This window comes from Pseudoflavonifractor capillosus, from assembly GCF_016899775.1.
In the GTDB taxonomy this organism is placed as follows: Bacteria; Bacillota; Clostridia; order Oscillospirales; family Oscillospiraceae; genus Lawsonibacter.
Window position 1 is genome coordinate 1 of sequence record NZ_JACJJE010000009.1, and the last position, 57,671, is coordinate 57,671.

The following is a 57,671-nucleotide window of genomic DNA, read 5'->3' on the forward strand; positions in this document are numbered from 1 at the left end:
AGATGTGTATAAGAGACAGCCTGGAGGGGGTGCGGGTGGCCCTCACCGGCACGCCGGCCATCCAGGCCCGCCTGCGCCGCCCCCTTATTGATCTGGGGGCCCGCCCCTTCTCCCTGATGACCACTCGGGTGGTGGAGCAGGAGAGAAACTTCGACTGGAACCTCCTCGCCCAGGGCCCAAACTGGGTGGTGCTCACCAGCCAGAACGGGGTAGAGCGCTTCTTCCGGGCCCTGGACCGGGCGGATGTGGACCTGCGCGCCCTGGCCTCCTGCCGCTTTGCCGTCATCGGCCCCGCCACCGGGGCCGCCCTGCGCCGCCACGGGATCTCCGCCGACCTGTGCCCGGAGGTCCACACCACCCAGGGACTGGCGGACGCCCTGCTGGAGCGGGTCTCCCCCGGAGAGCCGGTGCGGCTGTTCCGCTCCCAGCTGGGCTCCCGGGAGCTGTACCGCCGCCTGGCGGAGCGCTTCCCGGTGGAGGACGTCCCCCTCTATGCCCTCCGGCCCGACAACACGGACCCGGCCGCTCTCCAGGCCCGGCTGGAGGAGGCGGACTACCTCCTTCTCTCCAGCGCCAGCGGGGTGGATTTTTTGCTGGATACCGGCGTGACCCTCCCTCCGGGCCTCACCTGCGTGTGCATCGGACCGGTAACCGCCAAGGCCCTGGCCGCCCGGAGCGCCGCTCCCTTCCTCACCGCCCCCGATATCTCCGCGGAAAGCGTGGTTCAAACTCTGGCGGACCACGCCGCGCAGTCCGGGAGGATATAAGGGCGCTCTCAGTTCCGGCCCGGCGTCAAAAAATCCGCCCTCCAAAGTGAGGGCGGATTTTATTGATACGCAAACCCCGCAGTCCTTGGAATGCAAAGACTGCGGGCGGAGATGGGCGGCTTCGCCGCCCTGAGCATTAAAATAGAAATGCCGAAGGGTGGAGGCCGCCTCCGGCGGCCGGAACCCAAGCCGGAACCCAAAATGGAAGGGATCGTAAGAGCGGATGACGTCTTTTTTTCCTCGGGCATAAAAAGACGTCGGAGCAAAGCGAACTTTGCTCCGACGTGGCGCAGAAGGAGGGATTCGAACCCTCGCTCGGTTTAACCCGACTACTCCCTTAGCAGGGGAGCCCCTTATAGCCACTTGGGTACTTCTGCATGGCTGTAAGTCGTCAACACATATTTACCTTTGCCCGAGAAAAAGTGGCGGAGAGAGTGGGATTCGAACCCACGGCTCTTGACGAGTCACCGGTTTTCAAGACCGGCTCCTTAAACCACTCGGACATCTCTCCTCGTCTTTTCAATCAGAGGCGAGTAATATGTTATCATAGCAAACGGGTTCTGTCAAGTATAAAATCCTGGAATCCGGCACAAATCTGTCAAATGATTTCCAAACCGGATCAGCCCTATCTTATGCCGGTTCCGCCCACCCTATCCTCAGCCCGCTCCCGACAGGAGCGCCGGGGACTGCGCCGCCCCTTTGGGTCAGTGCGGAAAATCCCTCGAATTTATCTTGAAATTCCCTCCCTTCTATTGTAAAATGAATCGGATATGCTCAAAACAGCACCCGGCAGTCTGGAGAGGAGGCGCGTACAGTGAGCATGACAGTCATTCGGTCGGTGGACCCCAGAAGCCCGGCCCATCGTGCGGGCCTGCGCCCCGGTGAGACCCTGCTGGAGGTCAACGGCCACCCGGTGGCGGACGTGCTGGACTACAAGTTCTACACCTACGACCCCAAGCTCGCTCTGGTCCTCCAGGAGCCCAATGGGAACCGCCGCACGGTGCGGGTCCGCAAGGAAGAGGGGGAGGACCTGGGCCTGGAGTTTGAGACCTACCTCATGGACCGGGCCCGCTCCTGCGCCAACAACTGCATCTTCTGCTTTGTGGACCAGATGCCCCCCGGGATGCGGAAGAGCCTGTACTTCAAGGACGACGACGCCCGGCTCTCCTTCCTCATGGGCAACTACCTGACCTTAACAAATCTGTCCCAGCGGGAGGTGGAGCGGATCATCGCCCTGCGCATCTCCCCCATCAACGTATCCGTCCACACCACCGATCCGGAGCTGCGCTCTGAGATGCTGAAAAACAAGCGCGCCGGGGAGGGCATCGCCATCATGCGCCGCTTCGCCCAGGCCAGCATCACCATGAACTGCCAGATCGTCTCCTGTCCCGGGATCAACGACGGCCCCGCCCTGGACCGCACCCTGCTGGATCTGGCGGACATGGCCCCTGCTGTCAACAGCATCTCCGTGGTGCCGGTGGGGGTGACGAAATACCGGGAGGGCCTCTACCCCCTGCGCCCCTATACCCAGGAGGAGGCCGCCGCCCTCATTGACCAGGTGGAGGCCTTCGCCGCCGCCCATAAGGCGCAGCACGGCACCTCCCTGGTGTGGTGCTCTGATGAGTTCTACCTGCTGGCCGGGTGTCCCCTGCCCCAGGAGGACTACTACGAGGAGTTCACCCAGCTGGACAACGGGGTGGGCATGCTCCGGCTGCTGCGGCAGGAATTTTGCCGGGGACTAGACCTGATGGAGCCCGAGGAGATGGAGGGGACCACCCCCTTCTCCATCGCCACCGGCGTGTCCGCCGCCCCATTCTTAACGGAATTGATAGGCCTGGCCCGGGAAAAATGTGGTAAAATAGAGGGGACGGTGTACCCCATCCGCAACGAGTTCTTCGGGGAGACCATCACCGTGGCCGGCCTGGTCACCGGCGGCGACCTGATCGCCCAGCTGCGGGGAAAGCCCCTGGGGAAGCGGCTGCTCATCCCCCAGAACATGCTCCGCCACGGGGAGCGGGTCTTTTTGGACGACGTGTCCCTGGACGACGTGGAGCGGGAGCTGGGGGTGCCGGTCACGCCCGTGGCCCAGGACGGGTACGAGCTGCTGGACGCCATGTGCGGCCTGGAGGTCCCTCCCATGGAGCAGGTACAGCTGCGGGAGGAGACGGAATACTTTCAATATAATCCAGGAGCGAGATAATGCAGAATGCAGGAAGGCAGAATAGGGCGGAAAAACAAACCGTTATCTTCGGATTGAAGACCTTCTGGGAAAGAAGTCATAAAAAATAAATATGAATTCCGCCAAAGGCGGACACCATCATTCTGCATTCCTGCATTCTGCATTCTGCATTGTGTTCGGACTGCTGTGGAGTTTGGAGTGAGAAAATTATGAAGCCATTAGTAGCCATCGTGGGCCGCCCCAATGTGGGCAAGTCCATGCTGTTCAATAAATTGTGCGGCCAGCGGCTGTCCATCGTGGAGGACACCCCCGGCGTCACCCGGGACCGGATCTACGCCCCCTGCGAGTGGCGCAACCGGGTCTTCGATCTGGTGGATACCGGCGGCATTGAGCCGGGCACCGACGACCAGATTTTATCTTTCATGCGGGAGCAGGCGGAGATCGCCATTGCCAACGCCACCGTCATCGTCTTTGTGTGCGACGTAAAGACGGGCATGACCGCCTCCGACCAGGAGGTGGCCAACATGCTCCTGCGCTCGGGCAAGCCGGTGGTGCTGGCGGTAAACAAGGCCGACCAGGTGGGCCGGGAGAACCCGGACATCTATGAGTTTTATAACCTGGGGCTGGGAGACCCCATCCCCGTCTCTGCCGTCCACGGCCACGGCACCGGCGACCTGCTGGACGCCTGCTTTGAATATTTTCCGCCGGAGGACGAGGAGGAAGTGGAGGACGACGTGATCAAGGTGGCCATCATCGGCAAACCCAACGTGGGCAAGTCCTCCCTGGTCAACCGCATTCTGGGCGAGGAGCGGGTCATCGTCTCCGACATGGCGGGCACCACCCGGGATGCCATCGACAGCTACTTTGAAAATGAGAAGGGCAAGTTCTGCTTCATCGACACCGCCGGCATGCGCAAAAAGTCCAAGGTGGACGACCGGATCGAGAAGTTCTCCGTCCTGCGCTCCACCATGGCCATTGAGCGCAGCGACGTGTGCCTCATTCTCATCGACGCCCAGGAGGGGGTCACCGAGCAGGACACCAAGGTGGCCGGCCTGGCCCACGAGGCAGGCAAGGCCTGCATCATCGTGGTGAACAAGTGGGACGCCATCGAGAAGGACGGCAAGACCATGGACAAGATGCGCCAGGAGGTCATGCGGGATTTAAGCTACATGACCTATGCCCCCATCGTGTTCATCTCCGCCCTGACCGGCCAGCGGGTGGACCGGCTCTTTGAGCTGATCACCTATGTAAACAACCAGGCGGCCATGCGCATCACCACCGGCATGCTCAACTCGGTGCTGGCCGACGCCACCGCCCGGGTGCAGCCCCCCACGGACAAGGGCCGCCGGCTGAAGATCTACTATATGACCCAGGTGGGCATCAAGCCCCCCCACTTCGTCTGCTTCTGCAACGACGCAAGGCTGTTCCACTTCTCCTACCAGCGGTATCTGGAGAACCAGATCCGTGCCACCTTCGGCCTGGAGGGCACCCCCGTGCGGCTGACCATCCGGCAGAAGGGCGAAAAGGAGGGGTGAGAGGATGGAGAGTACGCTTACCTTTTTGGCCGACTATGGGGCGGACCTGTGGTTCCCGGCCCTGGTGACAGCGGCGATCGCCTACTTCTGCGGCTGCTTTAACGGGGCGGTGATCGTCTCCAAGTATATCCTGCGGGACGACGTGCGCAACCACGGCAGCGGGAACGCGGGCCTCACCAACTTCTACCGCACCTTCGGCGGCCCTCTCACCTTCGTGGTCATCCTGTGCGATGTGCTCAAAGCAGTGGTGGCCATTAAAATGGCCGTGTGGCTCACCGGGCAGCTCCTCCCCCTGGGGAGCATAGAGGTGCACAGCGCTGCAAATGCCCTGGCGGAGTACTGGGGCGGCCTGTGGTGCCTGCTGGGACACATGTTCCCCTGCATGTTCCACTTCAAGGGGGGCAAGGGCATCCTCTCCGGCGGCGCCATCGCCATTATGATCGACTGGCGCATCGCCCTGGTGGTGTGGGGCGGCTTCCTCCTTCTGGCGGTTCTGACCCGGTATGTGTCCCTGGGCTCCTGCTGGGCTGGGGCCAGCTTCCCCTTCGCCACCTGGTTTGTCTACCATGACGTCTTTTTGACCGTGTTCGGCGCCTGTTTGGGCTGTCTGATCCTGTACATGCACCGGGGCAACATCCAGCGGCTGCTCTCGGGAACAGAAAACAAGTTTTCGCTGCACCACAAGAAGGAATAGGGGCGGCCGCTGGCCGCCCGCAAGGGTATGGATTTTCAGGCGGCCAGAAGCCGCCTTTACAGAGAGGAAGGAAACGACGTGAAAATCACGGTAGTGGGCAGCGGCGGCTGGGGGACGGCCCTGGCCCTGGTGCTGGAGGAAAACGGGCACGATGTGACTCTGTGGTCTCACCGGCCCGAGAAGGCAGAGGAGTTGAAGCGGACCCGGGAGAACCCCATGCTCAAGGGGGTGCAGCTGCCGGAGTCCCTGCATCTCACCGCCGATCTGAATGCCGCCGGGGAGAGCGAAGTGGTGGTGATGGTCACCCCCTCCTACGCGGTGCGGGAGACCGCCGCCAAGCTGCGGTTGATCGTGAAGCCGGGGACGGTGATTGTCTCCGCCTCCAAGGGCATTGAGCGGGGAAGCTCCCTGCGCCTGTCCCAGGTCATTGACCAGGAGCTGGGCGGAAGCTGTCCGGTGGTGGTGCTGTCCGGCCCCTCCCACGCGGAGGAGGTGGGCCGCCATATCCCCACCGGCGTGGTGGCGGCGGCGGAGCGGCTGGAGCATGCGGAGCTGGTCCAGGATCTGTTTATGAACCCCCGCTTTCGAGTGTATACCAGCAATGATCCCATTGGGACGGAGATCTGCGCCGCCCTGAAAAATGTCATCGCTCTGTGCGCCGGCTGCACCGACGGCATGGGCTGCGGGGACAACACCAAGGCCCTGCTGATGACCCGGGGGCTGGCGGAGATGGCCCGGCTGGGGGTGGCCCTGGGCGGGAAGAAGGAGACCTTTACTGGCCTGGCCGGAGTGGGCGACCTGATCGTCACCTGCTGCTCCATGCACTCCCGGAACCGCCGGTGCGGCATTCTCATCGGCCAGGGCAAGCCGGTCCAGCAGGCGCTGGATGAGATCGGCGCGGTGGTGGAGGGCTACTACGCCGCCGCCAACGCCCGGACCCTGGCCCAGAAGGCCGGCGTGGAGATGCCCATTGCCCAGGCCGCCTATGAGGTGCTCTATGAGGGCCGGGACCCCAAGCTGGTGGTCATCGACCTGATGGGCCGGGCCAAGCGCTCGGAGCTGGAGGAGTCCTGGTCCTAGCGTCCCATCCCCACCGCCTCTGAGAAAGCAAAAAAACTGGACCCGAAATCGGGTCCAGTTTTTTACTTTGATTTCATGGGAGAAGCCGCAGCTCAGCACAGCTTCATAATCCAGCCGTGGGGATCGGGCAGGCGGCCCCACTGGATGCCGGTGAGCTCGTCGTACAGGCGCTGAGTGACGGGGCCGATCTGGTTGTTGCTGACGGTGACCTTCTTGTCGCCCTCGGCCAGCTCGCCGATGGGGGACACCACGGCGGCGGTGCCGGTGCCCCAGGCCTCCTCCAGCTCGCCCTTCTCGGCGGCCTCAAAGAGCTCCTCGGCAGAGATGCGGCGCTCCTCCACCTCATAGCCCCAGTCCTTCAGCAGCTGGATGCAGGAGCGGCGGGTGATGCCGTCCAGCACGGAGCCGTTCAGGTCGGGGGTGAGGATCTTGCCGGCCACCTTGAACATCACGTTCATGGAGCCGACCTCCTCGATATACTTGCGGTGGACGCCGTCCAGCCACAGCACCTGGCTGTAGCCCTGGGCCTCAGCCCGGTCGCCGGCCCGCAGGGAGGCGGCGTAGTTGCCGCCGGTCTTGGCGGTGCCAGTGCCGCCCTTGACGGCGCGGACGTCCTGGTCCTCCACATAGATCTTCACCGGGTCCAGCCCCTCGGGGTAGTAGGCGCCTACAGGGCAGACGATGACGATGTACTGGCAGTGGTGGGAGCTGTGCACGCCCAGGGCGGCGTCCAGGCCCACCATAAAGGGACGGATGTACAGGGAGGTGTCCTTCTCATGGGGCACCCAGTCCTGCTCCACCTTGACCAGCTCGGTGATGCCGGCCAGGGCCAGGTCCTCGGGGATCTGGGGCAGAGCCATACGCTCGGCGGATGCGTTCATCCGGCGCACGTTGTCCAGGGGGCGGAACAGCTGGATGGAGCCGTCCTCGGTGCGGTAGGCCTTCAGACCCTCGAAGATCTCCTGGGCATAGTGGAGCACCTTGGCCGCCGGGTCGATCTGCAGGGGGGCGTAGGGGACGATCCGGGGATCGTGCCAGCCCTGACCGGCGTCATAGTCCACGATGAACATGTGGTCGGTCATGCTCTTGCCGAACACCAGGGTGGAGGAGTCAGGCTTCTCTTTCAACGTCTGCGCGCGGGTAATTTTGATCTCTTGCATGTTGGAACAGCCTCCTAAGGTAATAAAATGTAACAGGCTTAGGGTCGTCCCCCCATCATGTCCCCGTCCCTTTTACAGGCGGGGCCTCTCCCGGGGGCCGGCTCTGCTCTGCAGCAGCGCTGCAAAAAACACGCTTGTGGCCTTTATTATATCAGTCTTTTTCTTTGGTTGCAACGGCTGGACCGGGGCTGTGAGCACTTTTTCTGTATTTTTTTGGTGCCCGATTTTCCTTTCTGATCCAACCGCCTCCATGGAATCGAAGTTTTCATTTCCGCCCCCCACTTCTCTTGTGGTTTTGGTTGTATTTCCTCCCGCAATCTGCTATAATAAAGTGCTGATTTTATCCCCATGGCTTTGGAAGGAGGGTCCCTTCTTGAATCGAAAGTTGCCCCAGCTGCTTCAGCCCAGCCTGCAGCTCTATTTTATCTGTCTGATTCTGTTCGCCCTGGCCTCCGCTATGTTCAGCCTTCCCCTGGCAATTCTGGAACTGGCGGTGGTGGTGCTTCTGGCCCTCTACCACCGCAGCAGTCTGAGCAAGCGCCGCCGGGAGATCACCAAGTATATCGAAAACATCACCGGCAATGTGGACATCGCCACCAAGGACACCATGGTGAACTCCCCCCTGCCCATGATCATCTTCCGGCCGGAGCGCGGGGACATCATCTGGACCAATGACCGCTTCCTCCAGCTCACCGGCGAAAAGGAGCACCTGTTTGACGCCAAGCTGGAGACAGTCCTCCCCGATTTCGACACCCGCTGGCTGCTGGAGGGAAAGAGCGAGTGCCCCGACGAGGTGAAGCTGGGGGAGCGCCGCTTTCTGGTATACGGCCATCTGGTGCGGGCCAGCGAGCGGGGAGGCGGCTTTCTGGCCACCACCTACTGGGTGGACGTGACCGAGCTGGCCAACACCCGGGACCGGTACCAGGCCAGCCGGCCCGCGGCTGCGGTTTTGCTGCTGGACAACTATGAGGACCTGATGAAAAACCTCACGGAGAACCAGCGCTCCACCATTTACTCCGAGATCAACGCCCGGCTGGACGCCTGGGCGGCGGGCACCGGCGGCATGCTCCGGCGCATGGAGCGGGACCGGTACCTGTTCCTGTTCGAGCAGCAGTACCTGTCCCGGTTCGTGGACCAGAAATTTGACATTCTGGACACCATCCACCAGGTGGTCAGCCCCAGCGGCCTGTCCGCCACCTTCTCCATCGGCATCGGCGTGGACGGCGACTCCTTCCAGGAGCTGCTCCAGTACGCCAACCTGTCCATTGAGATGGCCCTGTCCCGGGGCGGCGACCAGGCGGTCATCCGCAACAAGTTCACCTTTGAGTTCTTCGGCGGCCGTTCCAAGGAGACGGAGAAGCGCACCAAGGTCAAGAGCCGGGTCATGGCCAACGCCCTGTCCGCCCTGGTGTCCGACTCCTCCTGCCTGTTCATCATGGGTCACCGCTCCCCGGACAACGACTGCATCGGCGCCGCCGCCGGCGTGTTCGCCATTGCCCGGAAGAGAGGGGTCCCCGCCCACATCATTCAGGAGCCGGGCTCTCCCCCCTCCAAGGTGCTCACCGACCGCCTGATGCAGCTGCCGGAGTATAAGGACTGTTTCCTCTCCTCCCAGGAGGCGCTGCTCCTCATGGACAACCGCTCTCTGGTGGTGGTGGTGGACACCAACCGCCCCGAGCAGGTCCAGTCCCAGGAGGTGCTGGAGTCCTGCAACCGCATCGCGGTCATCGACCACCACCGCCGGGCCGCCACCTATATCGAAGGTGCCGCCCTCAACTACCACGAGCCCTACGCCTCCTCCGCCTCGGAGCTGGTCACCGAGCTGCTCCAGTATATCGCCGACCCCACCGACCTGACGCGGGCGGAGGCGGAGGCCCTGCTGGCGGGCATTGTCCTGGACACCAAGAACTTCTCCATGCGCACCGGCGGCCGCACCTTTGAGGCGGCGGCCTTCCTGCGCCGGGCCGGGGCGGACACCGCCGAGGTCAAGAAACTCTTTCAGAACGACCTGGCGGGCACCATCGCCAAGTACGCCATCATCCAGAACGCCAAGCTCTACCGGGACCAGATCGCCATCGCGGTGGTGGACCACACGGTGGGCCGGGTGACCGCCGCCCAGGCGGCGGACGAGCTGCTGAACATCATCGGCATCGACACCTCCTTCGTCCTCTACCCGGACGGGGACCGGATCATCGTCTCGGCCCGTTCCATTGGGGACACCAACGTACAGGTCATCCTGGAGAAGCTGGGGGGCGGTGGCAACGCCGCCGCCGCCGGAGGCCAGATCCAGGGCAAGACGCTGGACCAGGTGGCCCAGGAGCTGGCCCAGGCCATCGATCAGTACCTGGAGGAGTAATGCAGAAGGCAGAATGCAGAAATGCAGAATGAATTCAGCGCACAGGTTTCATCTTACAGTTTGAAAGGAGCCCTTGGAATGAATTCGCAAGGTTTCTGGCGCCGCAGAGAGACACGGATAGCCATATATGCGATTCTCTTTTTGTGCTGTTTGATTCTGATTTTCGCCTCGGAATTCCTGGGCAGAGCCATTGTTAGTTTTGGAAAAAGCAGCTGGCCTACAGAAGATGTGTACCGGACTGCTGCCATGGTGCGCCAGGCTGGGATCTTGACCGGAGGGATCTCCGGCTTGGGACTGGTCCTTGAGTCCTCCAAGCTTGGAGAAAAAAACCAGGATTCCACTGTTTAAATGCGGCTTTGTCCCTAGTAGACAATGATAGAATCCCATCGATGCGTAGGGGCGGCTCCTGGCCGCCCGCCGCAGTTTTAAACCGGGCGGCCGAAGGCCGCCCCTACACCCTACACAGCGTATCTTCTCATCTTTTTATTACCAATCGACATTAGGAGGAACTGAACATGAAAGTGATTTTGCAGCAGGACGTGCGCGGCCAGGGCAAGAAGGGCCAGATGGTGGAGGTCTCCGACGGATACGCCCGGAACTTCCTGCTCCCCCGGAAACTGGCTGTTCTGGCCACCGCTGAGAACGTGAACACCATGAAGCAGCAGGAGAAGGCCCGCAAGGCCCAGGAGGCCGCCGAGAAGGCGGAGGCCGAGGCCCTGTCCAAGAAGCTGGAGGGGCTCACCGTAAAGGTGGCCGCCAAGGCCGGCGAGGGCGGCCGCCTGTTCGGCGCCGTCACCGCCAAGGAGATCTCCGAGTGCCTCTCCCAGCAGCACGGCGTCAACATCGCCAAGGCCAAGCTGGTGCTGGACGAGCCCATCAAGTCCTGCGGCGGCTATCAGGTGAAGGCCAAGCTGGGGTATGAGGTCACCGGCATCGTCAACGTGGTCGTAACCGAGGAAAAATAAGCCTTTTGGCTTATTTTTCCTCTTAATGCAGAAGGCAGAATGCAGGAATGCAGAATGTGAGGGCATCCATGCGAGAAAATGTCATCTTGGAAAAAAGCTTTGCCTTTTCTGTCCGCGCAGTCCGAGCATATCAGCATCTAGCAAGCGAAAAAAAGAGTACGTACTCTCGAAACAATTCCTGCGCTCTGCCACCAGCATCGGTGCAAATGTACATGAGGCAAATAATGCCCAGAGTAAAAAGGACTTTATTTCCAAAATGTACATTTCCTATAAAGAGGCCACAGAAACGGAATATTGGATCAAGTTGTTGACTGAAACAGAGTATTTTACAGACGCAGAGGGCAGCAGCCTGCTGACAGACTGTGTGGAATTGAAGCAGATTTTAACCGCCATTTTAAAAAGCGCAAAGCGGTCGGTATAATTCATTCTGCATTCTGCATTCTGCATTCTGCATTATCTGGGGGTGGTTGAACATGCCAATGGAAGACGAGGAGCTGCTGCTCAAGCAGCTGCCCCACTCGGTGGAGGCGGAGCAGGCGGTGCTGGGCTCCATGCTCATCGACGCCCGGTGCGTGCCCGAGGTCATCGACCAGCTCCGTCCCGACGACTTCTATGTGAAGCAGAACCGGGAGATCTATGAGACCATCTACTCCATGTTCAACTACTCCCTCACCATTGACCCGGTGACGGTGCTGGAGAACATGAAGCAGAACGGGGTGTACGACGAGAACACCTCCCGGGGCTATCTGCTCCAGCTCATGGACACCACTCCCACCGCCGCCAACGTCAAGGAGTACATCGGGATCTTAAAGGACAAGACCCTGCTGCGCCGGGTGGCGGAGACGGCTGGAGAGCTCACCGTTCTCATCCAGCAGGGCACTGAGACCGGCCAGGACGTGCTGGAGGCGGCGGAGCAGCGGATCTACGCCATCCGTCAGGGCCGGGCCGCCCAGGGGCTCACCCCCATCTCCCAGGTGCTGCTGGATGTGTACGCCCGGCTGGAGGAGCTGGCCGCCAGCGATTCGGCCATTCCCGGCCTCTCCACCGGCCTGACCGATCTGGACCGGGCCATCTCGGGCCTTAACAAGTCCGACCTGATTCTGCTGGCCGCCCGCCCCGGTATGGGCAAGACCTCCATGGCCCTGAACATTCTGCTTGAGGCGGGCAAGAAATCCGGAAAAAATGTCGTCTTCTTCTCGTTGGAAATGAGCCGGGAGCAGCTGGCCCTCCGTCTCATCTCCAGCGAGTGCTTTGTGGACAACAAGAAGCTGGTCACCGGCAACCTGGCCCCGGAGGACTGGGAGAAGATCATGGTGGCCACCGAGTCCCTGAACCGCTCCCACATCCTCATCGACGACGACTCCACCGTGTCGGTGGCCGACATCCTGGCCAAGTGCCGCCGGGTGGACAACCTGGGGCTGGTCATCATCGACTACCTTCAGCTGATGCAGTCCGCCGGCGGGCGGCAGTACTCCGGCGAAAACCGCCAGCAGGTGGTGTCCGACATCTCCCGGGCCCTGAAGATCATGGCCAAAGAGCTGGACGTGCCGGTTCTGTGCCTCAGCCAGCTCTCCCGCGCCAACGAGAGCCGCAGCGACAAGCGGCCCATGCTCTCCGACCTGCGTGAATCGGGCGCCATCGAGCAGGACGCGGACATTGTCATGTTCCTGTATCGGGAGGGCTACTACGACAAGGAGACCCCCAACCCCAATCTGGCCGAGTGCATCATCGCCAAAAACCGCCACGGAGAAACCCGGACGGTGGAGCTCCAGTGGCTGCCCGAGTTTACCACCTTCGGCAACATGGAGTGGCAGCACGAGGAGTACTGACCGTATTTTCAGGAGGAATTATGACCGATCCCATGGTCCAGCTGATTCGGGAATACCGTCTGATCCCTCCGGGAAGCGCCGTGCTGTGCGCCGTCTCCGGCGGCGCGGATTCCATTTATCTGCTCCACCGGCTCTGGCGGCTGCGCCGGGAGCTGAATTTCACCCTGGCGGCCGCCCACTTCGACCACCGGCTCCGGGGTGCGGAGTCCGCCCAGGACATGGAGTTTGTCCGGGAGTTTGTCTCCCTGTGCTGCGGCCGGGAGCGGACGCTCCGCCCGGACGGAACCGTGGAGACGCTGCCTCCGGTGGAGCTGTTCACCGGCTCCGGCGATGTGGCGGCCCGGGCCAAGGAGACCGGCCGTGGCCTGGAGGAGACCGCCCGGGAACTGCGGTACGCCTTTCTCCGGAAAACCGCCCGGACCGCCGGTGCCCAGTACATCGCCGTGGCCCACACCGCCGGCGACAACGCCGAGACGCTGCTGTTCCATCTGGCCCGGGGGACCGGCCTGCGGGGGCTGTGCGGCATGGCCCCCAAAAACGGGGACCTGATCCGCCCCCTGCTCACCACCACCCGGGGGGAGATCGAGGACTACCTGCGCTTCTGGGGACTCCCTTGGCGGGAGGACCCCTCCAACCGGGAGGACGTCTACGCCCGGAACCGGCTCCGCCACCGGGTGCTCCCTGAGCTGGAGGCCCTCTACCCCGGGTTCCTGGTGCGGCTGACTGACACCGCCCAGCGGCTGCGGGAGGACGAGGACTGCCTCACCGCCCAGGCGGAGGAGGCCCTGGAACGGCTCCAGGAGGAGGTGGACGGGACCCTCTCCCTCCCGGCGGAGGATGTGGCCCGGCTGCCCCAGCCCCTTGCCGTCCGGGCCGTCCGGGCCCTGCTGGCCCGGGCCAGCGGCGGAGATGACCGGTGCTCCGCCGCCCATCTGGAGGCCCTGACGGACCTGTGCCGCACCCAGGACCCCTCCGCGCAGATCGACCTGCCCGGGGGGCTGACCGCCCGGCGGGAGTACGGCCGCCTGGTCCTCACCCGGCTGGCCTCTCCCCCTCCCCTCTCCGCCGTGGAGCTGGCGCTGCCCGGCCTGACCCGGGCCGGGGACTGGGAGATCACCTGCACTCTGGAGCGGTACCGCGGACAGCCCCAGCGGCCCCTGGACTTTTTTTTGGACCGGAGCGCGGCCCCGGCCCTCACCGCCCGCTCCCGGCAGGTTGGCGACCGGCTGACGCTCCCCGGACGCCCCGGACGTCCTCTGAAGAAGTGGTATGTGGACGAAAAAATTCCCCGGACGCTGCGGGACCAGCTCCCCGTCCTGGAAAGCGGCGGACGGGTGGCCGGAGCGGCCGGCCTGGGACCGGACGCGGCGTTTTTGCCCTCAGAGAGGGGCGAAGCCTGGCACATCCGCCTGGTCCATCCGAAATTCGGAGAAAAAAACTGAAAAAACGCCTGGTTTTGAAGGCTGGGCTGTGGTATTGTATTGCGAGGAGGAACCAAACATGCTAGAGAAAGATATTCAGGAGGTCCTATTCACCGAGGAACAGCTGGCCCGCCGGGTGGGTGAACTGGCCCACCAGATCACCCAGGACTACCAGGGCCGGGAAATTGTGCTCATCAGCGTCCTGCGGGGCTCCTTCGTCTTTATGGCGGACCTGTGCCGCCGGATCGACCTGCCCTGCACCGTGGACTTTATGTCGGTGTCCTCCTACGGCACCGGCACCTCCTCCAGCGGCCAGGTCCAGATCACCAAGGACCTGTCCGGCAACATCGAGGGCAAGGACATCCTCGTGGTGGAGGACATTCTGGACTCGGGCAACACCCTGAGCTATCTGCTGCGGGTGCTGGAACAGCGGGGTCCCGCCTCTGTCCGCCTGTGCACCCTGCTTGATAAGCCGGACCGCCGGGTCAAGCCAGTGGAGGTCCACTACTCCGGCTTCACCATCCCCGACGCCTTTGTGGTGGGTTACGGTCTGGACTACGCCGAGCACTACCGCAACCTACCCTACATTGGAATTTTAAAGCCGGAGGTCTACGGGGGCTGAACTCCCCCTTCTCCGGCACGGCGGCTGGCGGACTGCCCATCAAAACCGCCGGAAAGGAAGTGCATCCCCTTTGAAGCGATTCAGTTCCCGGGACGTGATCCTCTATCTGATGCTGATTCTGCTGATGGTCTTTGCCGTCACCACGCTCCAGCGGATGGATCAGTCCAGAGATCCCACCTACGGCCAGGTGCGGACCCTGTTTGAACAGGAGCGGGTCCAATCCTTCTCCCTGGAGGGCAACAACCTCACCCTGGAGGTTCGGGGGGAGGGCGACACTACCAGCACCCTCCACTACGAGGTGGCCAACCTCTATATCTTCTACAATGACCTGCACGAGCTCATCGACCAGCAGCGGGCCAGCGGCGTGCTGGTGGACTGCGACTACAAACCGGGCATCGAGTCCAGCTGGTGGTTCGGCCTGCTGCCCTACCTGATTATCATTCTGGTGGTGGGCGCCTTCTGGTATATGATGTACCTGCGCCAGGCCAACGCCAACTCCGGCGGCGGCCCCGGCCCCAGCCGGTTCGGCCACGCCCGCACCCGCACCCTGGCCGACCAGGGAAAGAAGGTCACCTTCAACGATGTGGCCGGGGCGGACGAGGAGAAGGAGGAGCTCCAGGAGATCGTGGAGTTTCTCCGGGACCCTCAGAAGTTCATCGCCCTGGGGGCCCGCATCCCCAAGGGCGTGCTGCTGGTGGGCCCTCCGGGCACCGGCAAGACGCTGATCGCCAAGGCGGTGGCCGGGGAGGCCGGTGTTCACTTCCTGTCCATCTCCGGCTCCGACTTTGTGGAGCTGTACGTGGGCGTGGGCGCCAGCCGGGTCCGGGATCTGTTTGACCAGGCCAAGAAGGAGGCCCCCGCCATCGTCTTCATCGACGAGATCGACGCGGTGGGCCGCCAGCGCGGCGCCGGCCTGGGCGGCGGACACGACGAGCGGGAGCAGACCCTGAACCAGCTGCTGGTGGAGATGGACGGCTTTGCCTCCAACGAGGGGGTCATCGTCATGGCCGCCACCAACCGCCAGGACATTCTGGACCCCGCCCTGCTGCGCCCCGGCCGCTTTGACCGGCAGATCTATGTGGGACTCCCCGATATCCGGGGCCGGGAGGAGATTTTGAAGGTCCACGCCCGGAAGAAACCCCTGTCCGAGGACGCCTCCCTGTCGGATATCGCCAAGGCCACCGCCGGCTTCACCGGCGCCGACCTGGAGAACCTGCTCAACGAGGCCGCCCTTCTGGCCGCCCGGGCCAACCAGCGGTTCATCACCATGTCCGACCTCCACGAGGCCATGATGAAGGTCATCGCGGGCCCGGAGAAGAAGAGCCGGGTGGTCACTCCCCTGGCCAAGCGGCTCACCGCCTACCACGAGGCGGGCCACGCCGTTGTCATCCACGAGCTGCCCACCCAGGACCCGGTGCACCAGATCACCATTATTCCCCGGGGCCCCGCCGGCGGCATGACCATCTCCCTCCCCCAGGAGGACCGGGCCTACCAGTCCAAGGCGGAGCTGGAGGAGCACATCGCCGTGTGCCTGGGCGGCCGGGTGGCCGAGCAGCTGGTGCTGGGGGATATCTCCACCGGCGCCTCCAATGACATTCAGAAGGCCTCCTCCATCGCCCGTGCCATGGTCACCAAGTACGGCATGAGCGAGAAGCTGGGCACTATCGCCTACGGCAACGAGAGCGACGAGGTCTTTATCGGCCGGACCATGGCCCAGGCCCGCAGCTACTCCGAGGATGTGGCCGGCCTCATCGACGAGGAGGTCAAGTCCATTGTGGACCGGGCCTACGCCCGCTGCGAGGAGATCCTCACCCGGTGCCGGCCCCAGCTGGAGCTCACCGCCCAGTATCTGCTGGCCCATGAGACCATGAGCGGCGCTGAGTTCGCCAAGGTGTTTACCGACCCCGAGGCCGAGGAGTTCCTGGCCCTGCCCAGCGCCACCTGAGACATCCACCTGTGTACAACTCTGCCCCGCGTCTATTTCTGGACGCAGGGCAGTTTTTTCGTCTCCGGACGGCCGCCCCCATCCCTCCACGGCTCCATAGCCCACTGATGCCGGTGGACGGCGGTCCTCCCCGAAATCATTCTCCAGTGTTCTCTGTCCTGATTCACAGACACCGGTCTGTCCCCGCCTCCTCACGGTGGCTTCCATTCCCCTGCCGACCGCCCATCCCGCACCGGGATTCTCCTCTCAATGCAGAAAACCGCGCCCTCCATCGAAGGAGAGCGCGGTTTTGGGCAGATTGGAAGCTGTGCCGGAACCTGCGGCGATCAGGACGCTCCGAACCAACCCATGGGGACCTCCACCAGGAAGGGGAAAATCGCCAGGGCGAAGCAGAGAATCGTCTGAGAAATGAAATAGGGCATTGTCGGACCAATGATCTTATCCATCTTCACATTGCCTGCGGCGCAGGCGACATTCAGAACCGGTCCCACAGGGGGGGAGGTCAGGCCCAGCACGTTCATCAGCACGAAGCACACGCCGAAGTAAACCTTGTTGATGCCGGCTGCCTCCACCAGAGGGATCATGATGGGGGTCAGGATCAGAATGCTGGGGGTCACGTCCATGGCCAGGCCCACCACAATGACGATGAGCATGAGGACGATCATCAGCAGAGTCCGATTCTCCACCAGGCCCTCCAGGCCGCCGGTGAGGATCTGGGGAATGCGGGAGACAGTCATGTAGTAGGCCGCCACGTTGGCCGCCGCCGCCAGGAACATAACCACAGCGGAGGTCTTGGCCGCGTTGACAAAGACCTTGCCCAGATTCTTGATCTTCAGCTCCCGGTACACCAGCAGGCCGATGAGCAGCGCATAGACACAGGCAATGACGCCGGCCTCAGTGGCGGTGAACTTGCCGGAGTGCAGGCCCACCAGGATGATGACCGGCAGAAGCAGGGCCCAGATGCCGCCGCCGAAGATCCGCAGAGCCTCCTTGGGCGTGGGGGGCACGAAGTGCTCAGTGGTGGGCACCACACCTTTCCGGTGGCTGCGGAAGAACCACACTACACAGGCCACGATGGTCAGATACACGGCAGGGGCGATACCGGCCATGAACATGGAGTTGATGGACACACCTGCGGACACGCCGTACACGATCATGGGCACGGAGGGGGGCATGATGGGGGCCACCAGGTTGGCGCTGGCCACCAGGGCGGAGGACTCCTCACGGTTGTAGCCGGAGCTGACCATCATGGGGATCAGCATGGCACCCAGAGCCGCGCAGGCGGCCACAGCAGAGCCCACCAGAGCGGCAAAGATCAGGCAGGCAAAGATGGTCACGTAGCCCAGGCCGCCGCGGATGCGCCCCAGGAAGATGTTGCAGAAATTGATGATGCGCTTGGTCAGGCCGCCCTGATTCATGATCTCACCGGCGAGGATGAAGAAGGGCAGAGCCATCATGGTCACCGAGTCGGAGCCCTGCATCAGGGTCCGGGCGATGATGGTGGGGTTGGCAACGCCGCCGCCCATGGCCATAGCGGTGCAGATGGCGCACAGCAGCAGGGCCATGGCAATGGGAAGGCCGATGGCAATGCCGGCCAACATGGAAACAATAAAGACGCCGATAATCACTGCAGGCCGCCTCCTTCCGCCGCCGTAGGATCATCCGAATTCCCGTGTCCGGTCAGAAGCTCCATGACCGGCTCCTTTTTCACGATCATACGGTACAGGTTAACAATGGAAATGATAATCACCGATACGCCCAGCAGGACGCCGGCAAAGTGAACCATAAACACCGGGATGTGAGTGGCAACCCAGAAGTCGTTGCGGTTATTCCAGGCGTTGGTGAACGCGCCATTGGTCAAGGTGGCCATCAGCCAGATGATCAGGCCCTGAATAATCACATACAAAATCTTCTGTCCCACCTCAGGCAGTTTGCTGATTAAGGTATCAATCATCAGGTGCTGATTTTCTCTTGCGGCGATGATCGATCCTAAATAAATCAGGTAAATAAAGCAGATCCGGGAGATCTCCTCCGTCTGAGCAAAGCCGATGCCAAACTGACGCAGCACCACGTTCAGGAACGTAAAGAAGATCATGACGCCCAGGAAGATGGCGATCAAAATTTCGATGGCACGAAACAGCTTGTCAACCGCCCCACCCAGGCCGCTGGGTTTACGATTGCTGTCGGACATAAACGAACCTCCTTCTGCATATTCGCGGGCCGCGTCCCGCTGTCGGGGCGCGGCCCGCGGCAGAATCAAAATGATTACTGAACGGCGTTAATCTTCTCGATCAGAGCGGGAGCCCAGTCGGCGTTCTCTTCCAGCAGGGTGTCAATGGTGGGCTGGATGGCGTCGATCATCTTCTGACGCTCCTCGTCGGACAGCTGGGTCACGGTGACACCGGCCTCCTCGATGGTGGCGCGGTCTTCGTCAATGGAAGCAATGTAATCATCCCAAGCCTGGACAGCGGCGGCCTTGGCAGCGTCGCGGACGATCTGCTGCTGCTCTTCGGTCAGAGAGTCCATGGTAGTCTTATTGGCAATGATCTCCAGGGTGGCGATGATGTGGTTGGTCTCCAGCAGGTAGCTCTGGACCTCCTGGAAGCTCTGGTCCACGATGGTGACCATGCCGTTGTCCTGGCCGTCTACGGTGCCGGTCTCCAGAGCGGTGAACAGCTCACCCAGACCGATAACCTGAGCGGAGGCGCCCAGGTCCTCCACAATGCCGATGTGGATGGGGTTGTTGGGCATACGGAACTTCTGGCCGGCAAAGTCATCCACACAGGTCAGAGGCTTGCTGGAGGAGAAGGTGCGGGCGGAGTTGGGGCCCCAGGAGAGCAGCTCCACCTCGGGGAAGAACTCGTTGAAGTCGGCGGTCACCTCGTCGGCCACCTCGCCGGTCCACACGGCCTTGGCGTGCTCCAGATCGCGGTACAGGAAGGGCCAGTCGGAGATGAGCATCTCAGAGAACTCCTGGTTCATGGGGGTGCCCACCACCACGAAGTCCACGGAGCCGTCACGGACGCTCTGCCACAGGTTGGCCTCGTCGCCCAGCAGGCCGTCGTGGTAGACCTCCACAGTGAGCTCGCCGTTGGTCTGCTCCTCGATCTGGGTTTTGAACACATTGTCCAGCGCCGCGGCCATGGGGTGGCTGGCGCCCCAGTTGTCACCGATGCGCAGGGTCTTGGCGCCGCCGCTGCCGCCGCAGCCGGCCGCCACAGTGGCAATCATGCCGGCAGCCAAGAGAACAGAGATCAACTTTTTCACTTTCATGATACATCCTCCTAATCCTTTGCTTTTCTCACAGAAGTATTTCTTTAACGGCTTCACACCGGCCGCTAAATTCAAACATAGGGAACGGGTGCGCGCTTACTCCTCGTCAAAGACGATGACCATCTTCTTCATATCCTTGGGGGGATGGATGATGTTCTCAAAGACCTGCCCCACCTGGCTGAAGGGGATATAGTGGCTCACCATGCCGTCCAGCTGGTACTCGTGCTTGGCAAAGCGCTCGATGGTGGGCTGGAACTGGTTGCAGGACATGCGGGTACCGATGATGGACAGCTCCCGGGTGTTGATCATGGCCTGAGTGATGCCCTCCTGGGCAGTACAGAAGCCCATGGGGACGATGGTGGCACCGTTGGCGGGGATGCCCATCTCCAGCACGGCGGTGAGAGAGCCGGGGTAGCAGGCAGAGTCGAAGATCACATCCACACCGGCGCCGTCGGTGAACTTCTGAACTGCGTCCTTCAGATTCTCCGTTTTGGTATTGACAATGGCGTCGGCCCCGTACTCCTTGGCCCGGGCAAGAGAGGCGTCGTTGATGTCCGCGCAGATCACCCGGCAGCCCTTCAGCTTCAAAGTCTGGAGGATGACGGCGCCGATGGTGCCGCTGCCCAGGACCAGCACGGACTCGCCGCCCTGAATGCCGGCGCGGGTGGTGCAGTGTCCGCCGATGGCGAAGGGCTCGATCAGGGCCGCGTCCTTGAAGGGCATGTCCTGAGGCAGGAGGTACACCTCATGCTCGGGCACAGCAAAATACTCCCGCCAGCCGCCGTCGATGGCGGAGCCGCGGGCCTTGACGGTGCGGCACACGTTGCGGCGGCCCTTCTTGCACTGGGGGCACTCCCCGCAGGCCACCACCAGGTCCACCACCACGTGGTCGCCCACCTTGATGTTCTTCACATCCTTGCCCACCGCCACGATGACGCCGGCGTTCTCATGGCCGGGGACCCGGGGAAATACGGCGTTGGGGTTCTCCCCCAGGAACTGATGGACGTCGGAGCCGCACACACCGGCCGCCTTCATCTGAATCAGCACCTCGCCGTCGCCCGGCTTGGGCACCGGGACTTCACGGATCTCGTACTGCTTGGGGCCGGTAATGACGACTTCCTTCATGGTCTCTTTCATTGCTGTTTACCACCTTTATCTAAAAATTTTCGTTTCCGTGCTTCTGTGACCGGCGCCGGCTTTTGGCAGCTGATAAAATCTCCTCGCCTCTCCGCGCTCGACGATTCAGAGCAGCTTGTCCCACAGATATATCTGCGGGACAAGGGGGTACCCCCTTGTCAAAGACTTGCATTTTGCCTCACTTTACCGGCTGGAGCCTTTTTAATCTACCCATATTCTACAATACTTGTATACTAGAAAACAAGACGCATTTATAAACAAATCTGGCCGTCCATTTTTATACAAATCATAAAATTCCGGTCTGAATTTCGCCTCTGCTCCGTGATTTTGAAGGGATGATCCCGGCGCTGTCCGCCGCTAAAACACAAACAGCGGCTCTCTGTATCCTTAACAGAGAGCCGCTGCCTGTCCTTCTCTCCCCAGCCGCGCCGCGCCGCCATGGGGCATCAACTATAATTTTTATTATTTAAAATACTGCGGGTAAGCAGCCCGGATTTCCGCCGCATCAATTTTGTACCGGTTCAGGTGCTTTTCCATCAGTGCCCGCGCCTGCTGTGTCTGTCCGCTCTCAATGCAGCGGATCAGCCCCTCATGGTCCTCCACAATCTTCTGGTTTTTTACTGTAGCCAGGGCCATGCTCCGCACCCGATCAAAGTGGATGGAGATGCTCTGGATCAGGGTATAAACTTGAGACTTCCGGGCGATGTCAAACAAAATGCCGTGAAACTCATTGTCCAGCTTCAGCAGGTTTTCCGGATAGTAGCTGTTGAGGTAGAACTTCTGCAGCTGCAGATTGTCCTCCAGCCGGCGGATGTCCTGGGGGGTGGCCATCTCACAATCCAATTCCGCCACCGCGCATTCCAGCAGATTCCGCATAAAGCGGGACTCCTCCACCAGTTCATAGTCGATCAGGGAAACCATACTCTTCCTCTGAGGGTAGATTTCGATGATTTTTACTTTGGACAGTTCGATCAGCGCTTCCCGCACCGGCGTACGGGACAAATCCATCTCTGCCGCCAGCTCGTTCTCGCTGATCTGGCTGCCCGGCTCCAGCTTCAAGGTGATAATATTATCCCGAATTGTACGCAGAGCATAGTCTCGCCCTGTCTCTCGGGGCAGTCGTTCCAAAATTTGCATGAGAGAGCCTCCCGCTTGACCTATCGTTGAACTCACAAATCCAGGCCTGGCAATTCCAGCCCCGTCAGGTTCCATACCATTTGTGAATACTAGTATATCAGTGTTTTAAACATATGACAAGGGGATTGGCAGAAAGTTTTTACCATTTTCACAAAAGAATTGCATTTCCCCGGTTTCCTGTCCCGAGGTTCTGAATACAAGTTGGTCCCCCTTTTCGTATACTAGTATACTAGCACAAAAATTCATTCCCTCCTTTGTATATTTCTCTGAAAAATGGTTTCCCCTCTTGCGCAATCTTATTTTGAATGTAAAATAGAGGGTGAAAGTAAGCAAACCGTTGTTTTTTCACCCTGCGAGGCCCCGCCTCGTGTTCCTGCCCGCCGTCCCGCAGATATTGCGCGGACGTTTCTTTTCTTGGTATCTTGTTTTCTAGTATGCAAGTGTACATGTTAATCCGGACACAGCATCCAGCGTGTGGGTGCAGAAATAAATTTGAAGGAGCGTGCGCAATATGAACGAAGTTCTTCAGCGAGTGTATCAAATCGGTATCATTCCGGTCATTGCCATCGACGACGCCGACAAGGCGGTCCCCCTGGCCCAGGCCCTGGTGAAGGGCGGTCTGCCTGCCGCCGAGGTCACCTTCCGCACCGCCGCCGGCGAGGAGGCCATCCGCCGCATCGCCGCCGAGGTGCCCGACATGCTGGTGGGAGCCGGCACGGTTCTCACCACCGAGCAGGCCGACCGGGCCATCGCCGCCGGGGCCCAGTTTATCGTCAGCCCCGGCTTCAACCCCGTGGTCACCCGCTACGTCATCGACAAGGGCGTGCCCATGATGCCCGGCACCGCCACCCCCGGCGAGATGGAGCAGGCCATGAGCATGGGCCTGGACGTGGTGAAGTTCTTCCCCGCCGAGCAGAACGGCGGCGTGGCCAAGCTGAAGGCGGTGGCCGGCCCCTACACCACCCTGCGGTGGATGCCCACCGGCGGCGTGAACACCAAGAACATGATGGACTACCTGAGCTTCGATAAGATCATCGCCTGCGGCGGCACCTGGATGGTGAAAAAGGATCTGATCGAGGGCGAGAAGTGGGACGAGATCACCCGCATCTGCCAGGACGCGGTGAAGACCATGATGGGCTTCACTCTGGCCCACGTGGGCATCAACTGCGCCAACGCCGACGAGGCCGCCCAGACCGCCAAGGCCCTGTGCGCTCTGTTCGGCCTGGAGTATAAGGCGGGCAACTCCTCCGACTTCGCTGGCTCCATAGTGGAGTGCAATAAGGCCCCCGGCCGAGGCGCCAACGGCCACATCGCCATCGGCACCTACAACGTGGACCGGGCGGTGTACCACCTGGGCCTCCAGGGCGTACGCTTTGACCAAGCCAGCCGCAAAACCGACGCCAAGGGCAACACCAAGGCCATCTACCTCCAGGACGAGGTGGGCGGCTTCGCCATCCACCTGGTGAAGCGCTGATTTTAAAATCTCAGATCCACGATATATCTTTTAAGGAGTGCTGAATATGAAAGTCGTTACCTTCGGCGAGCTGATGATCCGGCTCCAGCCCTACAACTATGAGCGCTTTGTCCAGGCGGACCACCTGGAGTTCACCTTCGGCGGCGGCGAGGCCAACGTGGCCGTCTCCCTGGCCAACTACGGCGTGGACGCCGCCTACGTCACCAAGCTGCCCGCCCACGCCATCGGCCAGGCGGCGGTGAACTCCCTGCGCCGCTACGGCGTGGACACCTCCATGATCGTCCGGGGCGGCGACCGTGTGGGCATCTACTTCAATGAGAAGGGCGCCTCTCAGCGGGGCAGCGTGTGCATCTATGACCGGGCCCACTCCGCCATTCAGGAGTCCCAGCCCTCCGACTTCGACTGGGACAAGATCTTTGAGGGTGTGGACTGGTTCCACTTCACCGGCATCACTCCGGCCCTGGGCCCCAACCTGGTGGAAACCTGCAAAGAGGCCTGCAAGGCCGCCAAGGCCCACGGGGTGAAGATCTCCTGCGACCTGAACTACCGGGGCAAGCTGTGGACCCGGGAGCAGGCCCGGGAGGCCATGACCGAGCTGTCCCAGTACGTGGACGTGTGCATCTCCAACGAGGAGGACGCCAAGGACGTGTTCGGCATCGAGGCAGAGGCCACCGACATCTACGCCGGCGAAATCAACCGGGAGGGCTATAAGTCCGTGGCCAAGCAACTCTCCGACAAGTTTGGCTTTGAGAAGGTGGCCATCACCCTGCGGGAGTCCCACTCCGCCTCCGACAACGGCTGGAGCGCCATGCTCTACGACGCGGCCTCCAACGAGTACTGCTTCTCCAAGAAGTACGAGCTGCGCATCATCGACCGGGTGGGCGGCGGCGACAGCTTCGGCGGCGGCCTGATCTACGCTCTGCTCAACGGCAAGAGCACCCAGGACGCGGTGGAGTTCGCCGTGGCGGCCTCTGCCCTCAAGCACACCATCGAGGGCGACTACAACATGGTCACCGTGGCTGAGGTGGAGAAGCTGGCCGGCGGCGACGGCTCCGGCCGCATCCAGCGGTAACAGGATAACATCTTCCAGATCCAGATACACAGTGAGAGAGGACCGGTCCCCTGCGGCGATCGGTCCTCTTTCCATCCATTTGAATCCTTCCCGCACCCGCCGGGTTCGGGACACCAATCAAAATCAGGAGGGGCGTATTTATGGAGCATTTCAATCCGCTGCTTCGGGGGACCAGCTCTCCCCAGAAATTCATCACCATCGGCGAGATCATGCTGCGGCTCACACCCCCGGACTATGAGAAGATCCGCATGGCCACCAGCTTCCAGGCCAGCTATGGCGGCAGCGAGGCCAACATCGCCCTGGCCCTGGCCAATCTGGGCATCGACAGCACCTTCTTCAGCGTAGTCCCCAACAACAGCGTGGGCAAGAGCGCCGTGCGCATGCTGCGCAGCAACGACGTCCACTGCACCCCCATGATCCTCTCCACCCAGGAGGAGACCCCCACCCACCGCCTGGGCACCTACTACCTGGAGACGGGCTACGGCATCCGGCCCAGCAAGGTCACCTATGACCGGATGCACAGCGCCTTCGTGGAGTACGACTACAGCCGGGTGGACCTGGACGCCCTGCTGGAGGGCTTCGACTGGCTCCACCTCAGCGGCATCACCCCCGCCCTGAGCCCCGGCTGCGCCAGGCTTACTCTGGACTGCCTGAAGGCGGCCAAGGCCCACGGATTGACGGTCAGCTTTGACGGCAACTTCCGCTCCGCCCTGTGGACCTGGGAGGAGGCCCGGGACTTCTGCACCCAGTGCCTGCCCTATGTGGACGTGCTGCTGGGCATCGAGCCCTATCACCTGTGGCGGGACGAGGCGGACCACAGCAAGGGGGACTGGAAGGACGGGGTTCCCCTCCAGCCCAGCTATGAGCAGCAGGAGGAGATCTTCCAGGCCTTCGTGGACCGCTACCCCAACCTCAAGTGCATTGCCCGCCACGTGCGCTACGCCCACAGCGGCAGTGAGAACAGCCTGAAGGCCTTCATGTGGTACGACGGGCACACCTTTGAGAGCCGTCTGTTCACCTTCACCATCCTGGACCGGGTGGGGGGCGGAGACGCCTTCGCCAGCGGCCTTATCTACGCCATGATGCACCAGTATAAGCCCATGGACACCCTCAACTTCGCCGTGGCCAGCAGCGCCATCAAGCACACCATCCACGGGGACGGCAACATCACCGACGACGCGGACACCATCCGCAGTCTGATGAATATGAACTACGACATCAAGCGGTAAATCCACATCCGGACCCCAGGGGCCTCCGGCGGGCAGTCTGTCCGCCGGAGGCCTTTTTATCCTGCATTGTTCCGGGCACCCCGGCGGCTCCCAGAAAATGAAGAATAATTTTACTCTTTCTTTATGACAGCTCCGGGAGCAATCCGGAGCAATCTGTGGTATGATACAGAGAAAGACGTCAAACTGGAAAATTTCCTTTTTTACGAAGAACCGTCCGCCTGGAGGAGGAGCTGCAATGAAGCGAACCATTTTATGCTATGGGGATTCCAACACCTACGGCTATGACCCCCAGTCCCCCCTGGGCGGGCGGTACCCGCCCCAGGTGCGCTGGCCCGATCAGCTGGCTCTCCTCCGGCCGGACCGGCAGATCGTCAACTTTGGGGAGAACGGCCGGGAGATCCCCCGCCGCCCCTGGGAGGTCCAGCGCCTGGAGGAGGAGCTGAAGCGCTCCTCCCCCGTGGACGCGGTGGTGATCATGCTGGGCAGCAACGACCTGCTGCAGATGTCCCCGCCCCAGGCGGAGGTGGTAGTGGATCGGATGCGCGCCCTCCTGGCCTGGCTCCTGGTGCGGCGGGGGCAGTGGGGGGACCAGACGCAATTTCTTCTGGCCGCCCCGCCCCCCATGCGCCGGGGCGCCTGGGTGGCGGATGAATCCTGGGTGGAGGCCTCCCGCCATCTGGCGGAGCAGTATAGCACTCTGGCCCGGGAACAGGGAATTGCCTTTGCCGACGGGGGCGCATGGGGGGTGGAGCTGGCCTTTGACGGCGTCCACTTCACCCAGCGGGGCCACCTGGCCTTCGCCCAGGGGATGGACCGGGCGCTGCAGGCCCTGGGTCTTTAAAGTTTACAAACCCGCCCTTGTTTCCGCCCAAAAACTCCGGTATAATGGGAGACAGCCCGGAGATACCTCTCTGCGGACAAAGGAGTGAGTTTATGGATCAATTTCGCAACAAGAGCGGCTATATCTGTGATATGGACGGCGTGATCTACCACGGGAACCGTTTGCTGCCCGGCGCCAAGGAGTTTGTGGAGTGGCTGTACCGGGAGAAGAAGAAATTTTTGTTTTTAACCAACAACAGCGGCAAGACCCCCCGGGAGCTGCAGGACAAGCTCGCCCGCATGGGGCTGGAGGTGGACGAGCAGCACTTCTACACCAGCGCCCTGGCCACAGCGGAGTTCATCGCCTCTCAGATGCCGGGGGCCAAGGCCTATGTCATCGGGGAGCCCGGGCTGTACAACGCCCTGTACGACCGGGGCATCACCCTCAGCGACATCAACCCGGACTACGTGGTCATGGGGGAGTCCCCCAACTATAACTACGATGCCATCTGCAAGGCGGTCCATCTGGTGCAGAAGGGGGCCCGGTTCATCGGGTGCAACTCCGACCTCACCGGCCCCACTGAGGATGGACTGGTCCCCTCCTGCCGGGCCCTGGTGGCCCCCATTGAGATGGCCACCGGCCAGCAGGCCTACTTCATCGGAAAGCCCAACCCCCTGATGATGCGCACCGGCTTGAAGCTGCTGGGGGTCCACTCCCAGGACGCCGCCATCATCGGCGACCGGATGGACACCGACATTGTGGCCGGCATTGAGAGCGGCCTGGACACCCTGCTGGTCCTCTCCGGCGTCACCACCCGGGAGGAGATGGAGCGGTTCCCCTACCGGCCCCGCCTGATCCTCAACGGGGTGGGCGAGATCCCGCCTGGAGAGGCCTGAATATTCTCCGCAGCCCTTGGAGCCTCCAGGGGCTGTTTTTTTCGGCCCTAACCTGCGTTCCCGCCTCCGCCGGGGGCGGGAACGCCAAGAAAAGATTTTTCCAGAAATGTAAGGCAAACGTGGAAGTCTTATTTTAGGAAAACAGAGTTGACAGCCGAATGAAACGCGCTATAATAAAGTCATCCCGTATTATTGATATATCAATCATTGATATGGCAAGAAAAGAGGTTGATTGCTGTGCGCTATGCCATCCACACCCTTTTGGCCCGCACCGCCCACGCCCAGCGGAACTATCTGCGGCCCTACCTCAGGGAGATGGGCCTCTCCCCCGGGCAGCCCAAGGTGCTTCGGTATCTGAGCGAGTTGGGACACAGCAGCCAGCGGGAGCTGGCGGACTGCTGCGACGTGGACCCCTCGGCCATCTGCCGGATGCTGGACAGCCTGGAGCGGGGAGGCTTTGTCACCCGCAGCCCCTCCCCCAACGACCGGCGCAGCGGCCAGGTGGAGCTGACCCAGCAGGGCCGGGACGCCCTGGACGCCTGGGAGGGGCGGTGCAAGGTCATTGAGGAGCAGATGCTCCAGGGCTTCTCCCCGGAGGAGCGCGCCCAGCTGCGGGACTTTCTGGAGCGGACCTACCGCAACGTGGGGGGACGCGTTCTGGAGGAGGAGACGCCATGAGAGATCTGCGCGTGATGGCCCGGTACCTGTCCCCCTGCCGGTGGGATTTTTTCATTGCCATCCTGCTCCTGCTGGTGGAGTGCGGGTTTGAGATGGCCATTCCCCTGCTGATGACGGGGATCATTGACGACGGCGTGGCCCTGGGGGATGTGCCCCGCATCTGGAAGCTGGGGGCCGCCATGGCCCTGTGCGCGGGCCTGGCCCTCATCGCCGGATTCATTTACGCCCGGTTCGCCGCCCGGGCGGCCTACCGCTTCGGCGGGGGGCTGCGGGAGGCGGAGTATGAGAAGCTCCAGAGCTTCGCCTTCTCCAACCTGGACCGGTTCTCCTCCTCGTCCCTGGTGACCCGGATGACCACCGACGTGACCGTGATGCAGAACGCCATCAACGGCGGCCTGCGCCCCATGGTCCGGGGGCCGGTGATGCTCCTGCTGGGCATCGGGCTGTCCTTTGCCATGAACGCCAGGCTGGCCCTGGTCTTTGTGATCTGCACCCCGGTTCTGGGGCTCATTCTGGCCCTGATCGTCCGCAAAGTGAGCCCCCTCTACAGCCGCCAGCAGGCCGCCATGGACCGCCTGAACAGCCGCATCCAGGAGGGGCTCACCGGCATCCGGGCCATCAAGGCCTTCGTCCGGGGGGAGTACGAGGAGGAGCGCTTCCAGGAGGTGAGCCAGGAGCTCTCCGACGCCAGCCGCACCACCTTTCAAAACGCGGTGCTCAACCTGCCCTTCTTCCAGCTGGTCATGTACTCCGCCGTGGTGATGATCCTGTGGTTCGGCGGACAACTGATCCTGGCCGGGGAGATGCAGGTGGGGGAGCTCACGGGATTTTTAAGCTATGTGCTCCAGGTGATGAACTCCCTGATGATGATCTCCAACGTGTTTCTCCTCCTCACCCGCTCCCTCACCAGCGCCCACCGCATCGGCCAGGTGCTGGAGGAGGCCCCCGACCTGGAGGAGCCGGAGGACCCGGTTCAGGAGGTGCCCGACGGGAGCATCGACTTCGACTGCGTGTCCTTCCAGTACCAGGCGGGCTCGAAAAAATACGCCCTGCGGGATGTGGAGCTCCACATCCGGGCGGGGGAGACGGTGGGCATCCTGGGGGGCACCGGCTCGGCCAAGAGCACCCTGGTTCAGCTGATCCCACGGCTGTACGACGCCACTGTGGGGACGGTCCGGGTGGGCGGCCGGGACGTGCGGGAGTACGACCTGAAGGCCCTCCGGGACGCGGTGGGCATCGTCTTGCAGAAAAACGTGCTCTTCTCGGGCACCATCCGAGACAACCTGAAGTGGGGCGACCCGGAGGCGGACGACGACACCCTGTGGGCCGCCTGCCGGGCGGCCTGTGCCGACGAGTTTCTGGAGCGGATGCCCAAGGGGCTGGACACCGACCTGGGCCAGGGGGGCGTCAACGTCTCCGGCGGCCAGAAGCAGCGGCTGTGCATCGCCCGGACCCTGCTGAAGCGGCCCAAGGTGCTCATCTTTGACGACTCCACCAGCGCGGTGGACACCGCCACCGAGGGGAAGATCCGCCGGGCCCTGGCCCAGCGGACGGACGTGACCAAGCTGATTATCGCCCAGCGCCTCACCTCGGTGATGGACGCCGACCAGATCGTCATTCTGGAGGACGGGCGGGTCCACGCGGTGGGCACCCATGCCCAGCTCCTGGCCAACGACCCCATTTACCAGGAGATCTACCATTCCCAGATGAGAGGAGGGGACCAGGATGGCCAGAGTTTATAGCGGAAAGCGCCCCCAGAACCTGAAGCGGACCCTGGGGGCGGTCTCCCGGTACCTGGGGCGGCACCGGGTCCTCATCGCGCTGGTGGCCGTGCTGGCCGCCCTCAGCGCCTCCGCCAACCTGCTGGGGACCTACATGATCCGTCCCATCGTCAACCAGGTGGTGGCCCGGGGCAGCGTATCCGGCCTGATGGCCGGCGTGGGCGTCACGGCGGCCATCTACGCCGTGGGCGTTCTGTCCACCCTGGGCTACACCCAGATCATGGTGCGGGCAGCCCAGAAAATTCTCCTGGACATCCGCCGGGACCTGTACCACCGGCTCCAGACCCTCCCCCTGCGCTTCTTTGACCAGAACCGGAAGGGGGACCTGATGAGCCTGTTCACCAACGACGTGGACACCATCTCCGACGCCCTGAACAACAGCTTCGCCGTGGTCATCCAGAGCATGGTCCAGCTGTTCGGGATGGTGCTGCTGCTGTTCCTCCTCAACTGGAGGCTGTCCATCCTGGTCCTGGTGGGCTACGGGGTGATGTTTGCCTACATCCGCTACAGCAGTAAGCGCAGCAAGTTCTACTTCGACCGCCAGCAGGAGCACCTGGGCAGCCTGGACGGCTACATCGAGGAGATGACCGCCGGACAGAAGGTGGTCAAGGTGTTCAGCCACGAGCCGGCCAATCTCTCCGGCTTCCGGGCGCGGAACCAGGCCCTCCAGGAGGCGGGCTCCCGTGCCCAGGCCTACGCCGCCACCATGATCCCCGCGGTGGTGACCATCTCCTACTTCAACTACGCCATCATCGCGGTGCTGGGGGGACTGATGGTGCTCAACGGCCAGTCCGACCTGGGCAGTCTGGCCAGCTATTTGGTCTTTGTGCGCCAGTCCGCCATGCCCATCAACCAGCTGACCCAGCAGGGCAACTTCCTCCTGGTGGCCCTGGCCGGCGCCGAGCGCATCTTCCGCACCATGGAGGAGGAGCCCGAGGTGGACCGGGGCGCTGTGGAGCTGGTACGGGTGCGCCAGGAGGGGGACGGGACGCTGACCCCCTGCCGGGAGTCCACCGGCCGCTGGGCCTGGCGGGACTCCGCCCGGCCGTCGGCCCCTCTCGTTCCCCTGCGGGGGGACGTGCGGTTCGACCATGTCACCTTCGGCTATGAGCCGGGGCAGACCGTTCTGCGGGACCTGAGCCTCTATGCCAAGCCCGGACACAAGATCGCCTTTGTGGGCTCCACCGGGGCGGGCAAGACCACCATCACCAACCTCATCAATCGCTTCTACGACGTGACCGGCGGGACCATCACCTACGACGGCATCGACGTGCGGGACATCCGCAAGGACGACCTGCGCCGCAGTCTGGGCATCGTCCTCCAGGACACCCACCTGTTTACCGGCACCGTGGCGGACAACATCCGCTTCGGCAAACTGGACGCCACCCAGGAGGAGGTGGAGCGGGCCGCCCGCATTGCCAACGCCCACTCCTTCATCAGCCGCCTGCCCCAGGGGTACGACACCATGGTCACCGGGGACGGGGCTAACCTGTCCCAGGGCCAGCGGCAGCTGCTGGCCATCGCCCGGGCCGCCGTGGCCGATCCCCCGGTGCTCATTCTGGACGAGGCCACCTCCTCCATCGACACCCGCACCGAGGCCCTGATTGAAAAGGGCATGGACGCCCTGATGGAGGGGCGCACTGTGTTCGTCATCGCCCACCGTCTGTCCACCGTGCGCAACGCCAATGTGATTCTGGTTCTGGAGCACGGGGAGGTGGTGGAGCGGGGGAGCCACCAGGACCTGCTTGCCCAGAGGGGGGAGTATTACCAGCTCTACCACGGGATGTTCGAGCTGTCCTGAGCCACAGGCTGTCGAAAAAGTCCAGGGACTTTCCCAACAGCCTGCAAAATGCCGTTGCTTTCCCGCCGCGCAGCGGCGGAAAAGTCCTCGCTGCGCTCACTGAACGCCTTGTCGTACAAGGTATTCAGGGCATTCGATCCCACTCGAGGCGGGCTGCCGCCCCCTCGAGTTCCCCCGCTAACACTCGGGCGGATTCGTCTTAACAGAGGTTTTTCGACAAACGGAGGCCCCGGGACATGCGCAGCACGCGTGTCCCGGGGCCTCTCTGTGCGGTTTACTTCTTCGACAGGGCCTCCCGGTCCTGGAGCATGGCCTCCACCTCCCGGCGGGGACAGCGGTAGTCCCCCTCCCCCCGGCGGTAGTAGGTGCCGGTGTAGGGGTCCTGGCCGATGTACACGGGCCGGTCCTTGGCCGGGGCCCGGGGGACGAAGATGGCCACCACCTCATTGCGGCCATTCTTCAAAATCTGCACGTCCTCCTCCCGGAGCAGGTTGACGCTGACCACGCTCCGATCCCGGACCATGGACCAGAACTCCTCCACTAGCTCCTCCGGGTCAAAGAGGGGGACCGAGTAGAGGGAGCCATCCCCCTTGTCCTCCGCCACCCCCAGGAGAATCACGCCCCCCAAGGTGTTTGCAAAGGCGGAGTAGGTCTCCCACAGGCTCTGGGGCAGGCCGCCCTGGGCCCGCTTGGCCTCAATGCGGTTGTCCTCCCGGTACTCCTCCAAAAATTCCAAATGCTCCAGGGCCATGGGGCCTCCCTCCAATCCAGATTGTAAATTGTTTTGAAAAAATCCAGTTCGTTTTCCAAAAAGCCGTCTTTTCCCCGCTCCGCCTCGGCTTCTGGCGGAACCGCCTCCCAGGACGGGCATTGACTTCCCTGATAAATTTGCTATCATAACAGTAAAAGTACGACCCCATTAGAGAGGAGGAGCCACGATGTTCCGCTGGGACCCGAGGGCCCTGGAGGTCCTCCAGGGCTTGGAGCAGGCCGGCTATCAGGCGGTGCTGGTGGGGGGCTGCGTCCGGGACGCCCTGCTGGGCAGGGAGCCCCACGACTACGACGCCGCCGTCTCCGCCCCGCCGGAGGAGATCCTGGCCGCCTGCCGTTCAAAGTTCAAATGCATCCCCACCGGCCTGGCCCACGGGACGGTCACGGTGGTCCACGGCGGCCTCCCGGTGGAGGTGACTGCCTTCCGAAAGGAGGGGAGCTACTCCGACCACCGGCACCCGGACCGGGTGGCGTACACCTCCCGCCTGGAGGAGGACCTGGCCCGGCGGGATTTTACCGTCAACGCCATGGCCTGGGGCCGGAGCGGCCTGACGGACCCCTTCGGCGGGCAGGCGGACCTGGCCGCCGGGGTCATCCGCTGTGTGGGGGACCCGGACCGCCGCTTTCAGGAGGACGCCCTGCGGGTGCTCCGGGGGCTGCGGCTGGCCGCCCAGCTGGACTTCCGGCTGGAGGGGGAGACCGCCGCCGCCATCCGGCGGAACACCCCCCTCCTGTCCTATGTGGCCTGGGAGCGCATCCAGGCGGAATTTCTCCGCCTGCTGTGCTGTCCCGGGGCGGAGCGGATTTTACTGGACTTCCCGGAGACGGTCTGTCAGATCGTCCCGGAACTGACTCCGGCGGTGGGCTTTGACCAGAAAAACCCCCACCACTGCTATGACGTGTACACCCACAGCGTGAAAGCGATGGGCCAGGTGCGGCCGGAGTCTGCCCTGCGGCTGGCCGCCCTCCTCCACGACGCGGGCAAACCCGCCTGCTTCTCCCTGGATGAACAGGGGGTGGGACACTTCTACGGCCACGAGGGGGAGAGCGCCAGGCTGGCGGAACAGGCCGCTGCCCGGCTGCGGCTGGATAGGCGCACCCAGGAGCGGGTGGTCACGTTGGTCGCCCGCCACGGGCTGCAGATCGAGGCCACTCCCAAAGTGGTCCGCCGCTGGCTCCAGCGGCTGGGACCCGGTCTCTTTTTCGACCTGCTGGAGCTGGAGCGGGCGGACGGCATGGCCTGCGCCCCCCGGCCCGCCCCGGAGCCCGACCACTGCGCACAAGCAGAAACGATGGCCCGGGAGATTCTGGACCAGAAGCCATGTCTCACCTTGAAGGAGCTGGCGGTGAACGGCCGGGACGCCCTGGCCGCCGGCCTGTCCGGCCCCGCTGTGGGCCGGGCGCTGAACCGCCTTCTGGATCAGGTGGCGGCGGGGGACCTGCCCAACGACCGCTCCGTCCTCCTCCCCCTGCTGAACCAGGACGTCAGAGGAGAATCATGGTAATCCCGTTGTTGTGCCGCTCCCGGTCCGGGTCCTTCCGCAGATCGTCACAGCGGCGAAAGGCCTCCAGCACCGCCGGGTTGAAGATGGAGAAGTCCTCCCCATAGATCACGTCCCGGATTTCTCCCCGCCCCTTCAGGCGGGCTAAGTAAGACCGGGCCTCCACCCGGATGCGGCCGCCGGTCCCGGAGGAGCCGTAGCCGTGGATGATCTTCAACGCGGCGCACCCCAGGGACCGGCTGTGGTGGAGCTCAAAGGTGAGGCGCTTGATGGCGGCGTTCACCGTGGGCTTGCCCAGCTCCAGGTTCACCTCCCGCAGCCGCCCGGCGGAGGCGGTCACAGGTCCCCTCCGTCCCGGAAGGCCTTGGACACCCGGTAGATCAGATACAGGTCGCTGGACCCGTCGTACACCAAGGACGCCCCAATGAGCATGGTCATGGCCTCCATGGTCCCGAAGGGGTTCAGCAGCACCACGCCCCCCAGCACAACCGTCAAGGCGGCCAGGACCAGGTCCACCCACCAGTTGGGAATCCCCAGCCGCGCCAGGCTCACCGCCCCCTGCAGGTCGATGACCCCGTGGAAAATGAGCACCGCCGCCACGCTGAACTGGATGAGGACGATCACCGACCCGGGGCTGGTGAGCAGCCACAGCCCCAGGGCCGCCAGAATCAGCCCCGGGATCAGGAACCAGGCGGGAAAGCCCTCCCGCCGCTTGGCCAGCCAGGTAAACAGATAGATGAGCCCCGCCACCAGCATGGCCGCTCCCAAAACGGTGCACAGCAGCCGGATGGACCGGTTGGGGGCCAGTACCAGCAGAAGCCCCAGCACGAGGGTGAGCACCGCCATGACGATGCTGCTGCGCCGCTGTTCCCGAAAAATATTGCCCATAGTTGCCTCTCTTTCTCTATCGGCTCCAGATGGTGCGGCCACATCGAATGGTCCGCTCCACCTGGAGTTTTTTCAGTTCTTCCGGCGGCGTCCTCAGCGGGTCGCCGGACAAAAGCACAAAGTCCGCCCGCTTGCCCGGCCGCAGGGTCCCCAGCTCCCTCTCCAGTCCATACTGGAGGGCGGCATTTTGGGTCACCGCCCGGAGGGCCGCCTCCACCGGGATGCGCTCCTCCGCTCCCAGCACCCGGCCGGTCTTGGTCCTTCGGACGCAGGCGCACCAGATGGTCTCCAGCATATCCGGCGGGATCACCGGAGAATCCTGGTGGAAGGTGAAGGGGATGCCCCAGGTCAGGGCGCTCCCCGCCGGGCTGATGCGGCCGGCCCGGTCCAGGCCGAAGTTTTTCACATGGATCTCCCCCCAGTGGTACACGTGGGCCACAAAGAAGGAGGGGATCACCCCCAGGGCCTTCACCCGCTCCAGCTGGTCCAGGCCCAGCAGTTGGGCGTGGATCATCACCGGGCGGCACAGCTTTTTGCCCGCCTCTCCCTCCGCCTGGGCCAGGAGGGTCAGATACTGCTCCGCCGCCCGGTCCCCGTTGCAGTGGGCCAGCAGCTGGGCGTCCCGGTCCAGGGCCTGCCGAAAGGCCGACCGCACCTGACCGTCTGTCATGGTGGAGGTCCCACAGCCGCCCCCCGCATAGGGCTCCCGCACCCAGGCGGTGCCCCCCTGGGGGGAGCCGTCCAGAAAGATCTTCATGCCCGCCACCCGGAAGGTTCCAGGCGAGGCGCTCACCTCCTGGGCAAACTGTCCCCGGAGGCGGTCATAGTCCGCCGGGGGGACGTAGGCGTTCACATCCAGGTACAAGAGCCCCCGCCGCAAAATCTCCTGGTACACCGGGGCCATCACCGGCTGGAGCAGCCCCTCCTGGGCGGTGGTGACGCCGTGGGAGGCGTACTCCTCCTGGGCCCCCTGAAAGGCCCTCAGTACATCCTCCAGACCGTCCATGGGAATCCGGCCCAGCAGGTCCAGGAAGGGGTTCTCCTCCCCCCGGCCGGTGAGTTCCCCCTGTCCGTCCCGCTCCAGGCCGCAGTCCTCATTCAGCGCCCCCAGCCGCTCCAGGGCCAGGGTGTTGAACACCCCCGCGTGGCCGGAGGCGTGCTGGATGACCACCGGATTGTGGGGACAGGCCCGGTCCAGGCAGAAGCGGTCGGGGGCCGCCCCCTCCGCCAGGGCGTTCTGGTCGTAGCCGGTGCCCTTGACCCACGCTCCGGGCGGAATGTCCCGCTCCTGAACATGCCTGCTCAGCCGGTCCGTAATCTCTCCCCAACCGGCGCACTCCCCCAGGGGCACCTGGAGGTGGGCGTAGGCGCAGGCCAGCAGGTGGCTGTGGGGGTCCACAAAGGCGGGCAGGAGGGCCCGGCCCTCCAGGTCCACCCGGCGGGTCCCGGGACCGGCCAGCCGCTCCGCCTCCTCCCGGTCCCCCACATAGGCAATCCGTCCGCCCCGCTCCACCAGGGCCTGGGCATACTGGGGCTCCTCCAGGGTCACAATGGGCCCGCCAAAGTAAAGGGTGGTCTCCATGGCTCCGCCTCCTGTTCCGTTTGTCCTGATTGTATCACGCATCCCCTATGCAGACAAGGGGCCGCCGGTGTCTAGTGTGTCCGTTTTTCCTCTATATTTCACACATGTTCCTCTCTGCAATCTTCAAAACATAAAAACAGCCGTCCCGATTGGGACGGCTGTTTTTATGGAGCAGTTTCCTTACAGCAGATCCTCTTCGTTGACGATCTGCGCCTTGATCAGGTTGGTGGAGCCGCTGCGGCCCAGGGGCACGCCGGCGGTGATGACCACGGTGTCCCCGTTCTGGACCAGGCCCTCCTTCAGGGCCACCTCCACAGACATGGAGAAGATCCGGTCGGTGGAGGTCACCTCCCCGGTGAGGAAGGGGATGATGCCCCAGGAGATGGCCAGCTGGCGGCGCACCTTCTCGTGCATGGTGAGGGCGGCCACCGGGCAGGAGGGGCGGAACCGGCAGATCATCCGGGCGGTGCGGCCGGAGCTGGTGGCCACCAGAATGGCCTTGGCGTCCAGATCCTTGGCGGTGAGGCAGCAGGTGTGAGTGATGGCGTCGTCGATGTTGGAGGCGGACACCCCCATCATCTTCTCGAAGCGGCGCCAGTAGTGGATGGACTGCTCGGCCTCCTCCACGATGCCCACCATGGCGGACAGGGCCTCCACGGGGTAGTTGCCGTTGGCGGTCTCGCCGGAGAGCATGACGCAGCTGGTGCCGTCAAAGACGGCGTTGGCCACGTCGGACACCTCGGCGCGGGTGGGGCGGGGATTGCGGATCATGGAGTCCAGCATCTGGGTGGCGGTGATCACCGGCTTGCCCAGGCGCAGGCCCTTACGGATGATTTGCTTCTGCAGGATGGGCACCCGGGCGGCGGGGATCTCCACGCCCAGGTCGCCCCGGGCCACCATGACGCCGTCGGCGGCCGCCAGGATCTCGTCGATGTTGTCCACGCCCTCCTGGTTCTCGATCTTGGCGATGATCTTCACGTCCTGACCGCCAAACTGGTCCAGCACCTGGCGGACTGCCTGGACGTCTGCGGCCCGGCGGACAAAGGAGGCGGCGATGAAGTCAAAGTCGTGCTCCACACCGAACTTGATGTCGCTGACGTCCTTCTCGGTGAGGGCGGGCAGATGGATCTTTACGCCGGGGATGTTGATGCTCTTGTTGGCGGACAGGGTGCCGCCGTTTTCCACGGTGCAGTGGATGTCCTGGCCCTCAATGCGGTCCACCTTCAGGGCCACCAGGCCGTCGTCAATGAGGATCTCCTGGCCGGGGCCCACCTCCTTGTGGAGGTCGGGGTAGGTGACGGAGACCAGCCCGGCATTGCCCGCCGCCTCCCGGGTGGTCAGGGTGAAGGAGGCGCCCGCCTCCAGGGTAATCGATTTGGTATCAAAGCTCTTGATGCGGATCTCCGGGCCCTTTGTGTCCAGAATGGTGGCCACCGGACGGCTCATGGCGTCCCGGACGTTGTTCAGCTTGTTCAGGCGCTGCAGATGCTCCTCGTGGTCGCCGTGGGAAAAGTTGAAGCGCGCCGCGTCCATGCCGGCACGGATCAGCTTGCGGATCAGTTCCTCGTCGTCTACCGCGGGGCCCAGGGTGCAAATCACTTTTGTTTTTCTCAAAGTCATATAATTCTTCCTCCTACGGGAATTTGATTCTTTGTTCCTCTTCTTTGCCAAGTTAATCATACTAGACGGGCATGGGGTTTGACTAGGGGAAAAACGATGAAAAAAGCCGTCGGAAGCCCAAAAAAATCAGGCAAAGCGGTACGTTGATTCCTCCGCTTTGCCTGTATTTTACGCCGATTTTATCGATACGAATCAGCCAGCTCCTTAAATTTCGGCAGCGCCCGTTCAATCATCTCGGTCTGGACGCAGTAGGCCAGCCGGAAGTGGCCGGGAGCGCCGAAGCCGGAGCCGGGCACCAGCAGCAGGTCGAACTGCTTGGCCCGCTCGCTGAAGGCCATGTCGTCGCTCTCCAGGCTGCGGGGGAACAGGTAGAAGGCCCCGCCGGGCTCGGCCACGTGGTAGCCCATCTCCCGAAGGGCGGACACCAGAAGCTTGCAGTTGTGCTCGTATACCGACAGGTCGGAGGTCAAATCACAGCACAGGGAGGTCACCTGCTGGAACAGGCTGGGGGCGTTCACATAGCCCAGAGAGCGCCCGGCCCCCGCCACAGCGGCGTACACCTCCTTGGAGTCGGTGACCTTGCCGGGGACCAGCACATAGCCCAGACGCTCGCCGGGGAGGGAGAGGGACTTGCTGAAGGAGTAGCACACGATGGTGTCGTCGTACAGATGGGGAATCCAGGGGGCCTTCACGCCGGAGAACACGATCTCCCGGTAGGGCTCGTCGGAGATGAGGTAGATGGGGTGGCCGTACTCGGCCTCCTTCTTTCTCAAAATGTCCGCCAGGCGCTCCAGGGTCTCCTGGGAATAGACCACACCGGAGGGGTTGTTGGGGCTGTTCACCACCACGCCCTTGGTGTGGGGGGTGAGGGCCTGCTCAAAGGCGGCGAAGTCGATCTGGAAGTGCTCGATCTCCGGGGGGATGAGCACCATCTTGGCTCCGGCCCCCTCGATGAACACCTTGTACTCGGGGAAGTAGGGGGCAAAGACGATGAACTCGTCCTCCGGGCAGGTGAGGCCGTTGAACACACAGCACAGGGAGGCGGCCGCGCCCACGGTGAGGTAGAACTGATCGGCGGTGTAGTCCCCGCCGAAGCGCCGGTTCAGGGAATCGGCAAACCGCTGCCGGGCGGCGGCGTCCCCCTGGGCGCTGGTGTAGCAGTGGATCAGGTCGGGCTGCTCCTGCAGAATTCGGATGGCCGTCTCATTCACCTGGGGAGGGGCGGGGACGCTGGGGTTGCCCAGAGAGAAGTCATACACGTTCTCCCGGCCGACGACGGCGGCCCGCTGGTTGCCGTACTCGAACAGCTCCCGGATCACAGAGCGGGCGGTACCCAGCCCAAGCATGCGTTTGGAAACCATGACACAAAACCTCCTGGAAATCAAAATTTACTAATTTTACAGCCGCGGGCGGAAAAAGGCCCCCTGCGGCAGGACGGATTTGGTCTTATTATAGCACGACTGTTTAACGCTGTAAAGCGTCGATTTCTCCTCCGTTTTTCGCGGTTTTTCCCTTTCTTTCACCAATATACCAGGCAAAATGTTTTCTGTTTCTTTGAACTTACCAAATTTTAACATTCTTTGTTGTGCAATTTTTCCGATTTACAAACTGCACAAATGTCACTATAATCAAAAATACAGAAAGGTCCTTGGCACATTTGCCCTGGGAACAGCCTCCGGCAGAGGCTGCTTCCCTGCGAACAGCCAAACATTTTTCAACGCAGAGGGGCGGTGATCGTATGAAAATCCTGACCGGCAAATCCATTTTGGATCAGGTTGCCTACGGTCCCCTTCGGGTGTACCACCGCCAGCCTTTCCAGCTGGACTTCCTCTCCCACCTCTCCTCGGGGGATGAGGTCCTCCGGTTCCAGACCGCCCAGCGCCGGGCGGTGCTCCAGCTGGCCGATCTGTACGACCAGGCCGCGCTGGTGGTGGGTCCCCAGGCGGCATCCATCTTTGCCATCCACGCCATGCTGCTGGAGGACACCTCCTTTGTGGACAGCATTCTGTCCATCATCCAGACCCAGTACACCACCGCGGAGTACGCCGTCCAGGTGGCGGGGACCAGCTACTCCGCCGCCTTCGCCGCCATGGAGAACCCCTATATGGCGGCCCGGGGGGCCGACCTGCGGGACATCTCCAACCGGATGATCCGCCTGCTTCTGGGCGAAAAAATCCCCGATCCCCTGGGGAACCGGCCGGCCATTCTGGTGTCCGACGAGCTGCTGCCCAGCGAGGTGCTGGCTCTGGACCGGAAGAAGCTGCTGGGGCTGGTCACCTGGCACGGCAGCGTGGACAGCCACACCGCCATGCTCCTGCGGCTGCTGAACATCCCCGGCCTGGCCCAGGCCAACATCAATCAGGACTGCGACGGCCACCAGGCCATCCTGGACGGCTTTCATCAGAATTTGTACCTGGACCCGGACAAACAGCTGGTCACCGACATGGGCTTCGAGCCCAAGAAGGGGAAACTCCCCTCCCGCATGCTGGCCGCCCAGCAGCCGGGATGACCGAAGATATCACAAATGAAACCGCTCCCCGGAGGAATGTCTTCTCCGGGGAGCGGTATTTTCTCTAAAAGCGCAAGAAAATTTCTCTTCCTCTCATGGGGCGTAGAAAAATTCGCACAGGAGTGTCCGGGGCGCGTATTGCTCCCGCAGGGATTTGGACACGGTCACCGAGTGCTCCAGCCAGCCCCTGTTTTTCTCCCCCTCCTCCGGCCCCTGAAGCAGCCCCAAAGCAGGACTCTCCTCCTGCTGTTCCCGCTGGTGGAGGTACGTCCCGCACACCTGGCTGTGCATGGAGATCTCCGGATAGAGGGGCCGTGCGTACAGCTCCATATATGCCTTCTTCTCCTGGCCCTGGGCAGTCCCGGCCAAATCCAGAATCATGGCCCCGCCCTCCCAGTCCGGCGCAGCCAGCGTCTGATAAGCCGTGCCATCCTCAAGTCCGGCTCCGGCCTCATTCTCCCCGCCGGAGCGATACCATCCGCGCAGGGTCGAATCGTCCGCGGTGTACCCCTTCACAGCGATGCCGATCACGTCCTCCCAGCCCTGAGCGGGTTGGGTGAGCCATAGGGCAGTTACCGTAAACAGATCCCCCTCCGGTTCTTTGCTCCCACTGGTCCAGCCCACCCGCAGGTTCATCCAGGCATCTCTGACTGCCCTCTCTCGGTCCGCCGTCAGCTCTGCCAGGGCCTCCTCCCGGGTATGGTAGCTCACCGTGCCGTCCTCCGCCGTTTTGAGGTAGGCAGAGTGCACCGTGATCGTCTTGGCCGAACAAAACTCCTCCAGCCGCTCCAACGAGTAGGAGGCCACAGCATCTTGATCCAGTCCCAGAGCGGTGAGCAGACCGCGCATCTCCTCCGGTCCGGCCTCCGGCAGAGTCTCCGGCTCCGGACGGCTCCAGCGCCGGATCTCCTGCCCATAGGGGCCGGTCTCCTCTGTGACATACGGGGCCGCCCACGCCGGGACCTCCCCACGCTCCTCCACCGCGGCCTGGAGATTGACCATATCCACCTCCAGCGCCGCCTCCCCCTGGGCGCAGCCAGCCACCAGCAGCGCACAGACCGCCGCCGTCCCCACAGAGAGCCAGGCCCTCATTCTCGTTCCCATACGCTTCCTCCCGCCGTCCCAGCGGCCCTTCTCTTTAAAAAAGGCCCTGGAGCGGCGTTTGCTTCCTCTCCAGGGCCGGTATTTCGTTTGTCAGAACCGCAGGTCTCAGCGCTTGCGGTTGAAAATGCGCTCCAGAATGTCCCAGTCGTCGTCGCTGACGGCGGCCTTCTCGGCCTCGGGCTCCTGCGCGGGGGCGGGGGCGGCGGGCTGAGCCGCTCCGGCGGCGCGCTGCTCCTCCACACGGGCTCCGGCGCTGGTGAAGGGCTTGCTGCTGGCGGCCGCGGCGGGGGCGGCGGCAGGCTGCTCCTCCTTCTCGTCAAAGCCGGTGGCGATGACGGTGACCCGCAGCTCGTCCTCCAGAGTGTCGTCAAAGGCGGCGCCGAAGATGATATTGGCCTCGGGGTGGGCGGCCTCCTGCACCAGATTGGCGGCGGTCTCCACCTCCTCCAGGCCGATGTCCATGGAGCCGGTGACGTTGATCAGCACGCCCTTGGCCCCGTTGATGGAGGTCTCCAGCAGGGGGCTGGAAATGGCCATCTTGGCGGCCTCCTCGGCCTTGTTCTTGCCGGCGGCCCGGCCCACGCCCATGTGAGCCCGGCCGGCGTCCTTCATCACGGCGGACACGTCGGCGAAGTCCAGGTTGATGAACCCGGTGTTCTTGATCAGGTCGGAGATGGACTGGACCGCCTGCTGCAGCACGTCGTCGGCGATCTCAAAGGCGTTGAGCATGGTGATCTTCTGGTCGGTGGCCAGCTTCAGCCGCTCGTTGGGGATGATGACCAGGGAGTCCACCTTGTTGCGCAGCTCGTTGATGCCCCCCTCGGCCTGCTTCATCCGGCGCATGCCCTCAAAGCGGAAGGGCTTTGTTACCACGCCCACGGTGAGGATGCCCAGCTCCTTGGCGATGTCGGCCACAATGGGGGCCGCGCCGGTGCCGGTGCCGCCGCCCATGCCGGCGGTGATGAACACCATGTCCGCGTCCTCCAGGGCCTTGGAGATCTGGTTGCGGTTCTCCTCGGCGGACTTGCGGCCCACCTCCGGGTCGGAGCCCGCCCCCTGTCCGTTGGTGAGCTTCTCCCCGATCTGAATTTTATACGTGGCGGCCGACACGGTCAGCGCCTGCTTGTCCGTGTTGATGGCGATAAAGTCAACCCCCTTGGTGCCGGTGCGCACCATGCGGTTGACCACGTTGTTTCCGCCGCCGCCCACGCCGATTACTTTGATATTTACCACACTGTCGGGACCCATGTCCATTCCGAAGGCCATTGTCGTTCCTCCTAAGTACAAAGTCAAAATCCCCCACAAGCCTACTTCTTGTGGTCGGATGAATTGCAAAGTCGATATTTTGTTATATTGTATCGCTCTTTTTCAGGCAGGTCAAGAGAAAAAGGCGGAATTACAGAAACTTTCCAGCTCAGCTCGCGGAAAATGCCCTTTCGGCCAGCCGACCGCACTCATCAGAATGTTAAAACATTCTGATGAGTGGTTTGATTGCACGTGAAAGACAACCCTGACGGTTTTCTTTCACACTATCTTTCCCTCCGAACCCTTTGACTGACCGTTTTTTTGACAGACTGCCAGCTTTTCAGCTTTCCGCCGGAGTAAAGATCGCGTCCGCCATCTCCTGGGTCAGATCCATGGTGCCGGCGGCCTGGGGCCCCCGGGTCTGGAGGGTGTCCTCCACCGCCGCCGACAGCACTGCCAGGGAGTGGGCCATATCCTCTCCCAGGGGCAGGCGTGCGTCAAAATTTTCCCGGTAGCGCATTCCCACCCAGGTGGAGTGGGTCAGGTCAATGGAGGAGACCTGATCCAGCTCTCCAGCCGCCTCCAGGGCGGAGAGCAGCTCCTTCAGCGTGGCCAGCCGGGACTGCTGCTCCTGGGGCACCGCCAGCATGGTACCCGCCTGGGGGGCCAGAACGGTCAGCCCGGTGACGGACAGCGCTCCGCTCCCCTCCGGCGCCGCCTCCAGCAGCTTGCCGCTGGCGCTGATGAGCCAGGGCTGGTCGGCCAGGGTCTGGGTCTCCTCCCCCTCTGTCTGGGAGCTGTCCCCCTGGGCGGAGCTGTCCGCCTCCCCGCTGTCCCCGGACCCGTCTTCCGCCGCCGGCTCTGCCTGCGCCGAATCGTCCTGATAGACCTCCACCTGGGCGGCGGCGGAGATCTCCGTCACCTGGATGGTGAGGGTGCTGGGCAGCCCCCGCTGGGGGGATACCTCCCCCACATAGGGCAGCCGCTGCAAAATCTGCTGGCTGATCTGGTTTTTGTTCATCTGAAACAGGTTGTCGCCGATCTGAACCCCGGAGGCGTCGATGACCTCCTGGGCGGTGTAGCGGCTGTTGCCCACCACCGCGATGGTCTCCACCTGAAAAAAGACGGTGGCCCCCAAGGTGGCGGCGGCCACCAGGGCAGCCCCGCACAGCAGCTTGAACAGCAGGCCGAACCGCCGCCGACCCCGTTTCCGTTTTCGGTTGTGCCGCATTGACGCCATAGGTGTTCTCCTGCCGCCGCCCCGCGCGGGAGCGGCGTCTTTTTATCTCAGTGTATCAGCCGGACCTGCGCCCCCAGGGCGGTCAGCTGTCCCTCCAGGTCCTCATAACCCCGGCGGATGTGCTCCAGGCCGCTCACCTGGCTCACCCCCTCCGCCCCCAGGGCGGCCACCACCAGAGCGGCTCCGCCCCTCAGGTCGGTGCTGTGCACCTTGGCTGCGTGGAGGGGCCGGCCGGTGACCACCGCCACCCGCCCCGCCAGCTGGATGTCGGCCCCCATGCGGGAGAGCTCATCCACATGCCGGTACCGGCTGTCAAACATATTCTCTACAAACATGGTGGTGCCGGTCCCCCCGGCCAGAGCGGCCATGAGCACCGCCTGGGCGTCGGTGGGAAAGCCTGGATAGGGGGCGGTGCGCACCGGACGGATTCCCCTCAGCCGTCCCCGGCTGTTCAGGGCAACACGGTCCCCCAGGATCTTGATTTCACAGCCCGCCTCCTGGAGGCAGGCGGTCACCGCCGCCAGGCTGGACGCTTCCGCCCCCTCCAGCTCCAGCCGTCCGCCTGCGGCCCCTACCGCGCATAAGTACGTGGCCGCCGCGATGCGGTCGCCCATCACGGTGTGTTCCGCAGGGTGGAGGGGCATCCCACCCTCCACGGCCACCACCGGGCTGCCCGCACCGGACACCCGGGCCCCCATGGCGTTGAGGAAATTCTGCAAGTCCACGATCTCCGGCTCCCGGGCCGCCCCCACGATGGTGGTGGTCCCCCGGGCCCCGCAGGCGGCCAGCATGGCGTTTTCCGTGGCTCCCACGCTGGGGATGGACAGGCACAGCTCCCGTCCCACCAGGCCCCTCCCCACCGTACAGCGCAGGCGGCCCTGCTCCTCCACGATCTCCGCCCCCAGACTCCGCAGCGCGGCCAGGTGCAGGTCGATGGGCCGGGGCCCCAGCTCACAGCCCCCGGGGTAGCTCAGCTCCGCCCGGCCCAGCCGGGCCAGCATGGCCCCCAGAAAGATCACCGAGGAGCGCATCTCCCGCATCAGCGGGTCCGGAATGGTCCAGTCTGTGGGCTGGGACGCATCCACCAGCAGAGTTTCCCCCTCCCGCTCCACCCCGCAGCCCAGCAGCCGCAGGATCTTCCCCGTGGCCTCCACATCGGACAGGCGGGGACAGTTGTGGAGGACGCTCTGGCCCGGGGCCAGCAGGGCGGCGGCCAGGATGGGCAGAACGCTGTTTTTCGCCCCCTGGACCCGCAGCCGTCCGGAAAGCGGCACGCCGCCGCGAATTTCAAGATAACTCATGGGATAGCCTCCAATTATATGTTGGATTCAGGCTATCCTATGCCCAAACGCAAAAATTGGTTTCTTTCCTCGGGGACAGACTGCCCGCGGAAACCTCATCCGGGCGGCGGAACGCCGCCCCTACTTCTTCAAGAGGCCCATGAGGGTCTGATAGATCTTCTCCCCCGCGTCAGGCACCGCCATGGAGTTCAGGGCCCGGATCATGGAATCCCGCCTGGCCGGGTCCCGCAGCAGGGCGGAGGCCTGGTCGTAGAGCTCCATGCCGGGGCAGTCCTTCTCCAGCAGCAGCACCGCCGCCCCCTGCCCGGACAGCACCCGGGCGTTCTTCTCCTGGTGGTTGGCGGTGACGTTGGGGGAGGGGACCAGAATGGACGGCTTTGCGATGGCGGTGAGCTCCGAGATGGTGGAGGCCCCCGCCCGGCACACCACCACGTCGGCGGCCGCCATTACCAGGGGCATGTCGTAGATATACTCCCGCACCTCGATGCCGGTGCCCTCCAGCTTCACGCCCCGCCGGAGCAGCTCCTCCTGCATCCAGGCGTAATCCCGGCCAGCCCCGTGGATGTGGCGGAAGGGAGCTCCCTCCTTCGCCTCCCGCTCCAGGAAGTCCACCATGCGGCGGTTCATCACCTCCGCCCCCAGAGATCCCCAGTAGGACAGCAGGAGGGGCCGGTCGTCGGCGAGGCCCAGCTTTTCCCGGGCCTCCTGCCGGGTGTAGCGGAAGAAGTCCCCCCGCACCGGGGTGCCGGTGACCACCACCCGCTCCGGGTGATCGTAGTGGGCGCGGCTCTCCTCAAAGCCCACCATCACACAGTCTACCACCTTGCTCAGGGCCTTGGTGGTGAGGCCGGGGACCGCATTGGACTCGTGGACGGCGGTGGGGATCTTCCGGCGGGCGGCCTCCTTCACCACGGGGAAGGAGGCGTAGCCCCCGGTTCCCACCACCAGGTCGGGCTTGAACTCATCCACAATGCGCCGGGCCTGCCCCTTGGACTTCTGCATATTCATCAGGGTCCCAAAGTTGTGGGCGATGTCCGCCGGAGCCAGGGAGCGGTGGAAGTTGGTGATGGTCACCGTCTCGATGGGGTAGCCCTCCTTGGGAACCAGACGGGTCTCCATCCCCCCGTCCGCCCCTACGAAGAGCACCCGGCAGCCCGGATTGCGCTCCTGAAAGATGCGGGCCAGGGCCACCGCCGGATTCACATGTCCGGCCGTCCCGCCGCAGGTAAACAGAATGTTCATGCAAACACCTCGTAAGAATTGACAATTTACGAGAATTGACAATTGACAATTTACAATTGACAATTGTCGCCTCTGGGATGCGATTCTTCTTTTGATGCCGTAGTCTTAATTGGAAGATATAATTCACGCTCTTTTTCCGCGGCGCTGTTGAACCAGAGCCAGCAAATTCAAATGCCATCCCACAGAAGCCAGTACAGCCTTCTTCTCCACGCATCCGGCTCCGTCAACCACCCAATTGTCAATTGTCCATTGTCAATTGTCAATTGCTCAGTCGTTTTTCGGCGCCCGGATCTGCCGGGAGATACTCAGCACCATCCCCATCTCCGCCAGCTGGATCATCAGAGCGGTGCCGCCGTAGCTGAAGAAAGGGAGGGAGATGCCGGTGTTGGGAATCAAGTTCGTGACCACGCCGATATTCAAAAACACCTGGACGGCCAGCAAGGTGATGATGCCCACAATGGTCAGGGCCCCAAACTTATCCCGGGCGTGGAGGGCCAGCCAGTAGCCCCGCAGAATGAGCAGGGCAAACAGGATCAGCACCACCAGTCCCCCCACAAAGCCCAGCTCCTCCACCACAATGGGAAAGACGAAGTCATTCTCCAGCTCAGGGAGATAGAGCATTTTCTGCATGCTGTTGCCAAATCCCAGGCCCAGCAACCCGCCGGAGCCCATGGCAATGAGGGACTGTACGGTCTGATAGCCGTTTCCCTGGATATAGTTCCAGGGGTTCTGCCACAGGTCGATGCGGGCATTCATATAGGGGGTGAAGGCGATAATGATAGCCGCCAGTCCCCCCACCAGACTGCCCCCCGCCAGAAACCAACCCCAGTGGATACCGGCCGCAAACAGGACCGAGGCGCCGCCCGCGAGAATCAGGAGGGTGCCCGACATATGGGGCTGAAAGACCACCAGACCTGCCACCACTCCGAGGACCAGCATATAGGGCACCAGCTCAATAAATCCGATCCGGTCCAACAGGTTGTAGAGCCGCCCAAAAAAGGAGCGGTTTTTATAGCGCTTGTGCTTCTCCGTGTCCCGCTTGCACAGCCGGGCGGCAAAGAACAAAATGACCGCAATTTTGGCAAACTCAGAGGGCTGAAATTCGATTCCCAGCTTCAGCCACCGGCGGGCGCTGTTGCGCTCCACGCCCAGGGGGGTGTAAACCAGCAGCAACAGGAAGATAGACCCCACCAGCGCGATGGGGGCCATCCACCGGAAGGTCTGGTAGTTGATTTTGGAGACCACATACATGGCCACCACTCCCACCCCGCCGAACATGGCCTGACGCGCAATATAAAGCAGGGGGTCCCCGTCGTGGTAGTAGGCGGTGGCGTAGGAGGCGGAGAACATCATAATCAGGCCGATGCCCAGCAGAAGGAGCACCAGCATCAGGAAGGGCAGGTCCATGGGGCCCCGGGCCAGCTGTTCATCGACGGTCAAATCACGTTTGGGCTTTCGGGCCATGGGCTGCCTCCTTACTCACATTTTTGATACAGATGGGATTTTATTTCTCGAGATATACTGTTAGGATTGCTTTTATGGCCGGTGGAGTTTCGCCGCGCGATGGTACCGTTTACATAGGATACCGATTCATAACCCCCAAAAATGCCAGCAGGCACAGCACCAGGGTAATCCCGGAAAAGACGCAGAACAGCTTGGTCTCGCTCCAGCCCCCCATCTCCAGATGGTGGTGGAGGGGCGCCATGCGGAAGAACCGCTTGCCGCCGGTCTTTTTGAAGTATACGACCTGGATAATATCGGACAGAACCTCCAGGACGTAGATGAGTCCCACAATAGGGATCATCAGAGGCAGGTCCAAGGCGAAGGCCAGGCCGCACACCGCGCCCCCCAGGAACAGGGAGCCGGTGTCCCCCATGAACACCTTGGCCGGGTGGAAGTTATAGATGAGGAAGGCGGACAGTCCCCCCGCCAGGGCGGCAGACACGATGACCAGGTCGGTGCGGCCGTACCAGGCGGACACCGCCACATAGCAGAGCATCACCGGGATGGTCACTCCGGTGGCCAGGCCGTCCACCCCGTCGGTGAGGTTGACGGCGTTCACCGTCCCCACCATGACGAAGGCGGCGAAGACCATGTATACGATCCAGGGGATGCCCACGATCTCCACATTCAGGAAGGGGATATACAGGTCCGGGGTGAGATAGCCGTCCCGGCGCATCAGGATGACAAACACGACGGCCGCCGCCAGCTGCAGGAAAAATTTCTGGGGGGCGGTCAGTCCCTCGTTGGCGTGGTGGCGCAGCTTCTGGAAATCGTCCACAAAGCCGATGGCCCCAAACACCAGGGCAAAGAGGAATACCACCAGATGGTTGTGAAGGCCGCTCTGGAGATCCCCCCAGCCGGCGGTGAGCACGGCGATTCCAATACCCAGAATAAACATCAGGCCGCCCATGGTGGGGGTGCCCTGCTTGGACATGTGCCAGGTAGGCCCATCCTCCCGGATGGACTGCCCCGCCTTCAGGCGGCGGAGAATGGGAATCAGGATCTGCCCGGCGATGGCGGTGACGCCAAAGGCCACAATAAAGCTGAGGATGTATGTCATCGGTCAAACCTCCAGGAGTTTTCTTTCTCTTGGGCACGCCAATGGGTCGGTTGGCAAACTGGTATTATACTACACCCGCCGGAAAATTTCCAGCCCTTTCCCGCCGCTTGGCCTGTTTTTCAAAATATTCCGCCACGATCTCCCGCTCGTCCATGGGGTACTGCACCCCGTTTACCTCCTGATAGGTCTCATGCCCCTTGCCCGCCAGGACGATCACGTCCCCCGGCCGCCCCTGGGCCAGGGCCCAGCGGATGGCCTGGGGCCGGTCGGGCTCGATGTGGATCTCGCCCCCCGGGCCTCCCATGCCGGCCAGGATATCCTCCAGAATCGCCCAGGGGTCCTCGGTGCGTGGGTTGTCGGAGGTGACCACCGCCACGTCGGCCAGCTCCCGGACCACCGCCCCCATGAGGGGCCGCTTGGTCCGGTCCCGGTCCCCGCCGCAGCCGAACAGGCAGACCAGCCGCCCCGCCGTAAAGTCCCGGGCGGTGAGGAGCACATTCTCCAGAGCGTTGGGACTGTGGGCATAGTCGATGAGCACCGTGTAGGCAGTGGGGGTTGGGACCACCTCCACCCGTCCCTTTACCCCCCGGGCACAGCGCAGGGCGGCGGCGATCTCCCCCAGCTCCAGCCCCAGGCACAGTCCGCAGGAGGCGGCGGCCAGGGCGTTGTAGATGGTAAAGCCCCCGGGGATAGGCAGATGGATGCGCTGAATGTCCTGTCTGGACACCGCCTCAAACTCCACATGTCCCGGGAAAAGGCGGATATTCTTGGCGGTCAGGTCGGCGGCGTCCTTGTTCTCCGAGTAAGTGAACACGGGGCAGGGGACCCGCTCCCGGTACCACCGGCCCGCCTCGTCGTCCAGGTTGAGGACGGCGGTCTCACACTGCCGGAACAGCAGCCCCTTGGCGTCCCGGTACTCCTCCATGGTGTGGTGGTAGTCCAGGTGGTCCTGGGTCAGGTTGGTGAACACCCCGGCGGCGAAGGTCAATCCCTCCACCCGGTGCTGAACCAGGGCGTGGGAGGACACCTCCATCACCACATGGGTGCACCCCGCGTCCGCCATCTGCCGCAGCAGCTGCTGAACCTCGCAGCTCTCCGGGGTGGTGCGGTGGGCAGGAAGGCGAAGGGCGCCGATCTGGTTCTCGATGGTGCCGATGAGGCCCGCCTTGGTCCCCAGCACCCGCTCCAGCAGGTCCTTGATGAGACAGGTGGTGGTGGTCTTGCCGTTGGTGCCGGTGACGCCCACCAGAGTGAGCTCCCGGGCCGGATGGCCGAACCAGTTGGCGGAGACCAGGGCCAGGGCCCGCCGGGCGTCGGGGGTCGCCAGCCAGGGCCCTTCCCCCTCCGGGGGCGTCTCACACAGGACGGCGGCCGCCCCCTTTTCCAGAGCCTCCTGGATAAACCGCGCCCCGTCGGTCCTGGCTCCGGGCAGGGCCACAAACAGGGCCCCGGGCTCCATGGTCCGGGTGTCGTAGGATAAGGAAGAAATTTCCATATCCTCGGTAAAATGCTCCCCCGTGAGGGGGACGCCGTGCAGCAGATTCCACAGCTTCAAAGTTGTCACCCCTCACGGGTGCGGTTTCATTCTCTCTAAATTTTGCGCATTGGGCCTTACGGCCCTCTTGGGAACACCGTCTAATCCAATCCGGCGTAGCCGTCCTCCACCACGGTGGAGAACTGTACGTCGATCACCGTGCCGATGGCCGCGGTCTCCCCGCCGGCCACGCTCTGGCTCTGGGCCCGGGAGGAGTTGGTGTAGAAGGTGCTGGTGCCGGTGGCCCGCATGAAGAAGCCGGCCGCCTCCAGGGCGTTCTTGGCCGCCTCATAGCTCTGTCCCACTACGTTGGGCACCGTCCCCGTCTCCTCAGGGGTGGCTCCGCCCAGGTAGAGGATCACGGTGGACCCGCCCGGCACGGCGGAGTTGGCGGCGGGCACCTGGCTGGTGACCACATCCCCCTCCCCGATGGTCCGGTAGCTCAGGCCCTTATTGCTCAGCCTGGTCTCCGCGTCGGCCACGGTATATCCGGTCACCTGGGGGGTGGTCACGTCCACGGCGGCGGACTCCTCCGCCGTGTACTGCTTCTCCACGTCCAGATAGTCCAGAATCTGGGCAATCACCTCGCCGGCCATAGGGGCGGCCATGTTGCCGCCGCTGATGTACACGCCGGTGGTGGACCAGTCACTGCCGGGCGAGGATGGCTTGGGGTTGTCATAGGCCAGGAGCACGATGACCTCCGGGTCGTCCGCCGGGGCAAAGCCCATAAAGGAGACGATGGTGTGGTCCTTCTCCGTGGTCTCGGAGGAGCCCGTCTTGCCGCCGATGCGGTAGCCCGCCTGATAGGCGTTGTGGCCGGTGCCCTCGGACACCACGGTCTCCAGAATGGCCCGGCAGCGCCGGCTGGTCTCCTCGCTCACCACCTGGCGGATCAGGGTGGGCTCGGTATTCTGAATCACCGCCCCGCTGGCGTCGGAGACGGACTGGACCACATAGGGCTGGTACAGATTGCCTCCATTGATGACGGAGGAGAAGGCGGTAATCATCTGTAAGGGCGTAACGGTGAAGCGCTGACCGAACGAGGCCACTGCCAGGTCCACATAGGTCATAGCCTCCCGTCCCCAGTCCAGACCGATGTTCTCTCCCGGCAGGTCGATACCGGTCTTTTCAATCATGCCGAAGGCCTCGAAGTAGTCGTAGAACTTCTCCACCCCCAGCCGCTGTCCGATTTCAATAAAAGCGGGGTTGCAGGAGTTCTGCACTGCCTCTGCCAGCGTCTGCATCCCGTGGCCATCTCGTTTGGAACAGTGGATGGGGTTTGCCACTCCGGGCAGCCGGCAGGAGCCGGAACAATAGAAGGTGTCGCTCTCGCTCACCACGCCCTCCTCCAGGGCGGCGGCCAGCACCAGGGCCTTGAAGGTGGAGCCCGGCTCGTAGGGCTCGCTCAGCCCCTTGTTCCGCCACTGGGTCTCCCGGACGGCGGCGTTGGCCTGGGACTGGGCCTGCTGCTGGAGCTCCGCGTCGGTGAGCTGCTCCTCGGCGGGCTTCTGGTCGTTCTCCGCCTTGAGCTGTTCATAGATCCCCTGGACATTGGACGAGGCCTCGCCCTGGAGCAGACTGTCCATGATCACCGAGTAGTTGTTGGGGTCAAACTCCGGGGAGCTGGCCATGGCCAGGATCTCCATGGTCTTGGGATTGGCCACGATGCACACGCCGCCGTCCTGCACGTCGTAGGCAGCGATGCCCTTCTCCAGGATCTGCTCGGCATAGGACTGGATGGTACTGTCGATGGTCAGGGTCAGGTTATAGCCGTTGACCGCGTCCACATAGTTGGAGTAGCTGTTGTACAGCTCGTCGTTCTCAGCGGTGCGGCCGGTGACTACCCGGCCGGGAATCCCTTTCAGGATTTCCTCGTACTTGGCCTCCAGACCGTACGCGCCGCCCTCAGAGTTGACAAAGCCCAGCACCTGGGAGGCCAGCGCTCCGAAGGGGTAGTACCGCTTGGTGCCGGGGGTGAGATAGAGGTAATAACCCGTTTTGTTCTCCTCAATAAAGGTGCGGATGGCCTGGGCCTCTTCCTCCTCCAGCTCGGTGAGGAGCACCTCATACTGGGAGTTTTCCTTGGCCATTCGCCGCTCCAGATCGGCCCGGTCCAGGTCGGGACGAATGGCCATCAGGCCGTCGATGATCTCGTCCCGCAGCTCCTGCACCGCCGCTCTCCAGGCCTCCTCGTCCTCATTGCCCTCCTCATCGGTATAGTCGCTCTGGTCCACGCTGTTCATCAGGTCCTTGGGGGCCAGAATCAGGTTGTATACGGTGGCCGACATGGCCAGCACATCGCCGTTGGCGTCCAGAATGTCCCCCCGGTGGGCGGACACCGACACGTCCATCAGCTGCTGATCCGTGGCCCGCTGCTGGTAAAAATCGTGGTCCCGGATGGAGATCGTCCACAGCTGGATCACCAGCGGAATGAACAGTCCCACCCCGCACACCAGCATCAAAAACAGGGAGCGCCGGAATACCAGGCGCTTGGACTGCCGGTTGCGGTCAATCCGGCTGTCCCGGTCCTCCCGCTCCCAGCGCGGTCGATTCTGCACGTTGGTCCCTCCTTGTATCTCTGCTCAAAGGCGTCATCAGCGCCAGAAGGGCGCAAGAAAGCCTCCCTTCCTGCGCCCTTATCTCTGTCCCGCCTGTGTTTTATGGTTTCAATTTATGGCTGCGTCACTGAAAATATGCGAACAGATCGCCAAACAGCTCCTTCAGGCCGTCCAGCAGCCCCTGGGGGCCCTGACTGGTCTCCTCCTGTCCGTACAGCACCACGCTGTCCGGCTCAGACAGATCCAGATAGACGATCTGGTCGTTGGTGGGCCGGACCATGGTGTCCCCCACCGCCGCCTGGATGCGCTCCATGTCAAAGACCTTCTCATACTGGGCGGAGAGCCGCACGTTCTCCTCCTGGAGGTCGCTGAGTTCACTGCGCATGGTCACCAGCTGGTCGCTGGTCACGATATACTGGGAGTAGCTCCACAGCACCAGGGCGGCAAAAATGCCCACCGCCAGAAAGCCGATCACCGCGAAGGGAGAGACCTCCCCCGCCTCCCGCACCTGGACCCGGGTCCGGGTGAGGGTCCGCTCCCGTTCCCGGGGCCGGACCTTGGGCTTGGGCCGGAGCGTATCCTCCCGCCCGGGGGCACGGACGGCGCTGCCGTCGTAAGCGGGGGCATAGGCTACGCTTCCATAGGTGTCGTATGAGGGTCGGTTGCGGCGGCGGCTTGCCATTCCATTCACTCCGTTTCTCCTTGGTATCCCACAGTCTGCCCGCTCAGGCCCGCCTTGCCGGGGGCTTGAGCTTCTCCGCGGCCCGCAGCTTGGCGCTCCGGGCCCGGGGGTTTTCCGCGATCTCCTCCGCCGTGGGCAGAATGGGCTTTCGGGAGATCAGTTTCACGTCCGGGGTCTTCCCGCACACACACACCGGGAAGTCGGGCGGACAGGTACAGCCTTTTGCAAAGGCGGCCAGGCCGGTTTTCACGATCCGGTCCTCCAGCGAGTGGAAGGTGATCACCGCCAGCCGTCCCCCCTGATTCAGCCGGGGCACGGCGGCCTGGATCATCCGGTCCACCGAGGAGAGCTCGTCATTGACGGCGATGCGGATGGCCTGAAAGCTCCGCTTGGCCGGGTGCTGCTTCTCTTTCAGCGCTCTGGCGGGCATGCCGCTCTTGATCACGTCCACCAGTTCCAAAGTTGTCTCAATGGGGCGCTCCTGCCGGCGGCGGACGATGGCCGCGGCGATGGTCGGGGCGTACCGCTCCTCCCCATACTGGGACAGGATGCGCCGCAGCTCCTCCTGGGGCCAGGTGTTCACCACCTGGGCGGCGGTGAGGCCCTCGGACCGGTCCATCCGCATGTCCAGAGGGGCGTCGGTCCGATAGGAGAAGCCCCGCTCTCCGTCGTCCAGCTGGGGGGAGGACACCCCCAGGTCAAAGAGCATCCCGTCCACGCCTGCGAGATGGAGCCCGTCCAGGATGGCGTCCAGCTGGTCGAAGTTGCTGTGGACCAGGGTCACCTTGTCCATCCACTCCCCCAGCCGCTCCTGGGCCGCGTCCAGGGCCGCCTGGTCCCGGTCCACGCAGATGAGCCGTCCGGTGGTCAGCCGCCGGGCGATCTCCCGGCTGTGGCCCGCCCGGCCCAAGGTCCCGTCCAGGTAGATCCCGTCAGGGCGGATGTTCAGGGCCTGGATGCACTCCTCCAGAAGCACCGGCTTGTGGGTCAACACTTCTTCCATACGCTAGAACCCCAGCTCGCTCATACAGGCGGCCATCTTTTCAGGGGTCATCTCCTCCTCGTCCTGATACCAGAGCTGGGCGCTCCAAATCTCCGCCCGGTCGTTGACCCCTAAAATAACCGCGTCCTTCTCCAGCTTGGCGTACTTGCGCAGCTTCTGGGGAATGACGATGCGCCCCTGGCTGTCCAGCTCGCACTTTACCGCGTTGGCAAACAGGGGGCGCATGACCTTGGACTGGGTCATGGGCAGAGAGGCAAATTTTTCGGTGAACTTGTCCCACGTGGACTGGGGGTAGATGGCCAGGCAGGTGTCAATACCCATGGCCAAATAGAAGGTGACGCCCAGCTCCTCCCGGAGCTTGGCGGGGATGAACAGACGGCCCTTGGCGTCGATGCTGTGCTCGTACGTGCCGGTCATCTGTGTCACCTCTCCCCCACTTCTCTATCTTTTTATGGGAGATTGATCCACTTTCCCCCACCACGTGTTTTTAGTATAAAAGCTGTTGACATAAAATGCAACCCCTTTTTTGAATTTTTCCCAGAAAAAAACCGCAGGAATCCTGCGGTTTCGTCTCTTTTCACGACTAAAACATCCGTTCTATTTAGTTGACAGAACAACCTGTTTTTTCAATCTCTTCAGACAGAATTGTGTCGAATTGCCCTCCTTACTACTATATGTTGTGTTTTGTGGTTTTTGATGCGCAGTTCTTTCTCCTCCCGCCCGATTGCACAGTCCGCCCAGGTATGCTACACTAGCCTTATCTGATCTGTGAGAGGAGTCGCCGCCATGCTGGATTGGGAAGAATTGGAGAGACAGTGCCTGTCCTGTCAAAAGTGCGGACTGGCAGAGACACGCCATCATGTGGTATTCGGCACCGGTCCCCGGGACGCGGAGGTCATGTGCATCGGAGAGGGGCCGGGCGAGCACGAGGACCTGCAGGGGCTCCCCTTTGTGGGCCGGGGCGGCCAGCTGCTGGACGAGATGCTGGAGCTCATCGACCTGAGCCGGGACAAGAACGTGTACATCGCCAACATGGTCAAATGCCGTCCCCCCCACAACCGCGACCCGCTGAACACCGAGCAGGACGCCTGCATCGGCTACCTGCGCAACCAGGTGGCCCTGATCCGCCCCAAAATCATCATCTGCCTGGGGCGCATCTCCGCCATCCGGCTCATCAAGCCCGACTTCAAAATCACCAAGGAGCACGGCCAGTGGTTTGAGAAGTCCGGGGTCCACATGACCGCCCTGTTCCATCCGGCGGCCATCCTCCGGGACCCCTCCCGCCGTCCGGACACCTTTGTGGACCTGAAAGGCATCCAGGCCAAGATCCGGGAGGTATGTACACACACCTACCGGTGAGTTAGGAATAAGGAATTATATTGCAACTGAGGCAGTCCAGAACCCGCGGAACCAATATCCAGGCGCAAGCACAGGCATAAGAAAAGCGGCGCGGAATACTCCGCGCCGCTTTTGCACTCTTTCCTGGAAATCCAGAAGCACCCCGCTTCAGGAAACTCCTAATTCCTAACTGACTGAATTACATCATCTTCACGGTGTAATACACCAGCAGGGCAAACAGCCAGGCCACCATGGCAAACAGCAGATAGTAAGACACCGCGCCGCCCAGGGCGATGGCCGCCGCAATGGCCGCCAGACTCACCACGCAGCTGGCAAACATCAGCCCGTAGCCGGCGTCCGAGGGCAGCACCCGCTTGATCCCCTCTTTGACAATGAGCCGCCCCTGGTGGGCCTTCATCCAGAACATGGCCGCAGCCAGCAGCACGATGGCCACAATGGCCACGACAGTATAGAGGCTGGCAGCCCCCGCGTGGCGCACAAACCACAGGCCCAGCACACCCGCGCCGCTCACCAGAGCAGCCAGGAAAAATTCCCGCTGATAGAGGTAGTACACCAGCGCCAGCGCCGCCCAGGCGGGCACCAGCCAGAACAGCATCCGCACTCCTGCGTCCTGGAAGTGCAGAATCACTACCGAGCAGATCAGCAGAACCCCGGCTCCGGCAATCAAAGTCAGCTGCAGGCCCGCTTTTTCTCCTTTATTCAAGCGCAGGATGGCCCACACCACACAGGCAGCCACGGCCGCCAGGCTCACCCACTGCAGGACCGTCAGGCCCGCATTGATGGCAAGGGCAAGATTGATAGATTCAGACGTAGTCCGGTAGTTGATATAATAACGATTCACAAGCACCAAAAGAAATTCCAGGACGATCGCCGCTCCGACCCAGATCAGGGCCCGGTTCAGATCCCGATCCTCCTGGCGCCGACGCGCCTCTCTCTCATTATAATCCATGTGCCTTGATTCTCCTCTTATTGATCCGGGGACATAGCCCCGCTTCTCATTCTTTCAGGCATATTGCGCCTATCTACGATCCAGTCAGTTTATTATTGTACCAGAACTCAGAAATTTTTGCAACACAAAAAAAGGAAAAAAGCAGGATAGCGGGAAAAGCCGGGAGAT

Annotated in this window: 50 protein-coding genes and 2 tRNA genes; 24 read left to right on the forward strand and 28 right to left on the reverse strand. The window is 62.8% G+C overall.

Annotated elements, in window-relative coordinates:
- On the forward strand, positions 1-767 hold a 767-nt coding region (locus tag H6B31_RS04245; protein WP_204897363.1), incomplete at its 5' end, for a uroporphyrinogen-III synthase.
- A gap of 285 nt (positions 768-1,052) precedes the next feature.
- Here the strand turns inward: H6B31_RS04245 and H6B31_RS04250 are convergent.
- A tRNA-Ser gene (locus tag H6B31_RS04250) sits at positions 1,053-1,144 on the reverse strand.
- Between the two features lie 46 nt (positions 1,145-1,190).
- Positions 1,191-1,278: transfer RNA gene (locus H6B31_RS04255), tRNA-Ser, on the reverse strand.
- 309 nt (positions 1,279-1,587) lie between these two features.
- On the opposite strand from H6B31_RS04255, the gene H6B31_RS04260 reads away from it, so the two are divergent.
- The 4 genes from H6B31_RS04260 to H6B31_RS04275 all read left to right on the forward strand — a co-directional run bounded on the left by H6B31_RS04260 (position 1,588) and on the right by H6B31_RS04275 (position 6,255).
- A complete protein-coding gene (locus H6B31_RS04260) occupies positions 1,588-2,967 on the forward strand; it encodes a DUF512 domain-containing protein (RefSeq protein ID WP_207752254.1) in 1,380 nt (459 codons plus the stop codon).
- A 188-nt stretch (positions 2,968-3,155) separates the two neighbouring features.
- On the forward strand, positions 3,156-4,481 hold the full coding sequence (der, locus tag H6B31_RS04265; protein WP_207752253.1) for a ribosome biogenesis GTPase Der: 1,326 nt from the start codon (positions 3,156-3,158) through the stop codon (positions 4,479-4,481).
- A 4-nt stretch (positions 4,482-4,485) separates the two neighbouring features.
- A complete protein-coding gene (locus H6B31_RS04270; RefSeq protein ID WP_204897365.1) occupies positions 4,486-5,175 on the forward strand; it encodes a glycerol-3-phosphate acyltransferase in 690 nt (229 codons plus the stop codon).
- Positions 5,176-5,253: 78 nt separating this feature from the next.
- A complete protein-coding gene (locus H6B31_RS04275; RefSeq protein ID WP_346014034.1) occupies positions 5,254-6,255 on the forward strand; it encodes an NAD(P)H-dependent glycerol-3-phosphate dehydrogenase in 1,002 nt (333 codons plus the stop codon).
- A gap of 92 nt (positions 6,256-6,347) precedes the next feature.
- Here H6B31_RS04275 and H6B31_RS04280 read toward each other — a convergent pair whose 3' ends face one another.
- Positions 6,348-7,415: a branched-chain amino acid aminotransferase gene (locus H6B31_RS04280; protein WP_087288500.1), complete on the reverse strand. Its 1,068-nt coding sequence runs from the start codon at positions 7,413-7,415 to the stop codon at positions 6,348-6,350.
- Positions 7,416-7,487: 72 nt separating this feature from the next.
- The gene (locus H6B31_RS04285; protein ID WP_204897367.1) at positions 7,488-7,667 is read right to left on the reverse strand and encodes a hypothetical protein; all 180 of its coding nucleotides are present in this window, start codon (positions 7,665-7,667) and stop codon (positions 7,488-7,490) included.
- Between the two features lie 121 nt (positions 7,668-7,788).
- Here H6B31_RS04285 and H6B31_RS04290 point away from each other — a divergent pair, with 121 nt between their 5' ends.
- The 8 genes from H6B31_RS04290 to ftsH all read left to right on the forward strand — a co-directional run bounded on the left by H6B31_RS04290 (position 7,789) and on the right by ftsH (position 16,553).
- Positions 7,789-9,771 carry a DHH family phosphoesterase gene (locus H6B31_RS04290; RefSeq protein WP_243418835.1) on the forward strand — a complete coding sequence of 661 codons (1,983 nt, stop codon included), beginning with the start codon at positions 7,789-7,791 and terminating at the stop codon, positions 9,769-9,771.
- A 21-nt stretch (positions 9,772-9,792) separates the two neighbouring features.
- Positions 9,793-10,119, forward strand: a complete 327-nt coding sequence (locus H6B31_RS04295) for a hypothetical protein (protein ID WP_204897369.1) — start codon at positions 9,793-9,795, stop codon at positions 10,117-10,119.
- A gap of 167 nt (positions 10,120-10,286) precedes the next feature.
- The gene (gene rplI, locus H6B31_RS04300; protein WP_204897370.1) at positions 10,287-10,736 is read left to right on the forward strand and encodes a 50S ribosomal protein L9; all 450 of its coding nucleotides are present in this window, start codon (positions 10,287-10,289) and stop codon (positions 10,734-10,736) included.
- Between the two features lie 25 nt (positions 10,737-10,761).
- The gene (locus H6B31_RS04305) at positions 10,762-11,157 is read left to right on the forward strand and encodes a four helix bundle protein (RefSeq protein ID WP_243418836.1); all 396 of its coding nucleotides are present in this window, start codon (positions 10,762-10,764) and stop codon (positions 11,155-11,157) included.
- Positions 11,158-11,209: 52 nt separating this feature from the next.
- Positions 11,210-12,565 (forward strand): replicative DNA helicase, encoded by a 1,356-nt coding sequence (gene dnaB, locus H6B31_RS04310; protein WP_204897371.1) that lies wholly within the window; start codon positions 11,210-11,212, stop codon positions 12,563-12,565.
- A gap of 20 nt (positions 12,566-12,585) precedes the next feature.
- A complete protein-coding gene (tilS, locus tag H6B31_RS04315; protein WP_204897372.1) occupies positions 12,586-14,007 on the forward strand; it encodes a tRNA lysidine(34) synthetase TilS in 1,422 nt (473 codons plus the stop codon).
- Between the two features lie 58 nt (positions 14,008-14,065).
- Entirely contained in the window at positions 14,066-14,608 is a 543-nt protein-coding gene (hpt, locus tag H6B31_RS04320; RefSeq protein WP_204897373.1) for a hypoxanthine phosphoribosyltransferase, read from the forward strand.
- Between the two features lie 124 nt (positions 14,609-14,732).
- Positions 14,733-16,553 carry an ATP-dependent zinc metalloprotease FtsH gene (ftsH, locus tag H6B31_RS04325; RefSeq protein WP_275959837.1) on the forward strand — a complete coding sequence of 607 codons (1,821 nt, stop codon included), beginning with the start codon at positions 14,733-14,735 and terminating at the stop codon, positions 16,551-16,553.
- 326 nt (positions 16,554-16,879) lie between these two features.
- On the opposite strand, the gene H6B31_RS04330 is transcribed toward ftsH, so the two are convergent.
- From H6B31_RS04330 to H6B31_RS04350, 5 genes are all read right to left on the reverse strand, one after another.
- The gene (locus tag H6B31_RS04330) at positions 16,880-18,181 is read right to left on the reverse strand and encodes a TRAP transporter large permease subunit (protein WP_204897374.1); all 1,302 of its coding nucleotides are present in this window, start codon (positions 18,179-18,181) and stop codon (positions 16,880-16,882) included.
- Complete coding sequence (locus H6B31_RS04335) at positions 18,178-18,744, reverse strand: TRAP transporter small permease (protein WP_204897375.1); 567 nt, start codon at positions 18,742-18,744, stop codon at positions 18,178-18,180. The genes H6B31_RS04330 and H6B31_RS04335 overlap by 4 nt, the downstream gene beginning before the upstream one ends.
- 74 nt (positions 18,745-18,818) lie before the next feature.
- Entirely contained in the window at positions 18,819-19,826 is a 1,008-nt protein-coding gene (locus H6B31_RS04340) for a TRAP transporter substrate-binding protein (RefSeq protein WP_204897376.1), read from the reverse strand.
- A gap of 96 nt (positions 19,827-19,922) precedes the next feature.
- Positions 19,923-20,963, reverse strand: a complete 1,041-nt coding sequence (locus H6B31_RS04345) for a zinc-dependent alcohol dehydrogenase (protein ID WP_204897377.1) — start codon at positions 20,961-20,963, stop codon at positions 19,923-19,925.
- Positions 20,964-21,425: 462 nt separating this feature from the next.
- Complete coding sequence (locus H6B31_RS04350; RefSeq protein WP_204897378.1) at positions 21,426-22,100, reverse strand: GntR family transcriptional regulator; 675 nt, start codon at positions 22,098-22,100, stop codon at positions 21,426-21,428.
- Between the two features lie 511 nt (positions 22,101-22,611).
- Between H6B31_RS04350 and H6B31_RS04355 the strand changes: the two genes are divergently transcribed.
- From H6B31_RS04355 to H6B31_RS04390, 8 genes are all read left to right on the forward strand, one after another.
- Positions 22,612-23,574, forward strand: a complete 963-nt coding sequence (locus H6B31_RS04355) for a VOC family protein (RefSeq protein WP_204897379.1) — start codon at positions 22,612-22,614, stop codon at positions 23,572-23,574.
- Positions 23,575-23,620: 46 nt separating this feature from the next.
- Entirely contained in the window at positions 23,621-24,646 is a 1,026-nt protein-coding gene (locus H6B31_RS04360; RefSeq protein WP_204897380.1) for a sugar kinase, read from the forward strand.
- A 140-nt stretch (positions 24,647-24,786) separates the two neighbouring features.
- Positions 24,787-25,875 (forward strand): sugar kinase, encoded by a 1,089-nt coding sequence (locus tag H6B31_RS04365; RefSeq protein ID WP_204897381.1) that lies wholly within the window; start codon positions 24,787-24,789, stop codon positions 25,873-25,875.
- A 235-nt stretch (positions 25,876-26,110) separates the two neighbouring features.
- Positions 26,111-26,716: a GDSL-type esterase/lipase family protein gene (locus H6B31_RS04370; protein WP_204897382.1), complete on the forward strand. Its 606-nt coding sequence runs from the start codon at positions 26,111-26,113 to the stop codon at positions 26,714-26,716.
- A gap of 92 nt (positions 26,717-26,808) precedes the next feature.
- Entirely contained in the window at positions 26,809-27,591 is a 783-nt protein-coding gene (locus H6B31_RS04375; RefSeq protein WP_204897383.1) for an HAD-IIA family hydrolase, read from the forward strand.
- A gap of 237 nt (positions 27,592-27,828) precedes the next feature.
- Complete coding sequence (locus H6B31_RS04380; protein ID WP_346014035.1) at positions 27,829-28,269, forward strand: MarR family winged helix-turn-helix transcriptional regulator; 441 nt, start codon at positions 27,829-27,831, stop codon at positions 28,267-28,269.
- Positions 28,266-30,011, forward strand: a complete 1,746-nt coding sequence (locus H6B31_RS04385; protein WP_204897384.1) for an ABC transporter ATP-binding protein — start codon at positions 28,266-28,268, stop codon at positions 30,009-30,011. Before H6B31_RS04380 ends, H6B31_RS04385 begins: the two co-directional genes overlap by 4 nt.
- Positions 29,995-31,851, forward strand: a complete 1,857-nt coding sequence (locus H6B31_RS04390) for an ABC transporter ATP-binding protein (protein WP_204897385.1) — start codon at positions 29,995-29,997, stop codon at positions 31,849-31,851. Before H6B31_RS04385 ends, H6B31_RS04390 begins: the two co-directional genes overlap by 17 nt.
- 274 nt (positions 31,852-32,125) lie before the next feature.
- On the opposite strand, the gene H6B31_RS04395 is transcribed toward H6B31_RS04390, so the two are convergent.
- Positions 32,126-32,602 (reverse strand): AlbA family DNA-binding domain-containing protein, encoded by a 477-nt coding sequence (locus tag H6B31_RS04395; RefSeq protein ID WP_204897386.1) that lies wholly within the window; start codon positions 32,600-32,602, stop codon positions 32,126-32,128.
- A gap of 187 nt (positions 32,603-32,789) precedes the next feature.
- On the opposite strand from H6B31_RS04395, the gene H6B31_RS04400 reads away from it, so the two are divergent.
- A complete protein-coding gene (locus tag H6B31_RS04400; protein WP_204897387.1) occupies positions 32,790-34,127 on the forward strand; it encodes a CCA tRNA nucleotidyltransferase in 1,338 nt (445 codons plus the stop codon).
- Here H6B31_RS04400 and H6B31_RS04405 read toward each other — a convergent pair.
- The 5 genes from H6B31_RS04405 to H6B31_RS04425 all read right to left on the reverse strand — a co-directional run bounded on the left by H6B31_RS04405 (position 34,108) and on the right by H6B31_RS04425 (position 39,575).
- The gene (locus H6B31_RS04405; RefSeq protein WP_204897388.1) at positions 34,108-34,464 is read right to left on the reverse strand and encodes a hypothetical protein; all 357 of its coding nucleotides are present in this window, start codon (positions 34,462-34,464) and stop codon (positions 34,108-34,110) included. The genes H6B31_RS04400 and H6B31_RS04405 overlap by 20 nt on opposite strands.
- Complete coding sequence (locus H6B31_RS04410) at positions 34,461-35,012, reverse strand: HdeD family acid-resistance protein (protein ID WP_204897389.1); 552 nt, start codon at positions 35,010-35,012, stop codon at positions 34,461-34,463. Before H6B31_RS04410 ends, H6B31_RS04405 begins: the two co-directional genes overlap by 4 nt.
- 16 nt (positions 35,013-35,028) lie before the next feature.
- On the reverse strand, positions 35,029-36,594 hold the full coding sequence (locus H6B31_RS04415) for an amidohydrolase (protein WP_204897390.1): 1,566 nt from the start codon (positions 36,592-36,594) through the stop codon (positions 35,029-35,031).
- Positions 36,595-36,774: 180 nt separating this feature from the next.
- A complete protein-coding gene (gene pyk, locus H6B31_RS04420) occupies positions 36,775-38,214 on the reverse strand; it encodes a pyruvate kinase (protein WP_204897391.1) in 1,440 nt (479 codons plus the stop codon).
- Positions 38,215-38,393: 179 nt separating this feature from the next.
- Positions 38,394-39,575, reverse strand: coding sequence for a pyridoxal phosphate-dependent aminotransferase (locus H6B31_RS04425; protein WP_087288452.1), 1,182 nt, complete (start codon positions 39,573-39,575; stop codon positions 38,394-38,396).
- A gap of 377 nt (positions 39,576-39,952) precedes the next feature.
- On the opposite strand from H6B31_RS04425, the gene H6B31_RS04430 reads away from it, so the two are divergent.
- Positions 39,953-40,723 carry a phosphoenolpyruvate-utilizing N-terminal domain-containing protein gene (locus H6B31_RS04430; protein ID WP_204897392.1) on the forward strand — a complete coding sequence of 257 codons (771 nt, stop codon included), beginning with the start codon at positions 39,953-39,955 and terminating at the stop codon, positions 40,721-40,723.
- A 93-nt stretch (positions 40,724-40,816) separates the two neighbouring features.
- Here the strand turns inward: H6B31_RS04430 and H6B31_RS04435 are convergent, their stop codons facing one another.
- The 12 genes from H6B31_RS04435 to mraZ form a co-directional block, all read right to left on the reverse strand.
- Positions 40,817-41,827, reverse strand: coding sequence for a hypothetical protein (locus tag H6B31_RS04435; protein WP_204897393.1), 1,011 nt, complete (start codon positions 41,825-41,827; stop codon positions 40,817-40,819).
- A 105-nt stretch (positions 41,828-41,932) separates the two neighbouring features.
- On the reverse strand, positions 41,933-43,093 hold the full coding sequence (gene ftsZ, locus H6B31_RS04440) for a cell division protein FtsZ (RefSeq protein ID WP_204897394.1): 1,161 nt from the start codon (positions 43,091-43,093) through the stop codon (positions 41,933-41,935).
- A gap of 319 nt (positions 43,094-43,412) precedes the next feature.
- Positions 43,413-44,312 (reverse strand): cell division protein FtsQ/DivIB, encoded by a 900-nt coding sequence (locus H6B31_RS04445; protein WP_204897395.1) that lies wholly within the window; start codon positions 44,310-44,312, stop codon positions 43,413-43,415.
- A gap of 47 nt (positions 44,313-44,359) precedes the next feature.
- Positions 44,360-45,613: a UDP-N-acetylglucosamine 1-carboxyvinyltransferase gene (gene murA, locus H6B31_RS04450; RefSeq protein ID WP_204897396.1), complete on the reverse strand. Its 1,254-nt coding sequence runs from the start codon at positions 45,611-45,613 to the stop codon at positions 44,360-44,362.
- Between the two features lie 120 nt (positions 45,614-45,733).
- Positions 45,734-46,855, reverse strand: a complete 1,122-nt coding sequence (gene murG, locus H6B31_RS04455) for an undecaprenyldiphospho-muramoylpentapeptide beta-N-acetylglucosaminyltransferase (protein WP_204897397.1) — start codon at positions 46,853-46,855, stop codon at positions 45,734-45,736.
- Between the two features lie 267 nt (positions 46,856-47,122).
- Positions 47,123-48,319: an FtsW/RodA/SpoVE family cell cycle protein gene (locus H6B31_RS04460; protein ID WP_243418837.1), complete on the reverse strand. Its 1,197-nt coding sequence runs from the start codon at positions 48,317-48,319 to the stop codon at positions 47,123-47,125.
- A gap of 109 nt (positions 48,320-48,428) precedes the next feature.
- On the reverse strand, positions 48,429-49,418 hold the full coding sequence (gene mraY / locus H6B31_RS04465) for a phospho-N-acetylmuramoyl-pentapeptide-transferase (protein WP_204897398.1): 990 nt from the start codon (positions 49,416-49,418) through the stop codon (positions 48,429-48,431).
- A gap of 64 nt (positions 49,419-49,482) precedes the next feature.
- On the reverse strand, positions 49,483-50,973 hold the full coding sequence (locus H6B31_RS04470; protein ID WP_204897399.1) for a UDP-N-acetylmuramoyl-L-alanyl-D-glutamate--2,6-diaminopimelate ligase: 1,491 nt from the start codon (positions 50,971-50,973) through the stop codon (positions 49,483-49,485).
- Between the two features lie 80 nt (positions 50,974-51,053).
- Positions 51,054-53,510, reverse strand: a complete 2,457-nt coding sequence (locus H6B31_RS04475; protein ID WP_346014036.1) for a penicillin-binding transpeptidase domain-containing protein — start codon at positions 53,508-53,510, stop codon at positions 51,054-51,056.
- A gap of 124 nt (positions 53,511-53,634) precedes the next feature.
- Positions 53,635-54,201 carry a hypothetical protein gene (locus H6B31_RS04480; protein ID WP_204897400.1) on the reverse strand — a complete coding sequence of 189 codons (567 nt, stop codon included), beginning with the start codon at positions 54,199-54,201 and terminating at the stop codon, positions 53,635-53,637.
- A 34-nt stretch (positions 54,202-54,235) separates the two neighbouring features.
- A complete protein-coding gene (gene rsmH / locus H6B31_RS04485) occupies positions 54,236-55,195 on the reverse strand; it encodes a 16S rRNA (cytosine(1402)-N(4))-methyltransferase RsmH (protein WP_204897401.1) in 960 nt (319 codons plus the stop codon).
- Between the two features lie 3 nt (positions 55,196-55,198).
- Positions 55,199-55,612, reverse strand: coding sequence for a division/cell wall cluster transcriptional repressor MraZ (gene mraZ, locus H6B31_RS04490; RefSeq protein WP_087288430.1), 414 nt, complete (start codon positions 55,610-55,612; stop codon positions 55,199-55,201).
- A gap of 369 nt (positions 55,613-55,981) precedes the next feature.
- Here mraZ and H6B31_RS04495 point away from each other — a divergent pair, with 369 nt between their 5' ends.
- Complete coding sequence (locus H6B31_RS04495; RefSeq protein WP_087288428.1) at positions 55,982-56,554, forward strand: uracil-DNA glycosylase; 573 nt, start codon at positions 55,982-55,984, stop codon at positions 56,552-56,554.
- Between the two features lie 178 nt (positions 56,555-56,732).
- On the opposite strand, the gene H6B31_RS04500 is transcribed toward H6B31_RS04495, so the two are convergent.
- Positions 56,733-57,503, reverse strand: coding sequence for a hypothetical protein (locus tag H6B31_RS04500; RefSeq protein ID WP_204897402.1), 771 nt, complete (start codon positions 57,501-57,503; stop codon positions 56,733-56,735).
- Positions 57,504-57,671: the final 168 nt, after the last annotated feature.

What these genes read in the sequence shown, in the direction of transcription:
- H6B31_RS04260 (WP_207752254.1), top strand. Translation starts at nt 1,588, where the DNA reads ATGACAGTCATTCGGTCGGTGGACCCCAGAAGCCCGGCCCATCGTGCG.
- der (WP_207752253.1), top strand. Translation starts at nt 3,156, where the DNA reads ATGAAGCCATTAGTAGCCATCGTGGGCCGCCCCAATGTGGGCAAGTCC.
- H6B31_RS04270 (WP_204897365.1), top strand. Translation starts at nt 4,486, where the DNA reads ATGGAGAGTACGCTTACCTTTTTGGCCGACTATGGGGCGGACCTGTGG.
- H6B31_RS04280 (WP_087288500.1), bottom strand. Translation starts at nt 7,415, where the DNA reads ATGCAAGAGATCAAAATTACCCGCGCGCAGACGTTGAAAGAGAAGCCT.
- H6B31_RS04285 (WP_204897367.1), bottom strand. Translation starts at nt 7,667, where the DNA reads ATGGAGGCGGTTGGATCAGAAAGGAAAATCGGGCACCAAAAAAATACA.
- H6B31_RS04295 (WP_204897369.1), top strand. Translation starts at nt 9,793, where the DNA reads ATGCAGAATGAATTCAGCGCACAGGTTTCATCTTACAGTTTGAAAGGA.
- rplI (WP_204897370.1), top strand. Translation starts at nt 10,287, where the DNA reads ATGAAAGTGATTTTGCAGCAGGACGTGCGCGGCCAGGGCAAGAAGGGC.
- H6B31_RS04305 (WP_243418836.1), top strand. Translation starts at nt 10,762, where the DNA reads ATGCAGAAGGCAGAATGCAGGAATGCAGAATGTGAGGGCATCCATGCG.
- dnaB (WP_204897371.1), top strand. Translation starts at nt 11,210, where the DNA reads ATGCCAATGGAAGACGAGGAGCTGCTGCTCAAGCAGCTGCCCCACTCG.
- tilS (WP_204897372.1), top strand. Translation starts at nt 12,586, where the DNA reads ATGACCGATCCCATGGTCCAGCTGATTCGGGAATACCGTCTGATCCCT.
- hpt (WP_204897373.1), top strand. Translation starts at nt 14,066, where the DNA reads ATGCTAGAGAAAGATATTCAGGAGGTCCTATTCACCGAGGAACAGCTG.
- ftsH (WP_275959837.1), top strand. Translation starts at nt 14,733, where the DNA reads ATGGTCTTTGCCGTCACCACGCTCCAGCGGATGGATCAGTCCAGAGAT.
- H6B31_RS04335 (WP_204897375.1), bottom strand. Translation starts at nt 18,744, where the DNA reads ATGTCCGACAGCAATCGTAAACCCAGCGGCCTGGGTGGGGCGGTTGAC.
- H6B31_RS04340 (WP_204897376.1), bottom strand. Translation starts at nt 19,826, where the DNA reads ATGAAAGTGAAAAAGTTGATCTCTGTTCTCTTGGCTGCCGGCATGATT.
- H6B31_RS04345 (WP_204897377.1), bottom strand. Translation starts at nt 20,963, where the DNA reads ATGAAAGAGACCATGAAGGAAGTCGTCATTACCGGCCCCAAGCAGTAC.
- H6B31_RS04350 (WP_204897378.1), bottom strand. Translation starts at nt 22,100, where the DNA reads ATGCAAATTTTGGAACGACTGCCCCGAGAGACAGGGCGAGACTATGCT.
- H6B31_RS04355 (WP_204897379.1), top strand. Translation starts at nt 22,612, where the DNA reads ATGAACGAAGTTCTTCAGCGAGTGTATCAAATCGGTATCATTCCGGTC.
- H6B31_RS04360 (WP_204897380.1), top strand. Translation starts at nt 23,621, where the DNA reads ATGAAAGTCGTTACCTTCGGCGAGCTGATGATCCGGCTCCAGCCCTAC.
- H6B31_RS04365 (WP_204897381.1), top strand. Translation starts at nt 24,787, where the DNA reads ATGGAGCATTTCAATCCGCTGCTTCGGGGGACCAGCTCTCCCCAGAAA.
- H6B31_RS04370 (WP_204897382.1), top strand. Translation starts at nt 26,111, where the DNA reads ATGAAGCGAACCATTTTATGCTATGGGGATTCCAACACCTACGGCTAT.
- H6B31_RS04375 (WP_204897383.1), top strand. Translation starts at nt 26,809, where the DNA reads ATGGATCAATTTCGCAACAAGAGCGGCTATATCTGTGATATGGACGGC.
- H6B31_RS04385 (WP_204897384.1), top strand. Translation starts at nt 28,266, where the DNA reads ATGAGAGATCTGCGCGTGATGGCCCGGTACCTGTCCCCCTGCCGGTGG.
- H6B31_RS04390 (WP_204897385.1), top strand. Translation starts at nt 29,995, where the DNA reads ATGGCCAGAGTTTATAGCGGAAAGCGCCCCCAGAACCTGAAGCGGACC.
- H6B31_RS04395 (WP_204897386.1), bottom strand. Translation starts at nt 32,602, where the DNA reads ATGGCCCTGGAGCATTTGGAATTTTTGGAGGAGTACCGGGAGGACAAC.
- H6B31_RS04400 (WP_204897387.1), top strand. Translation starts at nt 32,790, where the DNA reads ATGTTCCGCTGGGACCCGAGGGCCCTGGAGGTCCTCCAGGGCTTGGAG.
- H6B31_RS04410 (WP_204897389.1), bottom strand. Translation starts at nt 35,012, where the DNA reads ATGGGCAATATTTTTCGGGAACAGCGGCGCAGCAGCATCGTCATGGCG.
- H6B31_RS04415 (WP_204897390.1), bottom strand. Translation starts at nt 36,594, where the DNA reads ATGGAGACCACCCTTTACTTTGGCGGGCCCATTGTGACCCTGGAGGAG.
- pyk (WP_204897391.1), bottom strand. Translation starts at nt 38,214, where the DNA reads ATGACTTTGAGAAAAACAAAAGTGATTTGCACCCTGGGCCCCGCGGTA.
- H6B31_RS04425 (WP_087288452.1), bottom strand. Translation starts at nt 39,575, where the DNA reads ATGGTTTCCAAACGCATGCTTGGGCTGGGTACCGCCCGCTCTGTGATC.
- H6B31_RS04430 (WP_204897392.1), top strand. Translation starts at nt 39,953, where the DNA reads ATGAAAATCCTGACCGGCAAATCCATTTTGGATCAGGTTGCCTACGGT.
- H6B31_RS04435 (WP_204897393.1), bottom strand. Translation starts at nt 41,827, where the DNA reads ATGGGAACGAGAATGAGGGCCTGGCTCTCTGTGGGGACGGCGGCGGTC.
- ftsZ (WP_204897394.1), bottom strand. Translation starts at nt 43,093, where the DNA reads ATGGCCTTCGGAATGGACATGGGTCCCGACAGTGTGGTAAATATCAAA.
- H6B31_RS04445 (WP_204897395.1), bottom strand. Translation starts at nt 44,312, where the DNA reads ATGGCGTCAATGCGGCACAACCGAAAACGGAAACGGGGTCGGCGGCGG.
- murA (WP_204897396.1), bottom strand. Translation starts at nt 45,613, where the DNA reads ATGAGTTATCTTGAAATTCGCGGCGGCGTGCCGCTTTCCGGACGGCTG.
- murG (WP_204897397.1), bottom strand. Translation starts at nt 46,855, where the DNA reads ATGAACATTCTGTTTACCTGCGGCGGGACGGCCGGACATGTGAATCCG.
- H6B31_RS04460 (WP_243418837.1), bottom strand. Translation starts at nt 48,319, where the DNA reads ATGGCCCGAAAGCCCAAACGTGATTTGACCGTCGATGAACAGCTGGCC.
- mraY (WP_204897398.1), bottom strand. Translation starts at nt 49,418, where the DNA reads ATGACATACATCCTCAGCTTTATTGTGGCCTTTGGCGTCACCGCCATC.
- rsmH (WP_204897401.1), bottom strand. Translation starts at nt 55,195, where the DNA reads ATGGAAGAAGTGTTGACCCACAAGCCGGTGCTTCTGGAGGAGTGCATC.
- mraZ (WP_087288430.1), bottom strand. Translation starts at nt 55,612, where the DNA reads ATGACCGGCACGTACGAGCACAGCATCGACGCCAAGGGCCGTCTGTTC.
- H6B31_RS04495 (WP_087288428.1), top strand. Translation starts at nt 55,982, where the DNA reads ATGCTGGATTGGGAAGAATTGGAGAGACAGTGCCTGTCCTGTCAAAAG.
- H6B31_RS04500 (WP_204897402.1), bottom strand. Translation starts at nt 57,503, where the DNA reads ATGGATTATAATGAGAGAGAGGCGCGTCGGCGCCAGGAGGATCGGGAT.